At 56.4% G+C, this 57,671-nt stretch carries 39 protein-coding genes and 1 tRNA gene (1 of these 40 running past the window's edge); 20 read left to right on the plus strand and 20 right to left on the minus strand.

Annotated elements, in window-relative coordinates; genetic code table 11:
• Positions 1-94 precede the first annotated feature (94 nt).
• Positions 95-4,729, minus strand: a complete 4,635-nt coding sequence (locus FHS27_RS00745; RefSeq protein WP_184300392.1) for an Ig-like domain-containing protein — start codon at positions 4,727-4,729, stop codon at positions 95-97.
• On the opposite strand from FHS27_RS00745, the gene FHS27_RS00750 reads away from it, so the two are divergent.
• Positions 4,712-4,921: a hypothetical protein gene (locus FHS27_RS00750; RefSeq protein WP_184300396.1), complete on the plus strand. Its 210-nt coding sequence runs from the start codon at positions 4,712-4,714 to the stop codon at positions 4,919-4,921. The two genes, FHS27_RS00745 and FHS27_RS00750, sit on opposite strands and share 18 nt — an antisense overlap.
• 270 nt (positions 4,922-5,191) lie before the next feature.
• Here the strand turns inward: FHS27_RS00750 and FHS27_RS00755 are convergent, their stop codons facing one another.
• From FHS27_RS00755 to ilvB, 3 genes are all read right to left on the minus strand, one after another.
• Positions 5,192-6,106 carry a serine/threonine protein kinase gene (locus FHS27_RS00755; protein ID WP_184300399.1) on the minus strand — a complete coding sequence of 305 codons (915 nt, stop codon included), beginning with the start codon at positions 6,104-6,106 and terminating at the stop codon, positions 5,192-5,194.
• A gap of 6 nt (positions 6,107-6,112) precedes the next feature.
• Positions 6,113-7,054 (minus strand): acetyl-CoA carboxylase, carboxyltransferase subunit beta, encoded by a 942-nt coding sequence (gene accD / locus FHS27_RS00760; RefSeq protein WP_184300402.1) that lies wholly within the window; start codon positions 7,052-7,054, stop codon positions 6,113-6,115.
• Between the two features lie 84 nt (positions 7,055-7,138).
• Positions 7,139-8,920 carry a biosynthetic-type acetolactate synthase large subunit gene (ilvB, locus tag FHS27_RS00765; RefSeq protein ID WP_184300406.1) on the minus strand — a complete coding sequence of 594 codons (1,782 nt, stop codon included), beginning with the start codon at positions 8,918-8,920 and terminating at the stop codon, positions 7,139-7,141.
• Positions 8,921-9,115: 195 nt separating this feature from the next.
• On the opposite strand from ilvB, the gene FHS27_RS00770 reads away from it, so the two are divergent.
• The 4 genes from FHS27_RS00770 to FHS27_RS00785 all read left to right on the plus strand — a co-directional run bounded on the left by FHS27_RS00770 (position 9,116) and on the right by FHS27_RS00785 (position 14,930).
• Positions 9,116-9,544 (plus strand): fluoride efflux transporter FluC, encoded by a 429-nt coding sequence (locus FHS27_RS00770; protein WP_246419004.1) that lies wholly within the window; start codon positions 9,116-9,118, stop codon positions 9,542-9,544.
• Positions 9,541-12,717 (plus strand): hypothetical protein, encoded by a 3,177-nt coding sequence (locus FHS27_RS00775; protein WP_246418957.1) that lies wholly within the window; start codon positions 9,541-9,543, stop codon positions 12,715-12,717. Before FHS27_RS00770 ends, FHS27_RS00775 begins: the two co-directional genes overlap by 4 nt.
• A gap of 4 nt (positions 12,718-12,721) precedes the next feature.
• Positions 12,722-13,849, plus strand: coding sequence for a hypothetical protein (locus FHS27_RS00780; protein WP_246418958.1), 1,128 nt, complete (start codon positions 12,722-12,724; stop codon positions 13,847-13,849).
• A gap of 178 nt (positions 13,850-14,027) precedes the next feature.
• A complete protein-coding gene (locus tag FHS27_RS00785; protein WP_184300415.1) occupies positions 14,028-14,930 on the plus strand; it encodes a hypothetical protein in 903 nt (300 codons plus the stop codon).
• Between the two features lie 112 nt (positions 14,931-15,042).
• On the opposite strand, the gene FHS27_RS00790 is transcribed toward FHS27_RS00785, so the two are convergent.
• Positions 15,043-16,518 carry a S1C family serine protease gene (locus FHS27_RS00790; RefSeq protein ID WP_184300418.1) on the minus strand — a complete coding sequence of 492 codons (1,476 nt, stop codon included), beginning with the start codon at positions 16,516-16,518 and terminating at the stop codon, positions 15,043-15,045.
• A 346-nt stretch (positions 16,519-16,864) separates the two neighbouring features.
• On the opposite strand from FHS27_RS00790, the gene FHS27_RS00795 reads away from it, so the two are divergent.
• From FHS27_RS00795 to FHS27_RS00805, 3 genes are all read left to right on the plus strand, one after another.
• Positions 16,865-16,947 (plus strand) — tRNA-Ser (locus FHS27_RS00795).
• A 659-nt stretch (positions 16,948-17,606) separates the two neighbouring features.
• Positions 17,607-17,810 carry a hypothetical protein gene (locus tag FHS27_RS00800; RefSeq protein WP_184300421.1) on the plus strand — a complete coding sequence of 68 codons (204 nt, stop codon included), beginning with the start codon at positions 17,607-17,609 and terminating at the stop codon, positions 17,808-17,810.
• A 136-nt stretch (positions 17,811-17,946) separates the two neighbouring features.
• Positions 17,947-19,206, plus strand: coding sequence for a DUF1559 domain-containing protein (locus tag FHS27_RS00805; RefSeq protein WP_184300424.1), 1,260 nt, complete (start codon positions 17,947-17,949; stop codon positions 19,204-19,206).
• A gap of 205 nt (positions 19,207-19,411) precedes the next feature.
• On the opposite strand, the gene FHS27_RS00810 is transcribed toward FHS27_RS00805, so the two are convergent.
• From FHS27_RS00810 to FHS27_RS00825, 4 genes are all read right to left on the minus strand, one after another.
• Positions 19,412-23,071: a DUF1553 domain-containing protein gene (locus tag FHS27_RS00810; protein ID WP_246418959.1), complete on the minus strand. Its 3,660-nt coding sequence runs from the start codon at positions 23,069-23,071 to the stop codon at positions 19,412-19,414.
• Between the two features lie 73 nt (positions 23,072-23,144).
• Positions 23,145-24,599, minus strand: a complete 1,455-nt coding sequence (locus FHS27_RS00815; protein ID WP_184300430.1) for a DUF1501 domain-containing protein — start codon at positions 24,597-24,599, stop codon at positions 23,145-23,147.
• A gap of 168 nt (positions 24,600-24,767) precedes the next feature.
• A complete protein-coding gene (locus FHS27_RS00820) occupies positions 24,768-26,156 on the minus strand; it encodes a Gfo/Idh/MocA family protein (RefSeq protein ID WP_184300433.1) in 1,389 nt (462 codons plus the stop codon).
• A 64-nt stretch (positions 26,157-26,220) separates the two neighbouring features.
• Positions 26,221-27,306: a ThuA domain-containing protein gene (locus FHS27_RS00825; RefSeq protein WP_246418960.1), complete on the minus strand. Its 1,086-nt coding sequence runs from the start codon at positions 27,304-27,306 to the stop codon at positions 26,221-26,223.
• A gap of 517 nt (positions 27,307-27,823) precedes the next feature.
• Here FHS27_RS00825 and FHS27_RS00830 point away from each other — a divergent pair.
• The 4 genes from FHS27_RS00830 (at position 27,824) to FHS27_RS00845 (ending at position 36,090) form a co-directional block, all read left to right on the plus strand.
• Positions 27,824-31,003, plus strand: coding sequence for a PSD1 and planctomycete cytochrome C domain-containing protein (locus FHS27_RS00830; protein WP_221224787.1), 3,180 nt, complete (start codon positions 27,824-27,826; stop codon positions 31,001-31,003).
• 18 nt (positions 31,004-31,021) lie between these two features.
• Entirely contained in the window at positions 31,022-32,515 is a 1,494-nt protein-coding gene (locus FHS27_RS00835; protein WP_184300439.1) for a DUF1501 domain-containing protein, read from the plus strand.
• Positions 32,516-32,575: 60 nt separating this feature from the next.
• Positions 32,576-34,618, plus strand: a complete 2,043-nt coding sequence (locus FHS27_RS00840; protein ID WP_184300442.1) for a glycoside hydrolase family 32 protein — start codon at positions 32,576-32,578, stop codon at positions 34,616-34,618.
• Between the two features lie 224 nt (positions 34,619-34,842).
• On the plus strand, positions 34,843-36,090 hold the full coding sequence (locus FHS27_RS00845) for an endonuclease/exonuclease/phosphatase family protein (protein WP_184300444.1): 1,248 nt from the start codon (positions 34,843-34,845) through the stop codon (positions 36,088-36,090).
• A 22-nt stretch (positions 36,091-36,112) separates the two neighbouring features.
• On the opposite strand, the gene FHS27_RS00850 is transcribed toward FHS27_RS00845, so the two are convergent.
• Positions 36,113-36,946, minus strand: coding sequence for an MBL fold metallo-hydrolase (locus tag FHS27_RS00850; protein ID WP_184300446.1), 834 nt, complete (start codon positions 36,944-36,946; stop codon positions 36,113-36,115).
• A gap of 57 nt (positions 36,947-37,003) precedes the next feature.
• Positions 37,004-38,278 (minus strand): glycosyltransferase family 4 protein, encoded by a 1,275-nt coding sequence (locus FHS27_RS00855; protein ID WP_184300448.1) that lies wholly within the window; start codon positions 38,276-38,278, stop codon positions 37,004-37,006.
• Positions 38,279-38,588: 310 nt separating this feature from the next.
• On the opposite strand from FHS27_RS00855, the gene FHS27_RS00860 reads away from it, so the two are divergent.
• Positions 38,589-40,244, plus strand: a complete 1,656-nt coding sequence (locus FHS27_RS00860; RefSeq protein WP_246418961.1) for a hypothetical protein — start codon at positions 38,589-38,591, stop codon at positions 40,242-40,244.
• Positions 40,245-40,304: 60 nt separating this feature from the next.
• On the opposite strand, the gene FHS27_RS00865 is transcribed toward FHS27_RS00860, so the two are convergent.
• The 6 genes from FHS27_RS00865 to FHS27_RS00890 all read right to left on the minus strand — a co-directional run bounded on the left by FHS27_RS00865 (position 40,305) and on the right by FHS27_RS00890 (position 45,740).
• A complete protein-coding gene (locus tag FHS27_RS00865) occupies positions 40,305-41,024 on the minus strand; it encodes a 3-keto-disaccharide hydrolase (protein ID WP_246418962.1) in 720 nt (239 codons plus the stop codon).
• A gap of 227 nt (positions 41,025-41,251) precedes the next feature.
• Positions 41,252-41,704, minus strand: coding sequence for a DUF420 domain-containing protein (locus FHS27_RS00870; RefSeq protein WP_184300452.1), 453 nt, complete (start codon positions 41,702-41,704; stop codon positions 41,252-41,254).
• A 169-nt stretch (positions 41,705-41,873) separates the two neighbouring features.
• Complete coding sequence (locus FHS27_RS00875; protein WP_184300454.1) at positions 41,874-42,542, minus strand: SCO family protein; 669 nt, start codon at positions 42,540-42,542, stop codon at positions 41,874-41,876.
• Between the two features lie 54 nt (positions 42,543-42,596).
• Positions 42,597-43,460, minus strand: a complete 864-nt coding sequence (locus tag FHS27_RS00880; protein WP_009101468.1) for an ABC transporter permease — start codon at positions 43,458-43,460, stop codon at positions 42,597-42,599.
• A 284-nt stretch (positions 43,461-43,744) separates the two neighbouring features.
• A complete protein-coding gene (gene groL / locus FHS27_RS00885; RefSeq protein ID WP_184300456.1) occupies positions 43,745-45,364 on the minus strand; it encodes a chaperonin GroEL in 1,620 nt (539 codons plus the stop codon).
• A gap of 58 nt (positions 45,365-45,422) precedes the next feature.
• On the minus strand, positions 45,423-45,740 hold the full coding sequence (locus FHS27_RS00890) for a co-chaperone GroES (RefSeq protein WP_009101465.1): 318 nt from the start codon (positions 45,738-45,740) through the stop codon (positions 45,423-45,425).
• A gap of 558 nt (positions 45,741-46,298) precedes the next feature.
• Between FHS27_RS00890 and FHS27_RS00895 the strand changes: the two genes are divergently transcribed.
• Positions 46,299-47,183 (plus strand): phosphatase PAP2 family protein, encoded by an 885-nt coding sequence (locus FHS27_RS00895; RefSeq protein ID WP_315854458.1) that lies wholly within the window; start codon positions 46,299-46,301, stop codon positions 47,181-47,183.
• Positions 47,184-47,227: 44 nt separating this feature from the next.
• Here FHS27_RS00895 and FHS27_RS00900 read toward each other — a convergent pair whose 3' ends face one another.
• Positions 47,228-48,013: a hypothetical protein gene (locus FHS27_RS00900; RefSeq protein ID WP_246418964.1), complete on the minus strand. Its 786-nt coding sequence runs from the start codon at positions 48,011-48,013 to the stop codon at positions 47,228-47,230.
• Positions 48,014-48,221: 208 nt separating this feature from the next.
• Between FHS27_RS00900 and FHS27_RS00905 the strand changes: the two genes are divergently transcribed.
• The 6 genes from FHS27_RS00905 (at position 48,222) to FHS27_RS00930 (ending at position 54,179) form a co-directional block, all read left to right on the plus strand.
• The gene (locus tag FHS27_RS00905) at positions 48,222-49,343 is read left to right on the plus strand and encodes a hypothetical protein (RefSeq protein ID WP_246418965.1); all 1,122 of its coding nucleotides are present in this window, start codon (positions 48,222-48,224) and stop codon (positions 49,341-49,343) included.
• Between the two features lie 178 nt (positions 49,344-49,521).
• Positions 49,522-50,307 carry an arginyltransferase gene (locus tag FHS27_RS00910; protein WP_184300460.1) on the plus strand — a complete coding sequence of 262 codons (786 nt, stop codon included), beginning with the start codon at positions 49,522-49,524 and terminating at the stop codon, positions 50,305-50,307.
• 117 nt (positions 50,308-50,424) lie between these two features.
• Positions 50,425-50,706, plus strand: a complete 282-nt coding sequence (locus FHS27_RS00915; protein WP_009101457.1) for a CPXCG motif-containing cysteine-rich protein — start codon at positions 50,425-50,427, stop codon at positions 50,704-50,706.
• Positions 50,678-51,565, plus strand: a complete 888-nt coding sequence (locus FHS27_RS00920) for a 2-phosphosulfolactate phosphatase (protein WP_246418966.1) — start codon at positions 50,678-50,680, stop codon at positions 51,563-51,565. Before FHS27_RS00915 ends, FHS27_RS00920 begins: the two co-directional genes overlap by 29 nt.
• The gene (locus FHS27_RS00925) at positions 51,562-52,980 is read left to right on the plus strand and encodes a hypothetical protein (RefSeq protein WP_184300463.1); all 1,419 of its coding nucleotides are present in this window, start codon (positions 51,562-51,564) and stop codon (positions 52,978-52,980) included. The genes FHS27_RS00920 and FHS27_RS00925 overlap by 4 nt, the downstream gene beginning before the upstream one ends.
• 56 nt (positions 52,981-53,036) lie before the next feature.
• The gene (locus FHS27_RS00930) at positions 53,037-54,179 is read left to right on the plus strand and encodes a M20 family metallopeptidase (protein WP_246418967.1); all 1,143 of its coding nucleotides are present in this window, start codon (positions 53,037-53,039) and stop codon (positions 54,177-54,179) included.
• A 34-nt stretch (positions 54,180-54,213) separates the two neighbouring features.
• On the opposite strand, the gene FHS27_RS00935 is transcribed toward FHS27_RS00930, so the two are convergent.
• Positions 54,214-55,500 (minus strand): M14 family metallopeptidase, encoded by a 1,287-nt coding sequence (locus FHS27_RS00935; RefSeq protein ID WP_184300469.1) that lies wholly within the window; start codon positions 55,498-55,500, stop codon positions 54,214-54,216.
• A 497-nt stretch (positions 55,501-55,997) separates the two neighbouring features.
• A protein-coding gene (locus FHS27_RS00940) for an ABC-F family ATP-binding cassette domain-containing protein (protein WP_184300472.1) crosses the window boundary here: on the minus strand, positions 55,998-57,671 show its 3' portion. The gene runs 108 nt beyond the window's last position; the window shows 1,674 of its 1,782 coding nt (coding positions 109-1,782); its start codon lies beyond the right edge, outside the window; the stop codon is at positions 55,998-56,000.

Genomic DNA, 57,671 nt, shown 5'->3' on the forward strand with positions numbered 1-57,671 from the left:
GATGCCAAACGAAAATCGCCGTCTGAGACGAATCTCAAACGGCGATTTTGCGAGTGATTGCGAACAATCGAGAGAGTCAGGTTAGCGGTCGCGATTACAGGTTGCTGAGCAATTCGTCGATCGCGGCTTGATAGGCAGGGTAGTCCGTGGTGATGTCCGTGATGTCATCAACATCTTCGAAGACAAAATCGTTCAAACCACCGAAGACCTCAACCGTCACGTCCGATCCGTTGTCGGCGAGGGCGAAACGTTCTTTGCGAACGACGGCGGATTCGACGTTCAGGTCTTCGTCCACGACGACCAACAATGCTTCGTCACGGCCTTCATTGACCAGCAATTCGACGTACTTGGCGTCACCGAAGTCACGTCCCACCAGAACGGTGTTTTGGATGAGAACGTTTTCGGATGTCTCGGTGAAGAAGAACGTGGACATTTCACCTGGGGTGATCGAGTCCGGCAGGTTCTCGGTGCCCGGTCGTGTGGAAACGACGTTGCGTCCGGTGTTGATGTACGTTCCCAAGCTTTCGATGGTGAAGTCACCTTGGACAGCCGTATCGCCAACGAGTCCACCGCTCTCAGGCACGAACACTGGGATAACGCCATTGGCTCCTGGGCCGCTCACTTGCATGCCTGGTGGCAGAGTGTAGACGATTTCGTAGTTGCCTGGAGCGACGTTGTCGAACATGTATCGACCGCTGGTGTCAGTCACCGCGGTGAATCCGGACCCACCGGCACCGCCGACTGGATTCAATCGGACACGTACGCCCGCGAGTGTTGTCTCACCGGCTTCGTAGGCTCCACTGCGTTGCGGAGCTGCACCCGTTGAGATCACATCGCCAATGTTTGTGATCGAATCCAGGTACAACTGACCCGTGATTTCCGATGGAATGAAATTCTTGACCGTGATCGAAACCGTCGCGGTGTCGGTTCCCCCGTTGCCGTCATCGACGGTGTAGGTGAACGAATCCGGGCCGGAGTAGTCGGTGTTCGGCGTGTAGGTGATGACGTTGTTGCTGATCGTCACGGAACCATTGGATGGGCCGTCACCTGATTCAACTGTCACGGTGATCGTGTCACTTTCGCCGCCTGGATTAGGCGTGTCATTGCTGAGAACTGCGATTTCTTTCGCGATGTTCTTGATCACGTCAACGGAATCATTCACTGCGATCGGTGCGTCATTGGTTGCACTGACGTTGATGGTGATCGTTGCCGTATCGCTGCCCAAGGCGTTCGTCGCGGTGTAGGTCAGCGACGTTTGTCCGAAGAAATCAGCGTTCGGGTCGTAGGTCAAGATTCCGTTAGCAAGCGATGCTGAACCCTCGGCAGGCTGCGTGATCGTGAACGTCACATTGCCTGCTTGTGCGTTGACCAGTGGAGCCAAATCCAGCGTGACATTGTCGCCGTCTTCAATGGCGTTGAGTGTGTCACCACTCGCCACGGGAGCGAGGACCACATCGTTGACGCTGATATTGATTGTTCGTGTGGTCGATGTTGCTGAACTCGGGTCACTTACACGGACTTGGATCGAGTCGGTTGCGAGTTGATCCACGTTCGGTGTGTAGCGAACTACTCCGCCATTGACCGTGGCGGTGCCGGTGGAGCCGTTGGTCACGATTTCAACCGTCAGTGTGTCGCCGTCGACGTCGTTGGCTGCCGCGAGGACATTGATATCCACGAACGAGTTTTCTTGAACGGTTTGATCAGCGATCGCATTCAAGGTTGGAGCGTCGTTGACCGGGGTGACGCGAACGTTGATCGTGCCGGTATCGAATCCACTGCCACCGGTGACACGGTAGACGATCGTTCCGTCGCCGTTTGCGTTGAGAACTGGATCGAGGGTCAACACGCCGGCCGCCGAAATCGTGGCGGTGCCGAGGTTGCTGGCTTGACTGTCGATGCTGAATGTTGCGTTGGTCTGGTCAACGCCTTCCAAAACGACGAAGTTGCTCTTCAGGTCGATCGTGATGTTCGCCCCGTCTTCATCAACGGTCGTTGCTGCGGAGAGCGGCACGTCGTTGGCGATCGGTGGGCTGAGAACATCGTTGACGTTGATGTTGATGACGCCACTGTTGGAAACGGCCCCATCGGCATCAGTCACGTTGTACGTGAAGCTGAATCCGCCGTCGGCAAACGTTCCCGTTGACTCGACCACAATTTGATTATTGACAACCGAAACGTTGCCCAACGCAATCGTTTGGTTCGGTACGTTAACGATCAGGTTGCCGGTTGCGGTTTCAACATCTGAAGGAGCGGTTTGCGAGCCTGGCGAGAGGACGTTGAACGTCATCGTGGCACCTTCGTTGATGCTGAAATCCAAGTCAGGTGCGACAGGAGCGTCATTAACTGAAGTGATTGTTACGGTGATCACACCGTCATCGCCGCCCTCTGAGTTACTGGCGTTGTAGGTGATCTCAGCTGTACCGAAGAAATTCTGAGCCGGAGTGAAGAGAATTTGATTGCCATCAACGCGGGCAGTTCCTGAACCCGAGGTCACGGTCGCACTATTAAGTGTAAATCCGGTGCCAGTGTTGACGGTGATTAGCCCGGCGTCACCGCCTCCGAGGTCGGCCAGGAGTACCTCGCTGGTCGTCGCTCCCCCGACACTGCTGTTGTCTTCGTTAATCGTTAACGACTTGTCGCCAGCCGATACGCCGACTTGATTGTTAACGACGCTGACGGTGACCGTTGCGGTAGAAGAGAATTCACCGTCACTGATGTTGTAGGTGAAGGTGTCGTTGCCCGAGGTCACGCCGAGAGTTGGTGTGTAGCGAATTTGATCGTTGACAATTTCGATCGATCCCTTCGTCGGCGCGGTGCTGCCCGCAGTGATTGTCAGTTCGCTGAGTGGCTCACTGTTGTTTCCGCCGGCGTCATCATTGGCGAGAACAGAAATCAAGATGTTGCTACCGACGTCTACCGAGAAGCCCGAATCATCATTTGCGATTGGGGCATCATTAACAGGAGCGATGTTAACGGTGACGGTTGCCGTTGCTGTGCCGTCAGTTGTCGTCGTGGCGGTAAAGGTAACGAGGTCTGTACCGAATGCGTTTGCATTGGGCGTGTAGGTGAAGACGCCGGTACTGCTGATGGAGGCAACGCCGAGGTTGGTCGTTGATGCGGTGACGGCGTACGTCGGTGTTTCACCAGACGAGGCATTCACTGTCAATTGAACGGTTTCACCGTCCGCGTCATCTTCTTGAACTGGCAGCGTGGCGTTGGAAGCGGTGATGCCGGTTTGAGCGCCGATGACGTTGAGTTGGAATTCCGATCGTTCGTCCAAGCGAACTCGTTCGGGGGCAACGCCTTCTTTCCCGTTGTCCGTACCGTAGATGAGTACGCCTTCAAATCCTTCACGCGGTTCGACTTGATCGAGTTTGACGCCCACGTCGGTTGCTGCGCTAACAGCCCGGACAGGGATACTGAAGGCATCGTAAGCGATGTCAGACGAGAAACCGTCAATGAGTTGAGTGAGGTTGCCGACGGGGCCGAGTGTTCCCACTTCGTCAAAAATGTCGTTGCCGTTGACGTTCAAGTCGAACGAGCCGATGTTGCGATCTTGACCGTAGATCAGTGGGCCAAGGCCATCGTTATTGCTGGTGTCAACAGGCACGTTTTGGCCAGCGTTCCGCATGAAGGTTTCGTAGCGGGAGACCAGCGTGTTGGGGTTGAAGACGCCGTTGACCATCACGTTTTCTTCGATCGTGGTGACGGTTTGTTCGACACCGTTGATGATCAAGCGTGTTTCGAGTCGCGGGACGTCGACGTTGGCAAGTTCGAGTCCGCTGTAGTCGATTCGTGCGAAGTAAGGACTGGTGGTCGACGTTGTGCTGAACGTGACGTCCATTTGATCGGCGGTGATGTTCAGTTCGCCGGGATCGTTGCTCAGTTCGATGATCGCATCGCGAATGTAATCGGCGGTGTCGTCGTCGCTTGCACCCAAGAACTCACTGAGCGTACCCGATACGACTTCAGATGGGTTGTCCGCAAAGTAGAACTCGATCGTGCTGTTGGGAGTTGAGCCCTGCGAGACAATCGAACGATCGAAATTGAATCCTTGGATTTCACCGACCGCTGGTACGAGCACGTTGGACTGGTCGATGATGATGTCCGTCACCGCTTGGAAGACACCAAAGGCGGCACCACGACCGCGAGCGTCTTGGACGGCAACTTCCAATTTGAAGATATCACCGACATCGACGGTGTACTCGTTACCCGTCGCACCGTTGTCGGTGGTGTAGGTGTCGGTTTGAGTGATCAGGCTGTCATCGAGATTTCGTGGGGTCAGTTCAAACCGGACATCGAAATCTTCTGCACCCTCACCACCGTTGAGTTGGTTGATCACTTGCAGTGCGTCGAGCGCCGACACCAAGTGGTCAGCGTTGACGTCAACGAAACCGGCGTACTCCACGCCTGCACCGGTGGGTTCGCCTTCAGGCGATTCGTTCATGTAGTTGATGACGCGGAGGGCATCGAGTGCCGTCACAAAACCGTCATTGTTAACGTCGAACTTATTCCAGTAGTTGTGGGCGATGGAATAGTCGTCAACGTCCGTGTAGCTCGGTGTCTCTGCCGTTTCGATACCGAGATCAGCCGCGAGAAGCTGCCGCTGTTCGAGTGTTTCGCTGAGCAATCGACGCTTCTTAGAAAGCGGGCCACGCGACCGGACTTCGCTGGTTTGGCGTGACTTCGTCGGATTCACGCGGCGAAGGAGGTGACGCAGATTCTTCATCTGTTTTCTCGGCAATTCGGTGTGATGGGCTTGGTCGATGAGGGGATTTTCGGAGACTCGTACCAGGGTGGCAGCGTGTTCGTCGCCGACGAAGCGTTCTGTCAGGGGTGGGGAAAAGACGCTCCGCTCGCCGTGCCTACGGTTGGTGCGGATAGCGTAATCCAAAATCTTATCGCTGGTGCGAAAATCTGAATAGCACCGCTATCTTACCTAGAGCCCCAGCGTTATCAACGTTTCACGGGAGGCTACGACCAGAAAGATGGCAGCAGTGCCGGTTAGACGGAATATTCCGCCGCAAAGTTCCAGAAAAGCTCAAGGAATCTATTCGAATAACCGAAGAAATCGCGGCTTATCACCGGCCATGCGCTGCCCGATATGGGGGCATTCCTGCAGGTTCGGGCGTCCGAATGGACGTGGTGAGCACGGTGGCCTCGTGAGGCAGCACCCGTTGAGATGATCGCGTTACGAAACGAAGGCGTTTTCGACTTTTCGCGTTAGATTAAGAAATTCCTCGATCGATTTCAGTCGATTGTCGACGCTCGGTTCGATCATCTTCATGATCACCCGCGCCAAACGAGGGTCAACTCGATCGCATCGTTCCAGCAAATCGGTCGGTTTTGAGGTGTCGTGCTGCAGCGCGGCCCGTCCGGTGACGACTTCACCCTGCCAGGGATGGCTGAACGTTAACAAACAGTAAAACGTGATGCCCAATGAAAACACATCGACGCGGCTGTCGGTGTTGCGCCGGCGGACGATCTCAGGGGACATGTACAAAGGAGTACCGGTGCGGTTGCCCGGTGCCATGAACGGCGGTGTTGCGGGAACCGTCAATCCAAAGTCGATCAGTTTGACCCCAGAGACAACCTTCTGGTTTTCCGTTGGTAGGGTGCAGATGAAGTTGCGCGGGCATACGTCACGGTGGATGAATCCGGAGCGGTGAACATACGCGAGAGCTTCGGCCATTTCTCGCATCAGCACTAATTGCATGCCGTCGATGAGTTCGAGGCGTTTGCGGACGATGATGTCCTGCATGCTGGGGCCGCGGATGTATTCCATCACAATGATCCGCTCGCCCTTGCTCGTCACACCGTGTTCGTAGGTTTTGACGATCAGGTCATGCTGCATTTGGAGGGCGATTTCACCTTCCATCGGCTTATTGAGCCCTTTGAACCGGGCTTCGAAGAGCTCGAACTTTTCGGGGTCAAGGATTTTGACGCCGACATCTTCTTTGCGTTCGAGGTCGTAGGCGACGAAGAAGTTGCTCATCGTTCCCGTTGCCGCGGTACGAGAGCGGGCGAAACGGGCATCGACGTCAATTTTCTTTAACGTCGGGCCGCCCCCGGAGAACATTCCACGAAGAGAATCGAGAAAGCTCACGCTGGTTTATTTCCCGCAATAGTCGATCACGCTGGCGATCTCGGTCTTCAACGACCGGCGATGCACGATGCGATCAATGTATCCATGCTCAAGCAAAAATTCGCTGGTCTGGAAGCCTTCGGGGAGTTCGATTCCGATGGTCGCTTTAATCGTTCGCGGTCCTGCAAAGCCGATCAACGCCTTCGGTTCAGCAAAAACAAGGTCGCCCAGTGACGCAAAACTGGCCGCGACGCCACCCATTGTTGGGTTTGTCAGAACGCTGATGAACAAACCGCCGGCCTCATGATAGCGGGCGAGTGCCGCGGAGACTTTGGCCATCTGCATCAATGACAAAATTCCTTCATGCATCCGGGCTCCACCGCCACTGGCGGAGATGATGATCAAGGCGAGGTTTTGTTCGGTTGCCCGTTCGATCAGACGTGTCAATCGCTCGCCGACGACACTGCCCATGCTGCCCATGATGAAAGCGCTGTCGGTGACGGCGAAGGCGACGCGACGGGCACGGATCATTCCGGTCCCCGTCAGGACGGCGTCGGTGAGACCGGTCCGTTTTTGCTCGCCAATGAGCCGTTCCGCATAGGGCCGGCGGTCTTTGAACTCGAGCGGATCGGTGGGCCGCAACTGCTCGTTCATCGGCTCAAAGGTGCCTTCATCGAGGACCTGAGCGATTCTTTCCCACGCGCCGACGTAGAAGTGGTGGTTGCACTTCGGACAGACGTTGAGCTGTTGCTGGACTTCTTTTCGATACAGCGACGCGCCGCATCCGTCGCATTTCAACCACAAACCTTCAGGAACCCCTTTGCGGCGAGTGTTTTTCGCAGCGGCGGAGGAATCTGTTGATGCAGCCTGGTTGGCCGTACCGTTGCCTTTGCCACCTTCGGTTTCGGGCGAAGGCGATTCTGGGGATGGTGTGGCGCCAGCCGAATCAGCGGGAATCGTTGTGTCCACAGGTTGTCAACTCGAGGTATTCGAAGAGGTCAGCGTTGACCGCGACGGGCGCGGTCGCGAGACAGATTAGTCACAAACTACGTATCAATCCAAAATCATATCGTCGACGGTAGCACCGCCGGGGATCATTGGTAATACGTGTTCTTGATATGGAACTTCCACGTCGAGCAGGAACGGTCCCTTGGAATCGATCATCTCTTTAAGGGCACCTTCCAGGTCCGCTTTCCGTTTGACGGTCGCGGCGCCACAGCCATAGCCCTTGGCGATTGCGACGAAGTTCGGGTAGCGATCGGTCGCGTATTCGAATCGATCTGCCGAGCTCTTGCCCTTGGCTTCGTCGTGATGAATCGGTCCGAGATAGGTGTGGGCTCGGTTTCGTTCCATGAACCGATCTTCCCATTGGACCACCATGCCGAGGTGTTGGTTATTGAGCAACAGGACCTTCACGGGTAATTCTTCGCAGAAGCACGTCGCGAGTTCCTGGATGTTCATTTGGAAGCTGCCGTCGCCGTCGATATCGACCACGAGAGCACCCGGATGGGCCGCTTGGACGCCCATTGCAGCCGGCAGGCCAAATCCCATCGTGCCCAGACCGCTGCTGCTCATCCAAGTCCTTGGTTGACGGAATTTGTAGAACTGAGCCGCCCACATTTGGTGCTGGCCCACGCCCACGGTGATGTAGGTTTCTCGGTCGGCGGTCAGGTCGCTCAGGGTGCTGATCGCGTGCTGCTGCAGAATACCGTCGAATTCGGTGTCGTATTTCAGGGGATATTTCGCTTTCAGCTCGGTGCAGTGTTTTTGCCAGTCGCTGATGTCTGGTTTTTGCACGATCCGGTTCAGTTCGGTCAAAACCTGTTTGACGTCGCCGCGAACAGGGATGTGAGCCTGTTTGTTCTTGTTGAGTTCCGACGCGTCGATATCGACATGGATAATCTTGGCGTCTTTGGCGAACGCCTCCACCTTGCCGGTGACGCGATCATCGAAACGAACGCCCAGCGAAATCAGCAAATCGCAGTCGCGAACGGCGTAGTTGGCGTACGCGGCACCGTGCATGCCCAACCAATCGAGCGAATGTGGGTTCTCGGGTTCGACCGAACCGAGGCCCATGATCGTGGTAACCGTTGGGATGCCGGTTTTGGCGATCAGGGTTCGCAGTTCTTCGCTGGCCTCGCCCAGAACGATACCGCCACCGGAGTAGATCACCGGTCGACGGGCCATCCGGATCGCGGCGGCAATTTGACGAATGGTTTCGGGAGGAACCGAGGGAGTCGACGCGTCGTAACCGGGCAATTCCATTGGCGGATCCATGTCGATCGCCAAATCGCTCAACTGCACGTCTTTGGGCATGTCGACGAGAACGGGCCCCGGGCGACCGCTCATGGCAACGTGGAACGCCTCTTTCATGATCCGCGGCAGATCCGCGATATCGGTGACGAGATAGTGGTGTTTGGTGATGCCGCGACAGATTTCGACCATCGGCGTTTCTTGAAACGCATCGCTGCCGATTGCTCCGGTGGGAACTTGGCCGGTGATGCAGAGCATTGGAATGCTGTCGAGTTTCGCGTCCGCAATCGCGGTCACGAGGTTCGTCGCCCCGGGGCCACTGGTAGCCATCACGACACCGATTTTGCCCGTGCTGCGTGCGTAGCCTTGAGCCGCGAACGCACCGCCCTGCTCATGGCGAGGCAGAATTGTGCGGATGGAATCGCCGTATCGCGTCAACGCCTGGTGCATTGGCATGCTGCACCCGCCGGGGTAAGCAAAAAGTACTTCGACACCATGGTCGACGAGAGATTTGACCAGGACATCGGCTCCGTTCATCACGTGCTGCTCGGCGGCGGTAGACGTGCTCGAAGCGGTACTCATCAGCGGGTTCTTTCGGTTCAAAAGTAGAGGGTCTGTGGGGAGCGTGGCGAGAATTCTAGCCAGTTTGACAAGGATGGGGCCGGATGGACCTTGCCCCGAGGCGAGAAAACTTCCGATTCTTGACCCCTCAAAGTAAATTCCACGCAGCAAACTGACAATGGTGAAAACAGGGAAGTGTCCATGATCGGTTGGTCGATGAACCTATTTGCGGTCGCAATTGGTGGAGGTTTGGGCGCTTTGTGCCGATACGGCCTCACCTTGTTGTGCACGCAGACCCCGCTATCGAAGTTTATCGCAGGCGTAAGTCACCTAGTGGGCGGTGGTGCGAGCTTTGCAACCACTATTGCGAATTTGTGCGGCTGTTTACTCCTGGGCATGCTCTATCAATGGGGCGAAACTCTCGCGTCGGTGGGGGATTCGCCCTTGAGTCCTCGCATGATGCTAGCCATTCGGGTCGGCGTTTTAGGCAGTTTGACGACGTTTAGCACCTTGGTCGGTGACGCGGCGGTACTCGGTTCGGAAGGCCGGACGACGATGAGCCTGACATTAATGAGCGTCAATTTGATCGGCGGTTGGGCCCTGTTCCTGATCGCGGCGGCGTCCGTACGAGGAGTACTCTCATGAGGATGGACAAATTGGGTTGCCTCCTCTCTCGATTTTGTGCCGCTTTGCAGAACCGTTTATTCAAAAAAGCCTGCCAGCGGGTCGTTGCGATCGTCTGTGTTTTCGGCGTTTTCGCGGCAGTGGGAGGGCGGTCGGTTGCCGGTGAAGTTGAACAACTCGATTTGGCGAGTCTCTCCCTACAGCCCGCCTACGTGTCACCGGCCCAAATTCGAGTAAGTAGTTGTCTGCGAGCGGTCGCGTTTTCTCCTTTGGATTCAAACGCCCCTCCGCCCGTTCAGTCCGTTTCGTATCTCCAGCCACAGGCTGCCCCCACAACGATTGGGGTCGCGGTTGGCGACGCCGGAACGATTCTTCGCAGCGAAGACGAAGGAAAATCGTGGTGGCCGGTCAACAACGTCTCGATCGCAACCTCTCAGGAACTAGACCCGAACGACGGATCGAACGGTCGGTTGGGCAATCTCTTCGGCGGTGGTGCGTCGCGGGGCGGCACGCTCGGTGGTCGCCGCAGTCGTCAGGAACTGCTGCCGATCCCGTTTTGTGAATTCTCAGATGTGCTGTGGCTTTCACCACGTGACGTGATTGTGGTCGGCGGCGGTTACGAACCGGTAACCGGTGTCAGTCGCGGCGTGTGCTTGATCAGCCATGACGCGGGTGAAAACTGGCATTTGGCCGATGCCCATGAATTGCCTCGGTTGAGGCAGGTTCGCATCGGTCGTCGTGGTGCGTGCGAGGCCATCGGCGATCCTTCCGAAGCCAGCGGTGTGAATCGGTTTGGAAGTTACGACGGAGGCGAAAGTTGGGTCGAAGACATGCTGCCAACGTCTGCCGACTCCTATTCCTCTCGTGGAAACGAAGACGCCCTGACGATCGAAACGGCCTCGGGGAAGGTCTCGGTTGAAGACATTTGCGAGACACCCACAGGATTTCAAATCGCGGTTACCTCGCACGGGCGAATCTTTCGCGGTTCGCCCGGCGGAGGGCACTGGCAGGCGGTACGTGGTGAAGATCGCCGGACGGCCATTCTGTTTATTGCGTCATCGTCATCGACGGTGCCTTGGGCGTTGGTGGGGCGAGAAACGTTGCAAGAGAATCGACGAACCACAATATTTCTAGACGATGAATCCTTGCAGCATGCGGACGCTCCAAGTTCGAAAGCGGCTTTGCGTAAGAAACTCGATCGATGTCGTGCCGCCGCCGCGATGTTGGGAATCTCCAATGTCCACTCGTGCAATCAATGGCACCCATCGGGCAAGATAGCGTCGACAGTGGAGCCGGCATCGGCTGACCAAGATGTTGGATTGCGGAGTCAATGGTTGCGAGAGCATCAGCCTTCGGTTGTCGTGCTTGATGAAAGCTTGGCACCGTCGGCTCGTCGGGCATGGCAGGCGGCGATCGAGCAAATTCAAACGCGTGCGTTCAGCATTGATACGAGTGAAACGCAAGAATGGTCGGGACCGCGAAGAATCGTGCTGACTCGGCCGGTCGGATCGGCAAAGCCGGTCGTCGATGCGGATCCGCGATGGCAAAGAGCCTGGAATCACGCATCCGTTCTCCAGGGCAACGCGTTGTTAACAGGAGCGGGCGTGCTCGCAAATGACCTCGCCGTTGACGCACTCATGCTCGCCGCACCGGGACATAGGTCGCCAACGGGAATTGAAGTGGCGACCTTGGCGGACTCGTCCGGGAGCGTTCGCAGGGATGTTTCTTTGGCGGCCGGTATCGAACTATCGCACGGCCAAAATCGTGACGAAGGTGAAACGCAAACAGCGTCACACCGTCGGTTGCAAATCACGACCGCTCGAATGAACCAGACCTCTCGTTTGCGGGAAGAGCTCCGCGGTGTTGGTGGTGGACGTCATTCGCACGCTGAGTCGCTTCGTTTGAAGCATCAACTGGAACAATTGCTCGCCGTCACGGCGCCCGACGATCGCACGCGTTTGCTTTGGGAAGGTCTTTCCGAATCCGCCAGAAGAAGTGGCGACGTCACTTCGGCGAATGAAATTTTGCTGGGGCTATTGGCTCAACATGGCCAGCCCGCGTCCGTGCGGCGGTGGGCCGATGTCATGCAAGCGGCACTGTCGTCGAGCATCGAAATGAAGGCAAGTAATCCAATGGGACGTATCCAGAGTGCGTTGCGAAGGGAATTTTCCGATGGAGCCAACGCGTTGACGCAGGAGGTGCCACGCAATGCGCCGGAGAACCACGAGGCTGGCACAAAATCAGCCCAGCCTTTGTCGCCGTTTCAGGTCGCGCCGGCATCGTTTTTATCTGGAGTGGAGGTCGCGAACGCACCCGCACCGCGGATTCTTGTGCCTGAAACCAAGCGGACCGTTTGGCAGTCCACTCGTGGTGCTCATGCGTTTGCGACACCGATTTCGTCCTTCGTCGGCACGGGAGATTCATCGGCTCAGGTTGACGCGTCTGAGCCCGTCATGGCGAGAATCAACTGGGATTACCACCCGATCGTGATGGGAGCACGGGGGATCACCCCAACGGTCGCAAAGCGAACGGGTTCCAAGCTCCGTCCGGTGTTGAATCCATCGCTAAGTCCACTGGCGGCGACTGCGTCCGGCCCGTCGAAGGCGTCCGCTCCGCTTGCCTCTTTGCCTGACGATGATTCGTTTACGGCGTCCGCGAAAGACACGTCTCGCCGTGTGCCCCGTTATCTCCCGCCGAAAACTCGAGATCGTCCGCTGCTCGACGCGTTTGATGACGATTCCTGCTGGATCGACGCTGACGTGTGGCACGACGAGCGGATCACCGCGAAATGTTCCGCGGATGATGACTATCTTTATTTTGCGATCTATTCGACCGAACCGGGCCATGTGCGTCTCTCGCTTGATTGCGACGGTGACTATTTGACGTCGCTGCAGTTCGATTTGTTGCCTGACGGGTCGCGTCGAGCCAGCGTGAACGGCGTTCGAGCGATCGCACCGGTTTGGTATGCCGCGGTTCAGCCTCACGTTACGGAGGACGGTCGGGCGACGGCAGGATCGGATTCATCACGTCGGATGGTGGCGGAAGTCGCTATCGCCCGTTCGAGCCTGCCTGCCCCGGTTTGCCGGGTTCGGGCCAGTCGAGTCGGCCGTGGCGCCGATCCGGAATGGGACGTGATGCCTGACTCGCGTGATTGGCATCCCTCTCGGCAATCGACGCCGAGTCGCCAATACTAGAATGATGAATAGCGAAGCCGAAACCACCGACGATCGATCTGAAATGCATCCCGAGTCCCCCAAACTCTCGTTGCGCCCCGACGATGACGTCATGCAGGGGCCGGAGAAACGCCTGTTCGACCACATCCGAAATTGGGTGGATGTATTCCCATGGCTTCGATTGGTTCGCGTTTGCCGGGTGGCGGGTGGTCCGGTCTGGATCACTCACGCATTTCTTGTTTTTGCGGTTTGGGCGTTCGGGCTGAATTGGCTCGTCTCGGATCGAGGGATCTTTTCGGAACCGATCCCCGTGCGATCGATCATTGCGATCCCCGTGTGGACGTCCGCGTCGCCGAGTGATGCCATCGTCCCGTTGGTGGAGTCGGTGATCAATATCGGTGCGGATCGCGAATCGCAATGGTTTGATTGGAAGGTCGTCCTTTGGACAATCGTCGTGTGGTTACCGACCTCGATGGCGTTCCTGCGAGTCGGGGCGATGTTAACGGCCGGACGCGACATGCCTTCTTACGTGGTGACGTTTCGTGACGTTTTTGGCCGGATTGGCGGTGGTGCGTTGATCGTGATCCTGCCGTCGCTGGTCGCCTCACTTTTTTGGCTCGTTTCGTTTGGACTGACTTGGTTGGCAGATTGGGTTGCCGGCCCGCAAGCTGAGGTGAATTGGGCGGCCTGGGTGACACTCCCGATCGTATTGCCGTCGACGTTGATCGCGGCTGTCTTGGTGCTCGGCGGGAAATTTGCGACACCTCTCGGACTGGCGGCGTTGATGATCGAGTCGGATCCGGACCCTCTCGATTCGCTCAGTCGAGGCTATGAGTACACGCTCCGCCGACTGCCGCAGTTAGTGTTGCTGATCGTGGTTGCCGTCGCGATTGCCTCGGTCGTGATTGCCGGTTGGGTTGGGATTTGCCTGGTCGGCGGAAGTCTGGCGAGCACGTTTGGCCCGCCGAACCGACCGCTGTTGCAGTGTCTGGCGTGTCTGCCGTCGGTCGTGGCGGTGATGTTTGGATGGTCGATGGCCGGAGGCATTTATCTTCTGTTGCGGCAATCCGCCGGCGGCCAGGAGGTCGAGGACATCGCGGTGAAATCAGATCATTGGAAATCGCCCAAATTGCCGTCCGTTCAATCTCAGTAAGCGTGTGGCGTGTCCGAGGCGATGCATCGAGCGATCTCGCCCTCTGTTAAGCCATTATGTTGCGTGAAACGGTCTTTCAACAAAATGGCGAGATTTGTTAAAGCCGATGTTTCCATGCGAATGCGAAGAAGTTTCGTGCCGCTCGAGCCCACTCGACTGAACGATCGGAAGCATCCCGATGAAGTTAAAAACAACCACTCACTCCGACGCGTCCCTCAAAACACGCCGATCGATCGACTCGCTCTTGCGTGTTGATGCGGCGCGATTGTTGAGGATTCGGATGGTCGCCGCTTGCCGTGGTGTTGCCGTCGTGGGCGCTGCGTCGGTACTCGTTTCGACGGGGTGCCAGCAAGCGGGCGGTACCGGCGGATCCGCCGTCGCTCCGATCACTCAATTGCCGGGCCAAGCCCCCATCGCGGGACCAACGATGCCAGCACTCGGCCCGTTTGGTGCTTCGGCACGCGTCCCACCCCCTGCCACCGGTTCCTATGGAAATCCGAACGCGGTGGCTGGATCGTCTTTCAACACCACCCCGGCCAGCTATGCACCATCGACTTTGCAGCCGATGAGCTACAACGACCAGGGCGGAAACCAAATCGCGTTGGCTGGTGGTGCGGCAACTCAATCCGCTGGCCCAGTCGGTTCGGGATGGATGGAAACCAGTTCCAACCAAAACATCCCAATCAACCCGCTGATGGATCTTTCCGGTTCCAACAATGGTTTGCGTAGTGGTGGGATGCCGGTAAACGATTTGACCAATGCACCGCCACCACCGGGATACACCGGAGGCATTGGGTACAACAATCAACCCGGGCAATTCACCAACCAACCGAGCACGCAGGGATATCAACCGCCCTCGAATTTACCCGGCCAATATCCGGCGACGCAGTTGAACCCGAACGCGAACTATGGCGGCGGTTTTGTTCCGCAGCCGACTAGTCCACCGGTGCAGCAGTACAACATGCAGAGCACGTCGCAGCCGATGTCAGGTGGCGGGATTGCTGAATCCGCCCCCGCCGCAAATCAACCCGCGTTCTCATCGGCAGATCGTCCGGTTCAGTGGCAAGCCCCGCGTCGATAACGCGGCACCGGCTATTCGCCAAGCGTCGAGAGATCTCGCGACAAGCAGTCGTGATGGATTCGAACTGAATACAGGTTCCGGACTGACGATCCGGCCTACTCGCGTTCGTTGACTAGCGATCGAGTTCGAAGGGGCGACTGCCTAAGACGACGGTGACCTGCAAATCTTCCTCGTCGCGGCGGACGTCCAAAACAATCGATGCCCCGGCACCCGCTTTGCCGACGATCCGCATCAAGTGACCGACGTCGAGAATGTCGACCCCGTCGGCTCGCCGCACAACATCTCCTGCGACAACCCCTGCGACTCCCGCAGGTGATGCATCGCCTGCAATGCCGGTCACCAATGCGCCGCGAACGCGAGTGTTCTCGCTCGCCAACAAGTCATCGGGAACTTCCTGCAAGCTCACGCCGAGATAACCGCGTTGCACTCGTCCGGTCGTTCGAATCGACTCGTAAACTTGACGCGACAGGTTGCTCGGGATGGAAAAGCTGACGCCTTGATAGGTGTCGCCAACGATTGCTGTGTTGATTCCCACCAGCGAGCCTTTGGCGTCAACCAATGGGCCGCCGCTGTTGCCGGGATTAACTGCGACGTCGCTCTGCATGAAATCCTGATAACGACCACTGGCCCCGTGTTGTTCCCCGGCGCGGACCCAGCGGTGTTTGCCGCTGAGGATACCGAACGTGACCGTGCGATCGAGTCCGAACGGGCTGCCGACTGCCCATACGGGCGATCCGACTCGGAGCGAGTCGCTGTCGCCCCATTTAATCGGCATGAGACGATCCGCTTCGATCTTAAGAACGGCGAGGTCAGTCAGCGAATCGGTGCCGACAACTTCTGCGGGCAGTCGCCGACCATCACCGAGTGTGATCGAAATCGATTCACCGTCAGCAATGACGTGCCGGTTGGTCAGGATGTATCCGTCTGCGTCGACGACCACACCACTGCCTTGATCGGACATCCCGAACATTTCACCGCCTAGAAGACGATGCATTTGTTCTTCATTGGGAGCCGGTTTGCGTTGCACTTCGATGTGAACGACGGAGGGGCCGATCCGCGATGTCACCATCTCGTACGCGCGGCTGAGTGAATCGAGTGATACGTTCTTCAGGCCTTCGCCGCCGGTTTCGTATTCGGCACGGAGTTCACCTCGGTGCCACGAATAACGAATCTCTTCGACGATACGTGGGACGCTGAAACGTGCGATTAGCAGCATGACGATCATCGACGCGATCAACGTCATGCTCTGGATGATCGGGTTGGGACTGACTTTGGCCGCTACGGGTGTCCCCTTCTCTTCTTCCTGCACGTTTGGCGAGTCGGCAGGGGACGCATCGATTTCGACTTCTAGCGATTCGGTCGAGGCGTCCAAGTTGGGTTGCGAATCAGGCTCAGAAGCCGCTGGGGGCGACGAAGCCGCGATAGGGGGAGGCGTAACCTGGTCCAAAATCCCCTCGCACGAGATCAACGGCCCGGTCTCGGGGACCGGTACTTTCAGGCGAAAGGAGACCAACTCACGCGGCTCGATAGCCGTGTCGAGCGTGAGATCGCGAGGATTTGGCGGAGTGTCATCCCGCATGGGTGCCATCCTAAATGATTGAGTTTCGAGCCCATCACACCAGTGCGATTTATTGTCGCGGTATGAAATCGGACCTCCCCGGTCCGGCCACCCGATTGTAGCGAAACGCAAACGCAGCGCAACGAAAAAGTTGTTTTTTAGGGGGGCTAGATTTGATTTATTGACGGTTAAAGCGGTTTTCATGCGTCTTGCTCTGCCGGTAATGGCGGATGTCGTCTCAGATCGCTCGCGTTCTGAGTCCGCGGGCGGTTGCCAAAAACGGCGAGGTAGAGCAAAATAGTTCGTGTTCGCTGGGAACTTCACCGTTCCAGCGGACCAGATCAGGTGAGGTTTCTGTGCCTACCAGGTCGAACCGGGAGGATAAGCGAATTGGTGAGCGGCCTCACTGGAACTGAGGTACCCCGTAAGGGGCTGCGAGTTCGAGTCTCGTGTCCTCCGCTCTGAACGAAAAAAAGCCCCGTCGAACAAATTCCGACGGGGCTTTTTTCATGGAATCGCTGAAGCGGGACACTAAGCCTCCGATGCGCTCGCTAAAACGTCTCGGTTTCCGCGGGCAGTCAGGCTGTCTGACAGGCAGGATTCTCTCGAACCCCAAAAGGAAGACTGGTGGGACCGAGGCGGGAACCAAGGCTACCGCTTCAAGTGTGTTTTAGATCAATTCAGGAACTCTCCCAACTGTCCGACTTGTATTCGTTTAGTAGTCTCAGAACGAATCTTAATCTTCTAAAGCTCGGTGGCGAAACGCTTTTGAAGATGCGTTCGAGTTTGTAGGGCAAAGCAAGTTCGATATTGAATGGAATTGAGGCGATTGGTTTGCCTCAGGGGATGTTCGTGGTGGGCTCGGGGCGGTGGGCGGTTCGGAGGGAGGGGGCTCGTCGCCGAAGGCAGTCGTCAGTTTTTTGTGAAAAACGATCCGAAAAGAGGTTTTGTCTATTGTAATACAATAGCAATGTTGGTGATAATGCAATTGTAGGGACGCAATTGGCTGATTTCGACCATTACGCGAGCCTCTCAAAATTCTCGTGGGAATGCGTTTGCAATTGATTCGGTATTCAGCCCTGCGTTTTGATCCTTCATTTCTTTAAAAGGGAACCCCCATGCTAGCTACCCGATGGTTGGTGATTGCTCTGATGCTGACGCCTGTTTTTTTGGGCTGTGAAAGCTCAACCGAGCCCACTATTTCCACGACGACTGACGAGTTGACGCAGTTCATCGCGGATAACCCTGAACTGAACGTGACAGAAGAAGACTCTGCCGGGTTGGGGACGGGGCCAGCGAAGGGTGAAGTAGAAGGGAAATAGTTCTTGCCGCCAGCGATCACTTTTTCACGTGTCTCGGCTTGGCAAGGTTTGTTTGCAGCGATGGCGACGGATTACATCGTGGTAACCGTTGCATTTGATTATTCGTTTTTTGTTGTTTGTATTTTCGGAGATTGAGATGTTATCGATTCAACGCAGGCGTGCGTTTACGCTGGTGGAGTTGTTGGTGGTGATTGCCATCATTGGTGTGTTGGTGGGGCTGCTTTTGCCTGCTGTTCAAGCCGCACGTGAAGCCGCGCGGCGGATGAGTTGCAGCAATAATTTCAAGCAGATCGGCTTGGCCGTTCACAACTACCACAGTGCTTACAGCCAGATGCCCAAACAGGGTACCGGGACGACTGGCACGACCCTGAACGAAGGCCAGAGCACAACTTGGGCTGGTGCATCTTGGGGACCTCCCGGACACAACCGGATGGAACTGAGTGCCTTGGTTGGGATGACTCCATTTATCGAACAGCAGGCGTTGTGGGAACAGATTTCGAATCCACTGGCATCGCCGCAAAACCCAGGCTCATTGTTTTCACCAATGGGACCTAACCCTGGCCGAAACCTTGCGAGTCACTCGAACGATCGTTACGACCCATGGTTGGCAAACATCCCTTCGTTCCGTTGCCCCAGCGATCCTGGTGTTGGGCTGCCTGCACAAGGGCGTACCAATTACGCCGTCTGTCTTGGAGACTCGACGACACGCAGTAACATGGGAGTCTATTGGCACAACGGAGCTACCGATTCCCAAATGTATGAAATGGCACGCGAGTCCAACCGAGGCGCGTTTCAGCCACGTCGTGAATCACGTTTCCGTGACATCCTCGATGGTCTCTCGAACACGATCTGCATGGGCGAAATCGCGACTGATCTCGGCGACAAAGATGCTCGTACGGAAGCTGCTAAAAATCCGAACGTGTCGGATTCATGGAGCCATTCAAAGGCTAACAATCTTGCCGCCTGTCAAACGGTTAAGGACCCAGAACGCCCGCAATTCTGGGCCACGACGGGTTCGAATGTTGCCAGTTTGACGTCAACGGTTGAAGAGCGACGTGGATACCGTTGGGCTCACTTCACGCCTATTTTTACGGGCATGCTTACGATCCTTCCACCAAATCGCGAAGTTTGCAATTCGCAACCATCCCAGCCTCAATGGCTCGCCACGGGAGAATCCACCGCACCACCGAGCAGTCGTCACCAAGGTGGTGTGCATGTCTTGATGTGCGACGGTGCTGTGAAGTTCATCACCGATTCGATTGAAGCGGGCAATCAAAACAGTGCCGAAGTACGTCGGGGTGGTCCCTACGTCGCACCGGGATCGGCTAGCCCATTCGGGCTCTGGGGAGCACTCGGAACTCGTGCTTCTAAGGAAACGATCGAAGCAGAACTGTAAGCCGCTGAGGTTTCACCAAACATCGTTTGGGATAGTGCTGAAAACGCCAACTCGGGCTCCTCATGGGAGTCCGAGTTTTTTTATTGACTAAAATACCGCATTCATCTTGCAGGCTCAGTTTAAACCTGTGGTTGAGATGAGACCGAATGCACGCCGTATCGGATCCGACGTTCCATCCCGATTGCAAGAACTAATGTTACTCGAATCAATAGCGAGTGATGGTCTCATGCAAGTTGAGGATGACTCGGCAAACCTGTGACCATGCGGCTATACGCGGCAGGTCAGATGAGTTGCTAGTCGGGTTTCCGATCCGAAGGAACTTCGCGGCATCGCCAGGGTGTTCGCTGAAATAGGTCGACTGACGATCGAGAAGGTCTCGTAATGAATCGGCTTCCTCGGGAGTGGCGTTTCTCGCGATCGCTCTTACGAACGCGGCATCCAAAAGGTCTTCAAAGGAGGCGTCCGGGTTCTCATCGAGCAGTTTCTCTGCCATGGCATGAGAGGCTTCCACAAATGTCGGGTCGTTGAGCAGCGTCAACGCTTGTTGAGGGCTATTCGATGGCGAACGATCGGCAGTGCATTCATCACGAGAAGGGGCATCAAAATTGACCAGCATCGGATGTAAGAACGTTCGTTGCCAATGCATGTAAACGCCGCGCCGATATTGGCGTGTGTCATTGGATGCGGTGTAGCCGCGATTTGGGAATTGCAGGTTGGAGTAATGTCCGCCCGGTTGATACGGGTATACGCTGGGGCCACCGATGTAGTTTTGGTTGAGAATCCCAGCGATCGCAAGCGCGTTGTCGCGAATCGCTTCGGCTTCGAGACGCCGCGGTGACGCTTGGGCGAGCAAGCGGTTGTAGGGATCCAGTTCAACCAGTTCGGTCCGCCGCGTGACGGCTTGGCGGTACGTGCGGCTGGTGACCATCATCCGCACCATGTGTTTGACATCCCAACCGCTGATCACGAATTCACTCGCCAATCGATCGAGCAACAATGGATGGCTCGGCCATTCGCCTTGACTGCCGAGGTCATCGAGTTTGCTCGACAAGCCGGTGCCAAAGAATTGTTTCCAAGTTCGATTGACGAAGTGGCGAGGGACCAGCGGGTTGGTCGGTGAATTCAGCCATTTCGCGAGATCGGTTCGGTTCAGACGCCGGCCACTCGACCCTTCTCCGGCGGGCAAGAAATGCGGGAACGCGGGTGGAGCGAGTTCACCGGTTTCGTCTTGCCAGTTCCCGCGCGGCAGCACACGGCTGACGGGGATTTTGTCGTCTGGAATGGTTTGGGTCACCAAGGTCATCGCCATTGCGGAGTGGCGATCCAGAATCTCGTTTCGAAAACGTTGAACTTCGCTGCGTTGTCGTTTGAGTGGTTCGGTGGAGCGGTGGAAGGCACTCGCGAGGGTCGCGCGGTCACGTTCATTGCGGTGTTCCGGGCTCTTCGCCAACGATTCGATTAGGTCCGCGGAGGCAGCGTTCCAGCCGGCAATCGCATCGCCAATTGGTGTCACCGAGAGCCGTACGCGTCCAACGTCGGTGCTTTTGAGTCGGATGACGAGTTGTTGGTCGTCGGACAATTCGAGCGGTTGATCGAAGTGATAGACCGCGGTGTGGGGCAGTTGGTTTTCCGTCGTCAGTAGTTGCCAACGCGATGGGCCGCTGCGCCAAAGGTCTCCGAGCGTGCGAGGCGGATGACCGTTGCGGAATCGTAATGGATCTTCACGATCGGCTTCTCCCCATGCGACCTTGAGGTTGTATTCAGGGTGAACCATCACCTCGGCTGGAATTTCGATCCGTGTCGACGGCTTCGGCGTGGTCGGTGTTTCTTGTTGAAGCGTGTTTCGGTCTTTGTCGAGCAACGTCAAACGAAAACCGTCGAGGCGATTTTGAAGGCCGTTGTCGGTGCGGTTCCAGACGACGACGGATTCAACGGAGTGTTCGCTGCCGAGATCGACCTCCCACCACGGATCGTGACCGTTGAGACTGGTGTGCGTCACCGAGTTGGCTTTGTGATAGTCACCTTCGGTGTTTCCATCAATGGCCAGCGACGCTGCGCCCGATGTGTAGTTTGATGACTGTGAGGCCGTTCCTTGCAGGGCAACATTGATTGGTTGTCCCTCTTCGTTTTTCTCAGACGAAAAAATCTGTACTTCGGCCAGCGAAAGGATTTTTTTGTCGCTCAATTCGATGCGAACGTAGCGGGGCCGATTCGGACGCATCGTTGGCCCGTCATCGCTGCTAATTACGTGGGCGGAAAAACCGAGAGAAAATCTCCCGTCTTCTCCTCGTCCCACATAGTGATCGTTTCTCTCATCGGGCAGAACTTCGACTCTCACCGAATTGATCTTGGTCGGAGTGACCGGCCGCGTTGTGATTGAAATCGTTTCGGTTTTAGCAGGTTTCCCCGTCAGCAGCAGGCTGCCGTCGTCGAGCACTTCGTGTGCAGTTCCCACAGAGGTGTCGCTGGCGATGATCGTTGTCGGGATCCATCCGTCCGGATGCATCGCGAGCGTGTTGTTAAGCGAGCGTTCCCAGTGCTGATAGGTTTCTGAACGAAGCGTTTTTTGGCCCAGGCCGGCCATGAGAATGTCGTCGCGTTGATGGATCAGGGATTCAATTTCTCGCTTGAGCGAAGGCGAGGCGACTCGTATTTCCGGAGGGAATGGATAGTCGTTGTTGAACCCTCTGAGATCCTTGTTGGGCGAATAACCGTAGTCAGAATAGACGCCCCACTGTTGAATGTCGTCAAAGAACGCACCGAGCGAATAGAAGTCTTTCGCCGAGAAAGGATCGTACTTGTGGTTATGGCATTCGCAGCATGCGAGGGTCGATCCGAGCCACGCGGTGCCGATCATACGGACGCGGTCGGCTTTGTACTTGGCCAGGTATTCCCCCGGTTGAGCACCACCCTCACGCGTGATCATGTTTAGACGCAGCAGTCCCGTCGCGACTAAATCCTCGGTCGTTGGGTTTGGTTTGAGGTCACCGGCTAACTGCTGCATCGTGAATTCGTCGAACGGTTTGTTCTCGTTGAATGCGTTGATGACGTAGTCGCGGTATGGGAAGATTCGCATGTTCTGGTCACCGTGAAAGCCAACGGTGTCGGCGAACCGTACAATGTCGAGCCATGAACTGGCCATGCGTTCGCCGAAATGGGGCGACGCGAGCAGTCGATCGACTTGGCGTTCGTATGCGTCGGCGGACGAATCGGCGAGAAACGCGGCGAGTTCTTCCGGCGTTGGCGGAATACCGATCAGATCGAGACTGACTCTGCGAAGCAGGGTGGCTTTGTCGGCGAGTGGCGAAGGTGCGATTGAATCCTTTTCCAGCCGCGAAAGAATGAACGCATCAATGGCATTTTCGATCGCGTCGGTGTGGGCTTGGACGTCGGGAAGTGCCGGATGCGTCAGCGGGGCATACGCCCAATGTTGTTCGTATTCCGCACCCTGTTCGATCCACTTTGCGAAGAGTGCTTTCTCGTAACTGGTGAGGTGATGTCGGAATTCTTCCGGTGGCATCTGTTCGCCATCACCAATGCCCATGATGCGTTTATAGACCTCCGAGGACTCCAAATCGCCTGGCACGATTCCTCTTGCTTCGTCGTCAGAATCCAGCGGGCCGGTTGCCGATTCAAAAGAGTCTAGGCGAAATGCACTTTCGTTCTCGTCTTCGTCGGGGCCGTGACAGGTGAAGCACGTGTTCGACATGATCGGACGAATGTGCGCGTTGAACATCACACGTTCGGGCAACCTTTCAGGTACCGATGTTGCGACGAGTTGCTCTGAGTTGGATTCGTCGGCGTTGATTGAAACAACGCCAAACGCCAAGGAAGTAGCAAGAGCGATGAAAGAGATGCGGCGCATGGAACGTTCGGGAATGAATGCGGTAGCGGCAGGATTGGAAAGCGGACGCCGTTCGGATGGTTTCAGAGACGTCTTAGGAAATGATGTCATGTAGCACGTGGGCCGGTTCGACACCGGTTAATTTCAGGTCGAGTCCTTGAAACCGTGCGGTCAGTTTTTCGTGATCGACGCCGAAAAGATGCAACAGCGTGGCATGGAGCGAACGGACAGGGACTTCATTTTCGACCGCCGCGTAACCGAGTTCGTCTGAACTGCCGTATGTCATCCCGCCTTTCACACCACCTCCGGCCATCCAAACGCTAAACGCGTTGATGTGGTGGTCTCGACCCGTGCCCTGTGCCATCGGTGTGCGTCCAAATTCACCACCCCAGAGTACCAAGGTGTCTTCGAGGAGTCCGCGATCTTTGAGGTCCTTCAGCAAGGCCGCCGTGGGGCGGTCGGTGTCCATTGCCGATTGAGTAAATCCGCTTTCCAAATTGCTGTGGTGATCCCAGCCCCGATGGTACAACTGGACGAAACGCACACCCCGTTCGAGCAGTCGTCGGGCGAGCAAACAGTTAGACGCGTACGATCCATCACCAGGGCGTTTGACGCCGTAATTCGCGAGCGTTTCTTTACTCTCGGTGCTCATGTCGGCGAGTTCGGGAACCGCCGATTGCATCTTGAACGCCATCTCATACTGGGCGATTCGTGTTTCGATTTCGGGGTCAATGACCTCTCTGGCTAACATGCCGTTGAGCCGCTGGACCTCGTCGATGACTTGTCGTTGGGTGGATTGGCAAACACCATCGGGGTTGCCAATGTAATGCACTGGAGCGCCGGATGATTGGAATGCAACGCCTTGGAATTTGCTCGGCAAGATTCCCGCACTCCACTGCCTTGCCGAAACAGGTTGTGCGCCGGGACCCGATGAAGTCATGACGACGTAGCCGGGCAAGTTTTCCGTTTCGGCGCCGAGTCCGTAGAGCATCCATGAGCCCATGCAGGGTCGACCCTTAATAATCGATCCGGTGTTCATGAACGCGTGAGCGGTGTCGTGATTGATTTGTTCGGTCGTCATGCTGCGGATCACGCAAAGATCATCCGCGTGTGCTCCCGTCAACGGAAACAAATCCGACATCTCAATGCCCGACTCACCCCACTTTCTGAACTTGGTGAACGATTTGCGGGCGATCAGCTTTGCGCCCTGCAACTGCGCGAGCTGTTGGCCGGCGGTGAAGGACTCGGGAAAAGGCTTTCCATCGAGCCGATCGAGTTCCGGTTTCGGGTCGAGTGATTCGACATGGGAGGGGCCTCCCGCCATGCATAAGTGGACAATGCGTTTTGCCTTCGGCGCAAAATGGGGAATCCCAGGAAGAGGCGGCCACGGGTGATCACTCGGGGGAGTTTCACGCGCGGAGAGCGATGTTTTTCCTCCGAGCAGCGACGCCAACGCGAAAGTGCCGATGCCTGCGAATGACTTTGATAGGAACGTGCGACGTGCCCAATCCGTGCGAAGACGATCCAGCTCGTGAGGTGCCTGATTCATGATGGGAACTTTGCGAAGGTGGGATTTAGAAGGTGGGGTGATGAGTGAGGCCGGTTTGATTCGTTCGCCGATGTTGCCGGATTTCGGGGCCTGAATTGTCGCGAACTCAGCTTCTGTGAAAGAACACGTCATCATTTGATGATGCGTTCGCGAACTGGTTGTTTCGGTTCAGCCTTGGATCTCGAAGCCTTTTCGGTATTCACGTGATAGTAACGCGTTGGCTTGGTCGTCACCGATGATTTCTTCCTTGTTTGCGTCCCACTTCATGGGCCGGTCAAAACGGGCGGAGATGTTGGCGAGGTGACAAAGGTCGATGGCACGGAGGTGGCTGGTGACGTCGGAGATCGGTTCGATTCGTTCGCGGGTGCAGTGAAAGAAATTTGCCCAGTGGTTTTTGTGCTGGTTGAACGGCGTCGGCAGTCCTTTGTAGGTTTTCGCGATTGCATCGGCGGGCAGCGGGGTGTCGGCCAGGTCTTCGACCGGTTTTCCGGTCAGGTCGCCTCGGCTGACGAAGATTCGCCCTTTGGTGCCTTCTAGCAATACGCCGTTGCGTCCGCCACTGTTGATGACTAATTCGGCGCCGTCACTCATCGTCGCGGTCATCGAAAAGGACGTTGCTGTGTGGTATTGGTCGGTTCGTGTTGGGAACCCGTTTTCGAAAGGCACGGGGAATTTTGCTTCGCCGCCTACGGATACGACGGTGTCTGATTGTCCGGCCTGTCGCAGCGACCACATTGCGATGTCGACGTGGTGGGCGCCCCAATCGGTCATGCTGCCGCCGGAATAATCCAGCCATGATCGGAATGTTTGGTGGCAATTCGTCTTTCCGATGACCCAGTCGTTTGGATCGAGTGACGAGTCAGGGATCCAGCGAAACGGCGACTCGGGGGCTGGGCCGAGCCACTGATTCCAATCCAACCATTCGGGAATTGCGTGTACGGGAATTGGGCCTGAACCGCCACCACCGCCAATCGCAACGGTTGCTCGCGTGATTTGCCCCAACCGACCGTCGCCCGCCATCGCGACCGCTTTGACAAACAGGTCGAGGAAGCTCCGCTGCATCGTGCCCACTTGAACAATCCGGCCGGTCTCTTTCTGGACCTTTCGAATCTGCTTGCCCTCGTCGATGGTGAGCGTGAGCGGTTTTTCGCAGTACACATCTTTTCCCGCACGCATTGCTTCGATCAGGATCTTTGCGTGCCAGTGATCAGGCGTGGCAATGTAGACCACGTCGATTTCATCCATGTCGAGGATGTTGCGATAGTCAACGAATCCTTTTGCGTTCTTGGCATCGCCGTCAAAGATCTTGTTGATCGCCTTCTCGCGGTGATTCGTGTCGACATCGCATACGGCGACCAAGTCACACATGCCCTTGGCGAATCGCATGTGGTTGTGTCCCATCCGCCCTGCGCCGACCAGGCCGAGCGCCGGACGGTCGTTGGCCGAAGCCGTTGCGGCTATCGATGTTGACGTTGCCGATGTGAGTGCAGTTGCCGAGGCGAGCGCAGCCGTTTGACCGAGGAAACGACGACGCGATGGGGTGAAGTTCAGTGCCATAGTGAGCTTGTAAAATCAAAGTGAATGGAAGGTTGTTCGATGGACGAGGAAGGTGGCAGGCCGGTCAGCGCCGCGACCGTTCGGGGGCCGGGGCGGTGTTGACGATTTCGAGTTCGCTGGTCGCGGTGTCGTCTGCATTGAGGTCACCAACTGCGTACTGGATACCGGCTAGGTAGTGCCGGAGCACCAACGGCGACCAATAGGTTGTGTTGTTGTGACCGAAGTTGGAGTAGAAAACGCGACCGTCTCCGAAGCGATGTATCCAGGCGACCGGGCGGAGCGGGATCGCGTTGGTCATGTGAAGTTGTTCCGGGTGCAGTTCGGGAGCATCATGGTTTTCCGGCCGATCAAGGTCCAGCGAGATCAGTTCACGCGATTGGGTTTTGTCATGAGTGCCTTCGCGGTATGCATAGATTTCGTCTCGTAACCAGAATCCCGTTCCGCCGATCGCTTGGTTGATCGGGTGCTCCGGTGAAGTGAGCTTGAACGCCCAGGTTCCTTGCGGTTTCCAAGGATGGCATTGGAAGACCCCGTTGATCATTCGTGCTCCATCGATCCAACCCTTGCAACTGTCGGCGGCCGCATGGACTCCGATGAGCCCTTTGCCTCCTCGGACGAATTCTAAGATCGCCTCTTGTCCGGATTCGCCAATGGTTTTGTCAAAGTCCGTGGTGTTGTTGAGCAGCAATGCATCGAACTGCGCCAAGTTCGCCGGAGAGATATCCGCGGGATCGTCACTGAAGGTGACCTCGAACGCGCCGCTGGATTTGGCAATCTGTTCGTAGGCAAAATTGGCTGTTGCGATTGAAGCGTGGGGGTACTGGCAGCGGTAAAATACAAGTACTTTCCGAACACCTTGAGGAGTCGTGATGCTCGACTTCGGTGCCGCTTCAATGATGAACTGCTTTTCGGTCTCGCTTGGTCCGTAGTGATCAAACAACACGTTTCGTTTCTTTGGCCAATCGAATTTGACCCAACCGTCAGGTGCGCGTCCTCGGTGTTCACCGTATAGACGTATCGAATTTTCATTGGGGGAATCGGCCCGGGCAGGAGGCAATGTGCCGAACGCATATGTGAGACTAAGCGTGAGACCTAAGACGCGTTCGAAGCGAAAGAAGGAACCACGTTGGAACGAAAACAGATGCATCATTGCTCAATGATCTGAGGTGGGATGTTGGCGCGAAGCCGGGCGGGCAATTCAAGGTGACTTGAATCGTGATGATGTTGATCAGGCACGACGAACAACGAGTGGAATGGTCGTTCGATTGACATTCAATAGTTCGTAACGCGTGGGACGCAGTGTCGAGATGAAGGGGGTGTTATGGCCCCTGGCGTACTCGACCGAACATGCCATGTGTTTTGATTTAACTCGTCCAATCGTAGTTGATAAACTATGGACGTGTGTTGATGAATTCAAGTCGACATGTGCAGTGTTGAACGCTTTCGTTTCTTCACAGCATCGAGTGATCGAGTACACTGCAAGACCGGCATATCGGATTGCAAGTTGAGATCACCCACACGACGTGGTGCGTAAGGATCTTAGTCTTGGAAGTCCATCGACTTTGTCGGCCCCGCAACGTCCCACCTCTGCTTCCTCGTTCAAGGAAATTTCTGTGATTGATCGAGCCTCTCGGTTCCGCAGATCGCATTCGCAACCTCTCTTTGCGATGCTATTGCTGCTTGTTTCGTCGGATCTCGCGTGGTGTGAAACGACCCCTGACAAACAAACTCAATCTATCGACTTTAGTGAGCAGGTCAGTCCGATCCTTTCGGACAAATGCTTTCACTGCCACGGTCCCGATGCCCAGAACCAAGAGTCCGAATTTCGCGCCGATACAAAAGAAAATTTGTTTGCGGATTTAGGTGGATATTTTGCGGTCGTCCCCGGGGATCTCGATTCGAGCGAGTTGCACACGCGGATACACAGTGATGATCCGATCGATCAAATGCCACCGCCGGATAGCAATCGGTCGCTAACCGAAGCAGAGAAAAAAGTCCTCGACGCTTGGATTGAACAAGGTGCACCGTACGAAGGTCACTGGGCGTTCGAACCGCCTCAACGACCTCAAGTGCCTGTCGAATCGCTGAGCGAAATGCGAGGCAAGGACGGATGGAGCGATGAGACGGTAGATCGATGGCTCGACAATCCGATAGATGGATTCATTGCCGAACGACTCATCGACGAAGGACTCGCCCCCTCGCCTCCGGCAGCTTATCGCACTCTGTTGCGACGAGCCTCATTAACATTGACCGGTTTGCTGCCTCCGAAAGAACTCATTGAAAAGGTCACCGCCGATCCGAGCGAGGAGTCCTATCTCACCGCGGTGGATTCGTTGCTCGATTCGATGGCGTATGCAGAACGACAGTCGCTGCGTTGGCTTGATGCGGGCCGGTACGCCGACACCGATGGGTATCAAAACGACAGTGAACGTACGAACTGGCCATGGCGAGACTGGGTCACCCGTGCCTTTCACGAAAACATGCCATTTGATCAGTTCACCATCGAACAGATCGCAGGAGACATGTTGCCCGATGCGACCGATTCGCAGCGTTTGGCAACGACGTTCAGTCGGAACCACCGACAAAACAACGAAGGTGGTGCTTTGGCGGCGGAGTTTCTCGTCGAGAATGTGATCGATCGTGTGGAAACCACGTCCACGGTTTTTTTAGGTCTGACGTTTGGATGTGCCCGTTGTCACGACCACAAGTACGATCCGCTGAGTCAGAAAGAGTTCTTTCAGCTCTACGGCTATTTCAATAATATCGGCGAACGTGGGATTGGACGCGGCATTGATGCGATGCCAACTCTCACTGTCGTTTCCCCGTTAACGCCGGTTTCGCAGGAAGACATTGATCGCTACCGGGAGGCTGAAGCGAAACTCGCGTCGGCAAAATCGGGGATGAAGCAACGGATGAAGAAGTGGATCGCCGCGATCAATGAAGATACGTCGAGCAGCCAATCACGGACTTGGAACAACGTCACGCTGGACAAGGTGACGTTGCGTGGTGACGGCGAACTGATTGCCGATGAAAATATCGTTCGATACGTCGGTGCCGACGCCCATAGCGTTGCTTATGAGATTGTGTTTCACCCGACCGTTAGTGACGACAGTGGTGATTCGAATGCGACGGAGAACACGAGCGATACGGTGGATGCGATCCGTATCCAAGCGTTTGTCGATTCAACGTTCACGAAACCGAACCGGTTTTCGAACAGCGTGAATGGTAACTTTGTGCTGACGGGGATTCAGTGCTTTTGTGGTGAAGATGAGATTAAGTTCAAAAACGCGATTGCGAGTTACGAACAAAATCGTTTTCCCGCCTCTCATGTCATCGACGGCGACCCGGCAACGGGTTGGGCGGTGCATGGCATTCATTCAGACACCGTTGAGTTGACACTCAATCTCGAAACTCCGGTGAGGAAGGTCGTCGACCAGCCACTCCGAATGGTGATGAATTTTGACAGTAGTTATGCGGATCATTCGATCGGCAAATTTGTCGTGCAGACAAATGCCGGACAGGAGCCGAACGACGATGTGCCCGCCAGCGACGGTGTCCCTACGATCGACGACGTCCCCGCAATCGATGATGCCGCGGTCCTAGCACTATTGAACAAACCTGAGAAAGATTGGTCGGCAAAAGAACGCAAAAAAGTCGAGGCGTACTACGCCAAAATCGATGAGCCGATTGTGGAGGCGGAAAAGAACCTAGCCGACGCGAGACAGCCGATCCGCGATGCCGACGCTCGGCCCACGCGAGTGATGGTGATGAAGGAACGCGACGGTGAACCCGCGGAAACCTATCTTTTGATGAGGGGACAGTACGATGCTCCTGATAAGTCGGAATCGTTAACACGCGGCGTGCCTACCGAGTTGTTGTCACAGGATGCGTCCCAACCCGCGGATCGTTTGGGATTTGCCCAGTGGCTCGTGTCGGCTGAAAACCCGCTGACTGCACGGGTGACGGTGAACCGATTTTGGCAAGATCATTTCGGTGTCGGGCTCGTCAAAACGGTTGATGATTTTGGACTGCAAGGTGAGATTCCATCACATCCCCAACTGCTTGATTGGTTGGCGGTTGAGTTCATCGAGTCGGGGTGGGATGTCAAGGCCTTGCATCGTTTGATCGTGACCAGTGCCGCGTATCGGCAATCTTCACGTACCACTCGTGAGTTGACCGAGATGGATCCCGACAACCGCTTGCTTGCCCGTGGTCCGCGTTATCGCGTCGATGGGTTCGCGATTCGTGACGTGGCTTTGCAATCGAGCGGTTTGCTCGTTGATAAGCCGGGTGGACCGAGCGTGAAACCGTATCAACCGGCAGGTTTGTGGGAATCACTTGCAGCGAATTCAGGGCAGAAATATACGATCGGCAAAGGCGATGAGTTGTATCGCAAGAGCATGTATTCATATTGGAAACGGGCGGTTAATCCTCCACGTCAAACGATCTTTGACGCGGGAGGGCGTGAGGTTTGCAACGTGCGTGTGCGACGAACCAATACGCCGCTGCAGGCACTCGCGATGATGAATGATCCCACGTTTGTCGAGGCGGCCCGCTCATTGGCTCAATCAGTTCTCGAATCTTCCGAGCAAAGCGACGAGCAACATGTGGTGGCGATCTATGAAGAGGCGGTTGCATTGCCCGCAGATGAAGAGGCGATTGCGGTTTTGTTGGAGAACCTTGCTTTCTTCCGGACGCATTATGAGCAGCAGCCTGAGGCTGCAACAAAATTGCTGGCTGTTGGTCAGTCACGGAGAAACGAAAACCTTTCGGCGACCGAGCATGCGGCGTTCACTGCGGTCGCTCACTTGGTCTTGAATCTCGACGAATTCATCACGGTACAGTAGTTTGTAAAAGGTGATCAAATGAGTTATCGCAATCTGCCGTCAGAGAGCCGTTTGTTGCAGACACGTCGTCACTTTTTCGGCCGCTCGGCGACCGGCGTTGGGATGGCCGCATTGGCGTCGATGCTCGGTAAGGAATCGATGGCGGCGCCGTCGTCGGCACCTGAGGATGTGAGCACGATCCCTGCGCCCAATGGTTTGTTGCAGGAATACCATCATCCGCCGAAGGCGAAGCGGGTGATCTATCTGTTTCAAAGTGGAGCGCCATCGCAGCAAGAATTGTTTGACCACAAACCTGCATTGGCTGCCAACGAGGGCAAAGAGCTTCGTGACTTCGTTGACATGAACCAACGTGTCACGGGGATGACGGCTGGGCAAAGCAAATTTCCGTTGGCGGGATCGCGATGGAAGTTCGATCGTTTCGGTGAAGCCGGAATTGAGATGTGTGGAGAGTTGATTCCGAATATGGCGTCGCTGGCCGATGACATGTGTCTGATTCGTTCGATGCACACTGAGGCGATCAACCATGACCCCGCAATCACGTTCTTTCAAACCGGACACCAGCTCGCGGGGCGACCGAGCATCGGATCTTGGACGCACTATGGTCTCGGTTCGATGAACGAAAATCTGCCTTGTTTCATCTCGATGGTCTCGCGAGGCACAGGGCGACCAAATTGCCAACCGCTCTATGACCGATTGTGGGGTAGCGGTTTTCTGCCGTCGACGTATTCGGGCGTCAAGTTGATGAGTGTTGGGGACCCGGTGTTGTATCTCAGCAACCCTGACGGGTTTGACGCGACCGCTCGCCGTCGGATGCTCGATGATCTTGCGAGAATGAACGAGGACAAGCTCGATGAATTCGGTGATCCTGAAATCCACACCCGGATCCAGCAATACGAACTCGCGTATCGGATGCAGACGTCGGTTCCGGAATTGACCGATTTCTCCGATGAGCCTCAGCACGTTCTCGATAGCTATGGCCCGGATGTGCTCAAACGGGGCACGTATGCGTACAACTGTCTGCTCGCCCGCCGGCTCGCAGAACGCGACGTGCGATTCATTCAATTGTTCCACATGGGATGGGACCAGCACTTTACGATGCCGCGTCAGTTGCCAGGCCAATGTCGTGATACGGATCAAGCCAGCACGGCATTGGTGAATGACCTCAAACAACGCGGGTTGCTAGATGACACGTTGGTGGTTTGGGGCGGTGAATTTGGGCGTACTTCGTATTGTCAGGGCACGCTCAACGCGGAAACCTACGGCCGCGATCACCATCCACGTTGCTTCTCGCTATGGATGGCGGGTGCCGGTGTGAAGCCCGGCATGACGTATGGGGCCACCGACGAGGTTTGCTACAATATCACCGAAAACCCCGTCCACGTTCACGATCTGCACGCCACGATGATGCACTTGATGGGGATCGATCATGAGCGATTGACGTTCCGATATCAGGGACGTTATTTCCGTCTGACGGATGTTCATGGTCATGTCGTGCATGACATACTGACCTGATTCTCGCACGTATTTCGTGCGGGGATATTTGGCTGCCATCCCTCCCCCTCTCCCCCCCGCATGATTGAAATGTTGAATCCGTTTTTGTGTCGTCCCGTCATTGCGGGGCTGATTTCCGTTGCATTAGTCTCCACGTTTATCAGCGAGAGTACGGCCGAGGAATGGTTGTTCCCGAATTCGGGGTTTGAGGCCGGAACACTCGACGGATGGACCGCAGAAGGAGACGCGTTCACGCTCCAGCCCACTCGAGGAGATAATCCGAACGCACGTGGACGTGAATCGAGTTTTCACGAAGGCGATTTCTGGATCGGTACTTACGAACGGCATGACGGGAAGTCGGGCAAACCTGGTGCCGTTCGCGGCGATGTGGCGGTCGGCACACTCACATCACCAGTCTTCACGATCACGAAGCCTTGGATCAGTTTTAAAGTCGGCGGGGGGTATCATCCCGGGCAATGTGGTGTTGGGTTGCTGGTCGACGGGGAACTGATTGAGTTGTCATCGGGCGTCGATTCGGAGTCCATGGTGAGCGTCAGTTCGGACGTGACAGAGCACGTTGGTAAGCCCGCGAGGATTGTTATCTATGACAACGTAACGGGCGGTTGGGGCCATATCAACGCGGATCATTTCACCGCGACGGATCAAGCGGTCATTGATGAACGAAGTAAGTTTGCGTTTGTAGACGGGATTTCAGCGGAGGCGTATCCCGGTACCGCCTACGATCAACAGCGGCGACCGCAATTTCATTTCACCTCAAAGCAGAACTGGCTTAACGACCCCAATGGAATGATCTTCGACGGCGAGAAGTATCATCTTTTCTTTCAGCACAATCCGAAGGGAACGAATTGGGGAAACATGACTTGGGGACACGCAACGAGTCCAGACATGTTGCGTTGGACGCAAGTGGAGCATGCCCTGTTGCCTTATTCGATCGACGGACGCCCAGGGACGATTTATTCCGGCACCGCAGTCGTCGACCACAACAACAGTCTCGGAAAGCAGGTTGGTGATACCAAAACTCTGGTAGCGTTCTACACGTTTGCAACGAAGCCGAAGTTTTACCAAGCGATGGCGTACAGCAACGATTTGGGTGATACATGGACCTATTGGAATGAGGGTCGTGCTGTCGTTGAGAATCAGGGCTTCGACCATGGTGAACGTGACCCCAAAGTCTTCTGGCATGCACCGAGTAATCAGTGGGTGATGGTGTTGTGGGTGCAGCAGAACCCGGGACGTGTTCGTTTCTTTACGTCGAAGAATTTGACCGATTGGGAGTTCGCCTCGGATCTGCTTCGCGATTGGGCCTTCGAATGCATGGACGTCGTTTTTCTTCCCGTCGATGGTGACAAAGATAACGTTAAGTGTTTGATCTATGACGCGAGTTTTGACTATGAAATCGGCGAATTCGATGGCGAAAAGTTTGTCAGCGAAACCGGCCCACTTGTTACCGGGGGTGGCAATTTCTACGCCGCTCAAACGTTTTACAATCAACCGCAACACCGGGCCATTCAAATGGGGTGGATGCGGGGTGGCCCCAATGCCGCCGATGTCTACGACGTGCCGTTTAATCAGCAGATGTCGTTTCCGAGTGAACTGAAAATCCGGTCCACGCCCGACGGTTTGCGCGTGGCGTGCTCGCCAATTCGTGAGATCGATTCGCTGGTCAAAGACACATACGAAGTCGGCGAAGTCGAATTGGTCGAAGGAGCGAATTTGCTCTCCAATGTCGATCCGCTGGATTTGGTTGACATGACCATTGAGTTCGAACCCGGTACCGCCAAGCAGGTCGTCTTTGATCTGCCATCCGTGCGGGTGACGTACGATAGTGAGACTGCGAGTGCGACGTATGGCGGTCGGGAGAAGGACGGCAATCGTGTCAAGCACGAACTCATGCCGGATCTGAAATCGAGGGACGGAATGGTGCGTTTGCGTTTCCTTGTTGATCGCATGACTTTGGAAGCGTACCGGCTCGACGGTGCTGATTTTCGAGCGGTCTACACGTTGCCTAACCCGGTGAGCGAATCGCAATCGATCCACTCGGTAGGCGGAACCGCCAACATCAAATCGTTGACGATCCGGCGGTTGGGATCGATTTGGGAATAGATTGCGGGCGTCGTTCACCAATCGTGCATAGGGCGAGGGAACGAGATCGGACGTCCGTCGTTTTCGCGTCACTGGAATTCACTTGACTGGAATTCACGTCACCGGAATTCACGTCACTGAATCTGAGAAAGTGATCTTGCGTGGCGTTGTTGGGATTGGCTAGTCGAGTGTGACGCGTGGTTAGCTGATTTTTTGGAATATGTGTTGCGCGATAGCGATCCAGGATGGATCTCACGCTATCGCGAATCGCTTCATCACCGGATGATGAACATCAGCGACCACTCAAAGGCAAGGAAGCCGACGTGGTTAAGTGGTTATGGTCGATCATATGGGGAACGAAACGCACCCGGCGTAGCAGTCGGAAGAGTGCGTCGTGGTCGCTGTTTCGTTGGTTCACTCCTGGACTGACGATTACTGGCGTGCTCGCGGCAATCATGGCTGCGATCACGGGGCAAGTGAATTTGCCGTCGCTTGATTCGATGCGTGGTACCGAGCCTCCTGTATACGATGATCCGATTGCCTCCTCGGTCGCCACTTCTTCGCCGCTGCAACCGACCGGATTTTCGTCGCCTCGCGGAAATCCAGAGAGCGTCGCGTCGAGAAAAATCTCGCCCGTTGGGCTGCGTCCCACATCGTCGGTAAACGCGGCGGGGAAGTCACAAACGGCGATTCGTGTTGCGACGTTTAACATCAAAGTTTTTGGCGAGAAAAAGTCGAGCGACGCGGAAGTCATGCAGCGGTTGGCTGCCGTCTTTATGCAGTTCGATGTTGTCGCGGTTCAGGAAATTCGAGGAGATCCCGACGTTCCGATTAACCGTTTGCTCGCCGAGATCACACGTCAGGGTGGTCGATACCGGGCCGTGCATGGTCCGCCGATTGGACGTACATCGCAGACGGAGTGTTACGGTTTCGTTTGGGATCAAGATCGCATTGATCTCGTTCCTCAGTCAGACTACATGATCGATGACAGCGCCGATCGCATGCACCGTGAACCAATGGTGGCGAGTTTTCAAACACGCGTCGCGCCGGTTGATTCGCGGTCGCCGTTTCGTTTTACGATGATTAACGTCCACACCGATCCCGATTTGGTTCGCGGGGATACGGGCGACAACGAACTCAATGTGCTCGACGACGTCTTTCAGAGTGTTCGCAACTTTGAGTACGAAACCAATGGGGAAGAAGACTTCCTGTTGGTCGGCGATTTGAACGTGGACGTGGGGAAGCTCGCTGAACTGGGCCAAATTCCGGGTGTGGTTTCACTCGTTGGAGACGTGCCCACCAATACTCTGAAATCGAAGACCTACGATCACATCTTGATCGATTCGCGTGTGACGACGGAGTATCTCCGGCGGTCCGGTGTGTTGGATCTCGAGAGTTGGTTTGGGATCGATCAAGCCGGAGCGTTGAAGCTGAGTGATCACTTGCCGGTTTGGGCCGAGTTCAGTGTGTATGAATCGCCTCGGCAATTTTAAGCAGGTTGTCGATCGCGACGGGCTACTGCGGCAACGGCAACCGCAGACCGTCATAGGCAAGGTACACGTTATCGGGCAGTTGCGGTTCGACGATTCCGTGATCCAAGTCATGGCAGATGTGCGTTAGATAGGCTGCCCGTGGTTGGACCTCGTTGATCACCTCGAGGGCTTCCTCGACGTTGAAATGCGTCGGGTGCGATTTGAATCGCAACGCGTCGATTACCAAGGTATCGACGCCTCGCAATCGCTCGATGGAGTCTGCGGGAATGTGGTTGGTGTCGGTACAGTATGCGAATCCGCCGATTCGGAACCCGAGGACGTTAAAGTGTGGCCCGTGTTGCATGGGGATTGGCGTGACTTCAACACCGAGCACCTCGAACGAATCATGTGTGATCTGTTCGAAGCTCAGTTGGGGTGCTGATCCGGGGTGAGTCGGTACGCGGTCACTGAACGCGTAGTCGTAGACCATGCGAATGCGAGCTTCGACGTGATGTTCGCAGTAGAGCGGCACCGCATGCCCCAGCCGAAAAGGGAACAAGCGTAGGTCGTCGAGTCCGTAAAGGTGGTCGACGTGTTCGTGCGTGAACAGCACCGCGTGGACGAGAGGGATCTTTTCGCGGAGCAACTGCGTTCGAAGATCCGGAGGCGTGTCGACTAATAGATTGCCTTCGGGCAACCGGACGACAATCGCGCATCGGGTGCGGTTGTTGCGAGGGTCATCGCTGGTGCAGACGGCGCATTCGCATCCCAAGGAGGGGACGCCGACGCTCGTTCCCGTTCCCAGGAAAATGACCTCGGAGCCGGGCGGCGTGTTGGCGGACGGTGTCGATTCGGTGCGATTGGATGGACGAGTCATAGCGATCAATCGTACCGGGCACTGTCCGATTCGACCACGCCGGGTCTGATAACGCGTTTAGACCAGCAATTTGCGGTAGAGCTGGGCGGTGGATCGTGCCATTGCTACATCGCTAAAGCACTCGGTGTGGCGCGTGGCGGCGGCTTCCGCCATCGTTTCCCAGTCGTACCGACCGGTCACGAGGGCTTCGATTTGGTCAGCGAGCGATTTGGGATCACGGGGCTCGGCCAATAGCCCTTCGACTCCGTGACGTACCGCTTCGGGGGTGCCTTCCACGCTCGTCGCGATTACGGGGACCGCAGCCGCCATGGCTTCAAGGACGACCATCGGCAAGCCTTCACCGAAGAGACTCGGCAAGACCATCGCGTCGAGTCGAGAGAGTTCCTCAGGGACGTTGTTGGTGAAGCCGAGCCATTCGATGTGAGGGCCGAGTTGTAGTTCGCTGATTTGGCGATCGATCTTGTTCCGGTACGCTTCGGTCTCAAACGGACCGATGCAACGAAGCTTGACTTTATTGCCGCGGTGGAGCAGGAGCGAGAGTGCTTCGAGAACGACTTCCAGGCCTTTTCGATTGCGCATCAATGCGATCATGCCGATTACCCATGTCTCACCGATCACGGGCCGGTCGGTTCGATCGGGGCGGATCGCGGGCACGCCGTTATGGACGACGGTGACGCGGTTGGGTGAGTGGCCGGTACGAATCAGCTCCTCACGCAGGCTGTTGGAGACACAAGCAACGTGTGAGCAGTTGGCGAGTGAACGTTGTTCGATCCACGAATTGATGCGGTTGCTGATCATCCGTTCGCAGTCTCGCGAAGCGGGGCTGTGGACGTGGTAAACCCACGGCACGCCCGTAAGGCGAGACGCCGCTGAGGCCAGCATCGCGGTGCGTGGTGTGTGTGCGTGCAGCAATTGGTAATTTTCGCTGCGGACGATTTCGGCGAGACGTTTGGATTGGAACAGGTCCCATCGGCCACGCATTTTGACCCGGTATCCCCTGCCCCAATTTTCCCCAACGGGGAGATCGCATCGCTCGTCGAGCATGTCGGCAAAGCGACCGGGTTTGACGCATGCGAAATCGGCTTTCACACCTTCAAAAGGCAGGCAGCGACCGAGATGCGACTGCACGCGTTCGGCACCTGAAAAATGTTCGCCATTGACGACATGCAAAACCCGTACTGTTTGACGAGGTTGTTCGTTTGCGGCGCTGAGTGCGTTGGCGTCGTCGACGGTCGGACGGACCAGCATCCGGACGGTTGTTGGGCAGGACTCATCGACCGGCGAAAGGGGAGTCGGTGCGGACGTAAAATCGCTCGGAAGGATCGGATTCATTTTTCGGTATCCAACTTGGGACGCGACCACATTGATGGTCCCGTACGCTGAAACGGGCTGCAGGGCTTCTGCTGGAAGCGTTGGTCATCCTGGATTGCCGAGTGCGGAAACTCACCTCTGCTCAAAGCGAAGATGGGAATCGATATCCGATCGTGGCGGTTGTAACGACGACACCGGGAGAGATGCTGTTAAGATACGCTCGCTTTCAATAAATCGGTCCCACGGATGGTGAATCGCGGTCGAGCCCGTCCGATCGATGTTCTGTCGTTTGTTACTGCTTTCACATCCTGTTGCACCAATCTTTTTCCACATGAATCCTCGTTCGGAAACATTCGCTGCGTCCTCGAACCGCCCTCGGTGGACGTGGGCAGTGATTGTTTTCTTGGTCGCGTTTACGTTGCGGTGGCCGTCGTGCGGCGAGAGTTTTTGGGTGGACGAGTTGCACACGGCATGGTGCGCGTTTGCGGATCTTTCCGGTGTGGGGCGACGCGCGGTCATCGGCAATCAACAGGGTGGGTATTTTTATGCCATGTACGCCTGGCGTCACCTGATGTCGGTCGGCGTGACGGAGGTTTATGGGGTGGAAGCCGCGATGCGTTCGACGAGTGTTTTGTTGACTGCGTTCTCGGCGGCAGGGTTGGTCTGGGGCGTGTCGCGTGTCAGCGGTAGCTTGATCGGTGGCGTGGCTGCGGGGCTCGCTCTGGCTCTCGAAAGCAACGCGATTTTCTTTGGTACCGAATTGCGTCCGTACGCCGCGGTTGTGTTTTTGTCCACGATTGTTCTCGGCCTTATGGCGAGCGTCATGGAAGAGAATCGAGAGCGAGTGGCTGATTGTGACGATGCATCTCGTTCAAGAATCGGTTGGTTGGGTGCGTTGAAGCGAATCATGGTGCATGGGTTGGTGATGGTCGCCGCGGCGGTTCATGTAACGTCGTTGACGGTTCTCGCGGTGCTGCTTTTGATTTTCGCGGTGATCGATTGGTGGAAGAATCGAGAGGATTCGAGTGCCAAATGGTCCGTGCTCATGATCAATGGAGCGGCGGGTGCGCTGTGGGTGTTGGTCGCAGTGGGATGGCTGCGCGAGCACGAGTCGCTCTGGCAAACGCGAAATGCGTGGACGTCGTTTGCGAATGCTCAGTCTTGGGGGCAACTTTGGCGAATGTGGCCGTGGGCTTCCTTGGTGATTTTGCCGCTCGTGGCAACGGGGCTTCAGCGACTGCGTGGTCGAGCGGTCGCGAGTTTGCGTTGCGATACCGTGGCCTCAAGGTTGATCGTGATTGCCGTATTAAGCGTGTTGATCGCGACGATCGCGTGTTTCGTATTGTCGTTGTGGGGAAGCATCGCGTTGTGGCATCGTCGCTATTTGGTTGCTTCGCTGCCGTTGCTGTGCGCGGCAATGGGGCTCGCGATCGGTTCCATGACGCGGTGGCAAAGGAAGACCACTGCGTTAGGCGTGAACGCGAACGCAGGTTTTGCGAGCATTGTCGCTGCGGGGTGTTTGCTGTTGATGGTCTATCAGCAGGGCACACTTGCGAGGTTGAGTCGCGGAGAGGTGCGATTGGCGCAGCGTGGCGAAGATTGGAAGTCCGCGGTCGAGTTCGCTGGGCGATCAGTATTGCCAGGCGATTCGGTATGGGTCGACGCGGGGTTGATCGAGCAGAACAGCCAGCCCACGATTGTCGATAATCCCGAGTTGGAAGAGTACCTGCGATATGTGACCGGGGGCCCTTACGCGCTCGGTGACCAAGTGCAGGCGATTGGTGTCGGGGATGGCGCGATCGAGGCATGGTTGATGCCGAGTGCCGAGAGGCCGAATGTCGATCCGGAGTCTGATATCGATGCAGGATCGAATCGACAGCCAGCCGCGTTGATTACCCGGCAAAGCTCAGCTCGGAGAGAGTCCCTGCCTCTCGGTGTTGAGAGGCATCGGTTTGGACGAGTGACGGTATTAGTCCGTACGCGGTGAGTTGCGAAACGCCTTCGATTAGTGAGAGAGGAAGGCGGCGTTCGCTGGCGTGACGTTGCCTTAGAGGCGACGTACTCGGATGTTTCGGTAGGAAACTTCGTCGCTATGATCTTGCAAACAGATGTGGCCGTTGGTTGCTTTGCCGAAGCCTTCCCATGAGCCGAACTTACTCTTCGCGACTCGAGCGTTCCAGTCATCGCTGCCTTTCACGAATTCGCTGTAAAGCACTCCGTTGAGTTCGATCTGGCACTTTTCGGGAGTGATCATGACACGGAGGTGGTTCCATTGGCCAGCCGGTTTCGCGGCATCGGTTTCAGCAGGGTAAAGCTGATAGAGCCAACCGCATTTTTGAGGGTCGTGACCGCCGACGTGATCCTGAATCTGAATCTCAGGGCCGGTAAAGTACGGCGGTTGGTCGGTTTCCAGGACATGGAACATGACGCCGCTGTTGGCAGCGGGGGTGACTTTGAAATCGAGTTCGAGTTCGAAGGCGTCAAACTTCTCACGAGTGATCAGGTTTTCGTTGCGTGCTTTGTCGCCCTGCTCTTTGCTCGAGATGCATGTCAACGCTCCATCTGCAACACGCCATCCCGTGGTCACGTCGTCGTGTTTGTATTCTCTCCAGGCGTCGAGGGAATTACCGTCAAAGAGTGTGATCCACGATGGTGAATCGGTAGCGGTTTCTTGAGCCTGTGAAGGCGAGCACAGTTGGGTCGAGCCAACGAGTGCGAAGGCGTACAGCAAATGCAGCAAAGATGATGGGCGTGGAGGGAACAGCATCGCGGATTCTCGTGAGGTAGGAAATGGGGCGGGAAATCTATTTAGCATTGGTCAGTGTAGTGACCCGCTCGTGTAAAGCAAATGCGATTGCCAATCGGTTGCGGTCGACACGCACGCTGTCGCTAAGTGCAGGTATTGTGGCTCTGTGTAGATGTCGCTAAACCCGCAAAGGTTACGCGTTCGGTCGGGCATTTCCTGAAAAACATGCGAGCTAGGGACGTGTTGGATTATGCGTAGAGCTGATACAGCATCAGGTAAACGAGCACGCCTGTTACCGAAACGTACATCCAAACCGGGAAGGCGAACCGAACCCATTTTTTGTGCGCGACGATGCGACCGTTCTTGGCGAGAAAGATGGCTCGCATGGCGAGAAACGGGACCGCAATCGCCAGCAAAATGTGCGGGATCAGGATTGAGAAATAGGTGATCCGTGCCGCTTGCGGGGCATCGCTGGGGAACGACCGGTTCCACTGGCCCGTTGATTGAAACAACGCCAATTTATGAAACAGATAGAATCCCAAGAACACGATGCTGAACAGGAAGGCGTTGAGCATCAACTTCTTGTGTTTCTTTGCTCGTCCGTTCTTGATGTTCCAGAGCCCCATCGCCAGTAAAACGGTAGCGGTGACGTTCAGTGCCGCGTTGAGGTGTGGTAGGTAGTTGGCGAGCGCGTCCCACATGGCTGATTTCCGCTGGGGTTTGAGAAAACGCCAATCGTAGCGGAATCTGGTAGAGGTTTCGATCCGGCACCTAGCCGCGAGATGTCGCTCCAACGGAGTGTTTTTCGCGATGTGGTGGGGTCGCGAGGGCGCGCTGCGGCTACTCGCGGGCGATGGTGCTCAGGCGTCGCTAGCCTTCGAGCATTTCGGCGATGCGTTCTTGCAGTTTCGCGAACTGTTTCTTCTCCGGCCAGTTGTAGAAGCCTTCCACTTTGCCCTCGGAGTCGACCAGGACGAAGCGTTCGGTGTGAAATTGTTTGCTGACGGGTTGGCGGAAAATTTCAGCACCGATCCGTCTGATGTAGGTCAGGTCGCCGGTAAGGAACAGCCATTGGTTTTCATCGGCGCCGAATCTTGTCGAGTATTCTTGCAGTACTTCGGGTGTGTCGGTTTCGGGGTCGACTGAGATCGCGACGAACTTCACGCCCTGGTCTTTGAATTGTTCTTGGAGTTCTTGGATTTTCTGATTTTGCTGCACACAGATGCTGGGGCACGTGCTGAAGAAAAAGCTGACGACGTAGGGAGCGCCCTTGAGATCTTCGCTGCTGACTTTCTCGCCACTGCGTTCGATGAGCTCGAAGCGGCTGAGCCACTCTTCGTCTTCGGGCGGCTTGGTGGGAGAATCGTTTTCGATGTCTTCGGGTTTAAGCGACGCGTTGTCCGCGATCGCGTTGTCGTTGGTGTAGACGGTTTCGCCGGGGGCCGGACCTGCGGTCGATTTGGCTCGGAACTGGCGGACGGTCAATCCCGCGACAAATCCGGCCGCGAGGATAAGGATGACGTTGAGTGTGGTTTTCATGATTGGTTTGTTTTCGTTGCGCGGGTTTGTGCGCCCGCAGGGAATGGCAACTTTCTATACCATCGTATCCGCGCGTCGACTGCCTCGCATCAAATACCAGGCGACCGCGACAGTGAGTCCCGTCGCGATGAGTGTGACGTTCCAGCACAACAGAGGGCTCGGTGCGAAACCGCCCGCGGACAGGTCCAGGTTTGGGTTGATCAAGCGTCGTAGTTCCACCATGGAATAGCTGAGCGGATTCGCTTGCATGACGCCCGCGAGTGCCCAGTTTGCCCAGTTGCCGTCGGGGCCGGGGCCGCTCAGGCTCCATGCGGGGATCGGGAAGAAAGTTCCGGCGAGTAGCCACATCGGCATCAGGCCTAGCATCATGATCGCGTGGAAGCCCTGGGTGCTCTCCATGGGCCAGGCGACGATCATTCCGAGTGCACACATTGCGATGGCGATCACGGCGAGCAGGAGCACCAGCATGGGAAACGTTGTCGATAGCGTGGGTAGCGTTGCCGATCCGGTGATGGCGCCGACGATGTACACTAGCCCAAGAAACAGTAACGCCTGCACCCATGCGATCGCGCCGCCTCCGAGGACCTTGCCCAGCAGGACCGGGAATCGTCCGACCGGAGAGACCAGTACGGATTGCATGAAGCCTTCTCGTCGATCTTCGATGACGGAAATCGTGGCGAAAATTGCCGTGAACAGCACGATCAAGGCGACCGTGCCGGGCAGGAAGAACTGCATGAAGTTCTCGCCGCCCGAGGACGCGAACGAGCCGCTCAGTCCGGTCCCGAAAAGCAGCCAGAAGAGCAGCGGCTGAAGCACGGCGGCGGTGACGCGATTTCGTTGTCGGAAAAAGCGTGTCCATTCACGCCGGGCCAGCATCCATGCGGCGTTGAGTCGGGATGAAAGAGGCAGTTCGTTCATGATGAAAGGTCGGCGGAGTCGCTCGGTTTTGGTGTTCGCGATGATAGCGGCGTCGTTATTGAAAACATTATGTCGACCGCGCGGAAGTGTAAATGGACTTGGCCGGGATCCGTCGATGGTTCACTAACGCGAGGTGAGGTTGAGCGTTGATGGTGGTTGGAGGCTTGGCGGGGGGGGCGCGGTGATTTCGCCAACAAAAAACCCCCTCGAAGATTTCGAGAGGGTTTTTCGTTTGGATGTTATTGGGTCAAGTTCACGGCTGAGGTTTAGCCGCGAGACTTTGCTCAATACATGTCGTGGTCGCCACCGTGTCCGGCTTTACCGGCGGGCTTTGGCTTCTCGGCGATCAACGCGTCGCTGGTCAGCAACAGGGTTGCGACGCTGGCTGCGTTTCCGAGTGCGGTGCGGGTCACCTTGGTCGGGTCGATGACGCCAGCCTTGACGAGGTCTTCGTAGACGTCGGTGAGGGCGTTGTAGCCTTCGTTGCCCTTCATGGCGAGAACTTTCTCGCACACGATGCCGCCGTCTTGGCCAGCGTTTTCGCTGATCATGTGCAACGGTGCACGGCATGAACGCAGGACGATGTTGTAACCAATCAGTTGGTCGTGGGTCAGCGTGTCGGCAGGTTTTACCTTGCCCGAAGCACGCAACAGAGCGACGCCACCACCAGGAAGGATGCCTTCTTCGACGGCTGCGCGGGTTGCGTGCAGTGCGTCTTCGACACGAGCCTTCTTCTCTTTCATTTCGCTCTCGGTCGCCGCACCAACGTTCACCTTAGCGACACCGCCGGCGAGTTTCGCCAGACGCTCTTCGAGTTTCTCGCGATCGTAATCGCTGCTGCAGTTCTCGATTTCGCGGCGGATTTGGGCGATCCGAGCTTGGATGTCGGCGGTCTTGCCGGCACCTTCGATGATCGTGGTGTTGTCCTTGTCGATGATGACCTTCTTGGCACGACCGAGTTGTGGCAGGTCGACGCTGTCGAGCTTGACACCGAGAGCTTCGAAGATGGCTTGGCCACCGGTGAGGATTGCGATGTCTTCCATCATGGCCTTGCGGCGATCGCCGTAGCCAGGAGCCTTCACCGCGGCAACGGTGAACGTGCCACGGAGGCGGTTGATGACGAGGGTCGCGAGTGCTTCGCCGTCGACGTCTTCGGCGATGATCAACAATGGCTTGCCTTGTTGCACGACTTTCTCGAGCATCGGCACCATGTCTTTGATGTTGCTGATCTTCTTCTCGTAGACGAGCACGTAAGCGTCTTCGAGGACGACTTCCATGCTGGTCGGGTCGGTGACGAAGTAAGGCGACAGGTAGCCGCGATCGAACTGCATCCCTTCAACCCATTCTTGTTCGGTTTGAAGACTCTTGCCTTCGTCGACGGTGATCACGCCGTCTTTGCCGACTTTGCTCATCGCGTCGGCGAGCAGGTTGCCGATTTCGCGGTCGTTGTTGCTGGCGATGGTGGCAACGTTTGCCATTGCTTCTTGGTCTTTCACCTTGACTGCCATCGAGTGCAGTTGGGTGGTGATGTCGGCAACAGCGGTTTCGATTCCGGACTTCATTTGGATCGGGTTGACGCCGGCGACAACCGCCTTGAGGCCTTCGTTGAAGATCGCTTCGGCCATCACGGTTGCGGTGGTCGTTCCGTCACCGGCAACGTCGCTGGTTTTCGAGGCGACTTCGCGGACCATTCGAGCGCCCATGTTCTCATAGACGTCTTCCAGGTCGATTTCCTTCGCAACGGTCACGCCGTCTTTGGTGACGGTCGGGCTACCGAAGCTCTTTTGCAAAATGACGTTGCGGCCCTTCGGGCCGAGCGTGACTTTGACGGCACGAGCGAGTTTGCCAACACCGCGGCGGATCGCTTCGCGGGCTTCTTGATCGAATGCAATGATTTTAGGCATGGTGAACTAAAAGTGTGGAAAGGTTGAGAGTTTGTAAATTGAATGGCGTGACGGGTTTCTAGCCGAGGACGGCAAGAACGTCGTCTTCACGCATGAGCAGGTATTCGACGTCGTCGATTTCGACGGTCTCGCCGGCGTAGCTGCTGAACAGGACGCGGTCGCCTGCGGTCAATTGGCTCGGGGCACGGGTGCCGTCATCGAGTTGTTTGCCGGTTCCGATCGCGATCACGGTGCCGCGAGCGGGCTTTTCTTTGGCCGAGTCGGGGAGCACGATTCCGCCAGCGGTGGTGCTTTCGCTTTCTTCACGCTGAACGACGATTCGTTCGCCAAGGGGTTGCAAACGAATTTTCGAAGCCTTCTTCGTGGCAGTTGCCATGTCCGTGAGACCTTTCTTAAGAGGGGCAGATTGAGGGGATTATGTACGTTTAGTCGGCGGACCCGATCGGCGATGCGATTGAGTTGCCCGGGAGGATGATTGCCGCTCAGTGGCAGGTGTTGGCCGTCAATTCATCAGCGCGAACGCCTATCCGAGTCATTGTGGCAGCAACCATCGTTTGGACGCCGCTAATGAGCAATCGGCGTGCCACGGGCTGGTTGGGTTTCGTAAGTCTATTGCCGTAAGTGGTTTAGGTTGCATGGAACGCGGTCCGAGACGATTCGCCAGACCAGATTGGCAGACGGGGGCAAGAACGGGCTCGCTCGTGCCTCCGTTTGGCTCGGTTTCGACTCGAAAGGGGCGGTTTGTGGCAACTGATCTTTCGCCGTGGGGGCCAGATTGGGTACGGATCAAGGCGACGTGACACGTCGTGATTGCCAAATAAAGCTCGATCAGAAGGAAGCTCCCTTGGATCGCCCCACATCCGATTCCTCCCGGCTCGATACCACCGTTCCAGCGAGTCCACGGCTCGACGTTCGGCAACCGGAGGCTCCTGCGCTGTCGCGGTCGAAGTTACCACGGCTCGCGACGTCGAATACCGAGGCTGCGTCGCTGTATCGTCCGATCACGCTGGTCTATATGGCCGCGATCATGCTGTTGATGGTGCCCGTGTTGACGTTGGTGGATACCAGCGTGGCTCGGTATTTTGAGACTTCGCCGTTGTCGCGTGACCTCGATTCGGCGCTCGAACTGTCGTTGGTTTTTTCGCACGGAACGGGCGTTTTTTTGGTGCTGATGAGCATCATGTTGCTGGCTCCACGGTTGCGTTGGCAGGTGCCACGATTGGCGACGCTCGCCCTCGGTGGCGGAGCATTGGCAACGATTACGAAAATGTTTGTGCTCCGTCCGCGGCCGAGCAATCTCAATCTCGAATTCGTCGGTAGTGAATCGGCCTGGCTGTGGGCGTTCGACTGGAACCTCAGCGAAATTGCGGCGTTTGATGCTAGCACGCGAGCCTTTCCCAGCGGTAATGTGGTGACGGCCACCGCACTGACGATCGGTCTTTGGATCCTGCTGCCACGCGGCAGGGTGCTCTTTGCGACGATTTGGGTGGGCGTGCTGCTGCAGCGACTCAACACGGGCACGCATTTTTTGAGTGATGCATGTGGTGGCGTCGCGATCGGGTTGTTATGGGCGTACGTTTGCTATCACCCGAAACTGATGGGAACGCTCTTTGACCGAATGGCTCCAGAGCCTCGACGTCGGCGACGTCATGAACCGGTCGCCGCGTCTGCTGAACCCAATGCAGAGATGCCGCCCGCACTTAGTTCTGAGACGTTACCAACCAAGGAGACGTCAACGGACAGTGATCCCGGTGAAGGGCATGTTGTTCCGATGACTTCGGGGCAGGAAGAATCTCATATCAACGAACGGGCGGCCTAAGCCCTCGCTTTCTACTATGTCGGCTGATTCACGGGAGATTGGAATCACGCGTTCGAGTCGGAATTGCCGGTTGCAGTTCGACGTCGAGTGTCGACCCACGCGAGTAGTGAGTGCGTGGGCAGGTAGATCGCCAGCGGTAAACCGGCGAGCATCATGCTCAGCCATGTCCACGACGGCATGATGGTTTGAGGTGCCTCGCTGCTCATTCCGTAGACGTAGTTTACGTTGTGGGGTTGGTTCGCGTACTCCAGTGCATCGCCTGGTACGGGAAGCAGGAAGTAGCTCACCAGCATTGCCACCCATGCGACGATCGTCCATGCCCAGAATGCGCGGCGATCGTACCCGATTTTCACCACGATCCCGATCAACAGAATCGGCAGCCAGAAGTGAAAGAATGAGAGTCCTCGTGCGAAGATCGAAATTTCGGGATCGAACATGTAGTTGGTCATTCCCGTGACCGGTACGTTCATCAGGTTACCGAGGAAATCGACTTGCCAGAGCATTTGAGGGATCGTGATACCAACGGCGGCCATGGAGGCGAGCAACGGGCGTTCGGTCCAAACTGCGGCAAGTGTCAGAAAGAGGGCAATGTCGCAGAAGTAAACGAAGTTGGTCGGGCCGTATTCGATCCAGTAGTAAGGAATCAGGACCGCCATGAACGCGGTGTAGCCAAGTTTGAGAGCCAGCGGCAGTCTTGCGGTGGTGCGCAGTCTTGCGGTGGTGCTCTGCGCGGTGGTGCTCTGTTCTTTGGAGGTCGGGAGATGGGGGCCTGTGTTATTGGAGGATGACTTTGTGGGCGTTGTGCGTTCGGGCGTTACGATGCCGGACATCGTGCTACTGACCGCCGGTTCTCCTGTCAGGGGCGTCTGCCTGTGAGAGGCGGTGTTGGTTTTGGAGGTGGAGGGGTTTGTGGTCGCTGGCATGATCGCTCCCGTGGCTGCGTTGATCGGGGACTTGATTGGGGGAAACTAAAGAGTGCCCACCGGGTCAAATACGCAGCGCAAGAACGCCTCAGTTAGATCAAAAACGCCACTCCTGTTGCAAAAACGCAACACATCAGCGGCCGGGGAAGCGGAGGCTGTTGGTCGGCGTAAGTGTCTGTGCCGCAGTTGTTTATGGTTTGCGGTGGTGGGGATTGGTGAGGTTTCGAACGCTGTGGGCACGGTGGATGCATTAGCGGATCAGTTCGCGTCCGGGGGGAGCTACGCATCGGGGGCGATGCAGACGCACCCGCGTTTCGTGTCGCAGTCCGTTCGATTCCATTGTGCCCCCACGATCCGTATGCACGTTGTCCAACTCGCCGAACTTGCCGCCGTGATTGCCCACCACGGGCCTGCGCTGCTGTATCGGCATTCCACGGTTCCGCCCGAAGCGATCAATAGCTACTGGACGGCGTCTCGAGTCCGGTTGGACTTGTGGCATCAAACGCTCGCTCGTTTCAATCGTGCGAAGAACAGCGGCAACCACTATCGGATGCGGTGCTGGTGGCAGGATCACATGGGGGTACTCGAGGAGATCCTCGCCAGTGAGTTACTCACCCGCGTGATTGCGGCAATCGCCGAGGGGAGCGACCGGGCGGGACATCGTGATGAATTTTCGCCGATCGCACAGGCGATTTATCTCTCGCATCTGGAAGCCCGTAACCGCGTGCAGGCCGCGATTCTCGACCGACGCGGTTGCACCGTCAGTGATGCGGTTCGATTGAATCGTTTGCGTTGTATGATCGAACGATGGATTGATGTGCTCATCGGTCAGCTCGCCGGTCACGATTTGGAGTTGGCTCGCTATGGGATCGATATCGAACGCACGACCGCTCATGCCAAAGATTATGAGTTGTCGGTGGCATCACCGACTCGCGAAACAATCGCGTGGTTAACGCGTGCTTCGATGACGGACGCGATTCGGCAGAAAGTGGCAAAGAATCCTTCGCTTCCGCAGGCCAATCGCGATGTCGCCGACAGTGCGCTGCTGATCCTGCGTCCCGATCTGTTTGATAGCGTTGGAAACTTGAAATCGCTATGGATGCATCGTATCGAGAACGATTCTGATCGAACTGACCATATGATTGGTGAATATTTGCGACCTGATGTGGAAGAGTCGCCAACGGCGTCGGCGTTTGACATGATTCATGCGGCCGCGTTGTCGCAGTGGTTTCGCTAGGTTGTTGAAAATCGACGTCGAGTACCGCTCGACGTGAGTTTGGCGGCGGCTTGTATTGTATGTGCTGAGGCATCCCGCTTTCCGCGACGTGGGCATCGTCAAATCACGGCACAAGGCGTCGCGGCACAGCAAGTGAGTTTATTGCTGGGCAAGTTTGGTAGAATGGGATGTGGTTGGTATGCCTCCCGTTCTCGCTCAGGTGATTGGTTTCGTGACGACGTCTACTCCCGATGGGTTTCCCGCTCACGCGTTGCCGGTGTTGGGCCGTTTGATGCAAGTGCAGGATTCGTTGTCGGAGTGTCCGTATCTCGACTCGACGGTCGCGCGGATGCCGCTGTATTACCCGATCCAAACGCTCGGCGGTGAAGACGTGGATCGGTTGCTCGAGGGAGGGTTCCGTCGCAGCGGCACGTTGTTGTATTACACGCGGTGTGCACCCTGTTACGCGTGTGAGCCGACTCGCGTGGAGGTGTCGAAGTTCCGTCTCGGTGGATCGTTCAAGCGAGTGCTTCGCCGGGCTGAAAAGGAACTCACATTGACGTGGCAGATGCCTGTCGTCGATGAGACACGCGTGGCGCTGTACAACGCGCATCGGGTGGGACGCAGTCTTGGCAACAGTCCCGCGATCGGCGAAACGGAATACCACGCTTTCTTAACGGATTCGTGTTGGCCGACACTCGAACTAGAGATCCGGAAAGGGGATCAGTTGATCGGCATTTCGATCATGGATGTGGGGGACAACAGCGTCAACGCGGTTTACACGCATTTTGATCCTGCGGCGTCGCGTTACAGTCCCGGGACTTTGGCCGTATTGATGCAAATGCAATGGGCCGCCGAGCATCATCGTCAGTGGGCTTATCTCGGGTTGTACGTCAGCAGCAATTCGCATCTGAATTACAAGTCTCGGTTTGTTCCTCAGCAGCGTCTGCGGAACGGAAAGTGGGAAAACATCGATAGCGACTAACCGTCACGTATGGGGCTCGCAGTCTCGCCCGAGCGTTGGCGAACCGGTAGACTCAAGGTGGTCGCTCGACTGATTCCGCGTAAAGTCTGACGGTGTACGTGAAAGGATACCGATACGATGAGCATTGACGATATCGAGTTCGATGACGAATTCAATGAAACCAGTGAGCTGGACGAAACTCTCGACGATGATTCACAGCTCTCGCATGTCGATGACGATGCCACCTATGTCTGTGACAATTGTGGCGAAGAGATCGTGATCCCGGTTGACCTCGGTGGCGGTCAGGATCAAACCTATGTCGAGGATTGCCCTGTCTGTTGCAGTCCCAGTGTGATCCACGTTCACTTCGACGATGACCGTGTCACCGTGCATGCCGAACCCGAACAAGATCGATATTGAACTGATGCAAATCGAAACCTGGTTGTCTCCCTCCGCGGTCGCTCCTCACGAGCGATCTCGTGCGCGTGTTTGTGTCGTCATTGATGTTCTGCGTGCGACCACCGTGATCACCACCGCGATCGCTGCGGGTGCACGATCGGTCACGACGTGTATGGAAATCGAACAAGCGTTTGAAATGAAGAACGCCGCGGCGCCGGATTCCGTGCCTCTGTTGTGCGGCGAGCGTGAGTGTCGGCCGATCGAAGGGTTCGATTACGGGAATTCTCCGAGTGAATATTCGCCCGCGGGAGTCGGCGATCGCGATATCGTGATGACCACGACCAACGGGACGCGCGCGATCGAAGCGGCGTCGGATTGCGATGTGATGCTGTTAGCGTGTTTCGCCAACCTCAGCGCAGTGGCCGATGCGATCATTCGTGAGGTGACGGTTGAGTCAGCCGCCGAAGCGAATGCGGATGAGCAGTTCGCCGGCGGGCAGCCGATTCGCACGTCAGGCCGCGTGCGAATTGTGTGCGCTGGCACGAATGGTGCAGTGACCGGAGAAGATGTTTTGTTGGCGGGAGCATTGATTGCGGTTTGTCATCGCAAGCTCAGCGACACGGCGCGTTTTTACGACGGGCCGATTGATCTGGTGAATGATTCCGGGGCGATCGCGTTGGCCGCCTGGCAGCACTGCATCACCCACGACAAGGTTACCGATTCCGATTCGTTGGCTCAGCGGCTGGCATTGACCGATGGCGGGCGAAACATGGTTGCCGCCGGGTACGGACAGGATCTTGTCGATTGTGGTAGCATCGATGTCTTCGACAACGTCCCCCAACGTGATCGCCTTTCCCCGGCAAGGTTCATTGGCAAATGAATTCATCGGCTCATGTCGACGGTCCGCTCTTCGTTGATACTCACGGTCAAATGCCACCGATGTGGTCCCGTCGAGCGGTCTTTTTTGCCAACCTGTTATCGCTCTTTTTTGGCAACGAAGAACAGACTCGCGTTTTGAGCGAAGAGGTCGGTGAGCTGGATTCGTATAGTGCGAGGCTGATCCCGATCTTAGATATTCTGTTTGAGGGGCCAGACAACGTTTTGGTGGTCGAGAGAAAGCCGGATCCTGCGTTGTGCCGCTATCTTTCGGAGGACCTAGGGCTGACGTTGCCGCGAATCAGCGTTTTGCCGCATGGCGACTACGTGAGATTGGGGCGTCTGCTGACGGAAGATCCGCAAGCGTCTTTGAGCGAAGTGTTGAAGCCGCATGATCCGCTCAGTTCAGTTGGTTCGTCGTCCGTCGAGACATGGGCGGATGGGTACGTGACCGATGCGGTTTTGCCTCAACTGGCGGAACGTTTGGGCTGCCGTACGATCTCAACAACGTGTGCCAGTCAGGCGGGAAACAACAAAGGGTTGTTGCAGCGGTTTTTGGTCGAGCAAGGTTTACCAACCGTCCCGACCGAGTTTGCCAGCGGGCCGAAGGAAATCGCGAGCTGCGCCGAAAGGTTGCATGCACAAGGTTTTGACAGTGCCGTGGTCCGGTCGCAGATCGGCGCGTCCGGCGTGGGGATGATGAAGTTGACGAACCTTGGGAACGCCGAAACGCTCGCAGACGTGCCCTCGTACTTTTTCCACGAAGGGCCTTGTTTGGTTCAGGGTTGGCTCGCGCCGGGCATACTCGGGGTGGAGCAGATTCGCAGTCCGAGCACTCAGTTGTTCTTAGATGAAACGCACGTTTATGCGTTTGACATGACGGAGCAAATTCTGAGCGAGCACAACATACATGAGGGCAATGAATCGCCACCGCCCTACATCGAGACCATGCCTGGACTGCGCGACGAAACGATTCGGCAGGCCACCCAAGTCGGTCGATGGCTCCACGAGACAGGGTACCGCGGAACGGCGAGTATTGATTGGTTGGTGGTGGAGCGTGTGGGGCAGGCGGAACCGGACGTTTACGTTTGCGAGATCAACGCCAGGGTGACGGGCGCGACGTATCCATCGTTGTTGGCCAAGCATTTTCATCCTTCGGGAGCGTGGCTGCTGCGCAATTTGCGGTTAACGCATCCGGTCACATCGTCGGTTCTATTGAAGACACTCGAGGAAAAGGGGCACCTATTTCATTTAGGGCGCCGTTCCGGAGTGTTGCCTTTGAATTTCAACTTTGGTCGCGACGGATTGGTTCACAAGGGACAGTTCATCTGTATTGGCGAAGATTCGCAGGAGTGTCGTCGCTACCTCAGTTTGGCCGAAGAAGACTTGCCGGGTGGATGGACGGCGGATCGCGATTAGACGTCTGGACCGCTGCGTCATGCATTTTTTTCAAACCCTCGAACGACGGAAACCTATTGTCTTCTACGAACGATCATGAAAGCCTGAAGTCGCGTTTGACCTCGTTGACCCGCGATATGATTTTGATCGCGAGTACCGAAAGCCGTCCGGAGGAACGCACGCGATGCTTTGAATTCCTTCGTCATCATCTCGATGCGACCGAGGGATTGCGTTTGGACAGTTATGAACGCAATGGGCATCAGTCATTGGTGGTTCGACCGCATGGTTGCGATTCACCGGACGTTTTGTTGTGTGGGCATCTCGATGTGATCGAGCATTCCGAGCCCGATGGCTACCACTCTCATGTCGAAGACGGCCGCATCTATGGTCCCGGTAGTGGGGACATGAAAGGGCAAATTGCGATCATGGTCGAGTTGATGCGGGCTCTGCATCGACATCATCCCGGGGCGAGTGTGGGACTCGCCGTCACGTCGGACGAAGAACGTGGCGGTGCCGACGGCGTTCGGTTTTTGGTCGACGATGTTGGGCTTCGTTGCGGAGTCGCGATCATTCCCGATGGCGGTTCGTTGTGCGATATCACAGTCGAAGAAAAAGGGGTGATTCACGCCCGGATCACGCAGGCCGGTCGTGAAGCTCACGGGGCGAGGCCTTGGTTGGGCGAGAATGCAATCGAACGTTTGATGTTAAGGCTCACGCGGCTGGGGAATCACTTCGCAACCTACTGGCCATCCGAACCGATCGACGAACAGGTTAATCACTGGTTTCCCACGTGCAGTATCACGTTGTGTGAAACGGAGAACACCACTGTGAACCGAATTCCCTCGCGAGCGTCCGCGGTAGTGGATATCCGATTTCCGCCGCCGCACGACGTCGCGTCGATGTTGGAGGAGGTGACCGAGATTCTAGGGCCTGGCTGTACGTTGGAGACGTTGATGACAGCCGAACCGACTCATTTGGCGCCCGACCCGTTGTTTAGCGAAGCGACGAAAGAGATCACGGGCAAGGATGTTGCCATGGTGCGAGCATCCGGTGGCAGTGACGGACGTTTCTTTCGCGACCACGGCATCCCCGTGAATTTGTCTCGTCCGTTGGTTGGTAATTTGCACTCGATTGACGAATGGATCGATATCGAGTCGATGGTGACGTATTACCGCATTTGCAAACGGTACATCACGAACCGTTTGTCTTTAGACCGCTGATTCGCGGGATTGCCGAAGCGACTGCGATGGTGGGTTAGGGCGTCGGGTCGTTGCGGACGCTGACCAAGCGTTGCTGTTGTTGGAGATGGGATTGGCGTCGCTGAGTTAGCAAACGCATCATTTCCTCGGCACTTCCCTGAGCGAGTTCCGCGATCTGGCGAGGTTGGGTGGCGTCGCCAAATTCATACGTGACGGCGGCAACGTCGAGTGTGTCGCGGACCCAGGCTTTGGACGTGCATCGATTCGAGTTGTGGTTGGAGTCATGGTTGACGTCGTACCATGCGAAGCGTTGCTGCAAGGCTTCGAGCCACGTTGAGGTGAAGTTCGGCGGGAAAGCTTGGTCAACGTCTTCGGCGGTGTAGAACACGTCTTCGTACGTCGAGTGGAAATCCAGGAACAGGTAGAGCGAGCGTCGACCGGCGGTTCGATGGCTGAGGAGTTCGCGCCGCAACGCTTGAGTTTCGGGTTGCGTGAAGTGTTTCCAGTCGCGGTTCAGGTCGACGCCGGCGGCGTTGCACCGCCAATGTCCTCTGGCAACTCCGTCGGGGTTCGCTGTGGGCACCACGACGGTGTTGAACTGTTGTCGGAACTGCGAGGCACGCGTCGTTTTCTCCGAGATCGCTTCGACGAAACGCATCAGCCCGATCATTCCTGAGATTTCAGTCGGGTGTTGCCGAGCCATCAAGAAGATTGTCGCCGTTGACGATGACTCGGTGATCTTTAGTCGGCGAATCGGTCGATTTTCAACCGAGTATCCGATCACGTCCTGTTCCACGTAGTCTCGTTTGGCGATCTCGTTGATCCAAGAATCGACGGCGTCGTTTGTCATGAGTTGTCGAGCGGACACCCACAGCGGTTTCGTATCGACACGTATTTTGAGGATCGCCTGTTTGCCGAACGGATGAACGGCGGTGACGAGTCGTTCGGCGGGGAACCATGATTCGCCGTCGTGGCTGATCAAAGGTGAATAGCGATGAGAGCCGCCGTCGTAGCGAAGCCGGATTGTTAATTCGCACGGCCGCGTTGCTCTGACCTGAAACGCGTACCACGCGCTGTCGTTGATCGGTTGGTGTTCGGGGCGGATGACGAGGTCAAATTGTTGTGGCCCGATTTGCACACATTCATTGACGCGTCCGCCGGGAAAGTCGCTGCGGATACAAACGCTTTGGTCTTCCGAAACGAATCGGATCGCGGATTGGTCGCGGTTGCTGTCGTAGTTCGGGTCAAACGCATGCGAATGGCTCGGCGCGATGGCTGTCAACAACGTCAACATCGATGCGATGGCCAACGAACCGGATCGGGAGAGTTTGCAAGTGCGCATCGGACATCCAATCGACGGGGCAGAGTTGTTTCTCAACCGTACCCGCGCCTTTGTGTCATGGCGTCGTCCATGGTGAACGTGGGTGCGTCCTTTTGACACCGGTCACCGGGTGGGAGCGGCTAGGACGGGTGTCCGCGGAGAGCCAGAAAAGCTCAAGCCTGCATTGGTGCACCGGAGCCGCAGGGGTGAGTCGTCGCTCGAAACGTCAAGACGACGTCACACCCTGCGGATTATTCATTTTATGACGCCGCCGAACGGGAGTCTAATTCCTCGCCGTGGTCATCCCGGCCGATCCGCAAAAGTTGCGGGTGTTCAGCCTTTTGGCGGCGAGGTTGTCGTCGATCGTTTGCTGTGCGGTGGCAACTCGTTGTTTACCGAACCCCAACGTTTACCGAACCCCAACGTTTACCGAAGACCGAACGTTTGTCCGCGTTGGCGTTCGGTATCGTCGGCACTTCTTATCGAAGCCGACGTGGGCTTTCAGCCGTGATGAACCGTTAGAAGTCGCTCAGTTCCATCCATTTTTCTTCCGCTTCGCTCAGTTCGACTTCGATCGCTTTGATCTGGTCGTGCAGACGCACCGCGTCGGTGGGATTGGTTTCGGTCAGCAGTTTCTCGTTGAGTTCGCGTTTTTCGTCATCGAGTTTCGCGATCTTGCGTTCGAGGTTCTTCAGTTCCTTGCCTGTCTTGCGTTGGTCCTTTTGATTCTTGCGATCGTTTTTAGACGCGTTCTTCGAGGAGTTGTCTGAAGTGGTTGTTTTGCCCGCGGCGGCGTTGCGTTGGCGTTCGCCTTCGGAGACTTCTTTCTCGACCGCTTCGCAGTAGGTGTCGTAGCTACCGAAGTAGTTTCGCACTCGTCCATCGCGGACTTCGATGACGTTGGTTGCGACGCGAGCCATGAAGTGTCGATCGTGGCTCGTGAAGATCACGGTTCCTTTGTAGAGACGCAATGCTTCGGCGAGTGCTTCGACGGTTTCGACGTCGAGGTGGTTACCGGGTTCGTCGAGCACGAGGACGTTGGCGGTGCCTAGCAACAGGCTGGCCATGCAGACGCGTGCTCGCTCGCCACCGCTGAGGACTTTGATCTTTTTCTGAATCGCTTCATCCCGAAACAGCAGTGCTCCGGCCATCGCCAAGACGTCTTGCCTTGTGGTGTCAGGGTCAGACGCGTACTCGAGGTGTTCGAGGATGGTTTGCCGTTCGTCGAGGCTGCTGTAGACGTGTTGGGCGTAGGTGCCGATTTCGATTCCGTGTCCCCATTTGAGAGTCCCTTCGAGCGGTTCGAGCGAGTGGACGAGGGTTCGCAGCATCGTCGTTTTGCCTTGGCCGTTGTCACCGACGATCGCGGCGCGTTGTCCGTGTTCGATTTCGAGCGAGATGTCTTCGGCGACACGGTGGTCGGGATAACCGATCGCGAGTTGGTCGCAGCGGACGGCGGTTCCCTGTCGGGGTTGGACGCGGGGAGCCCGGATGTTGACCGTTGGTTCGTCGACGTGCAGTTCGACGGTTTGTAGTTTTTCGAGTTGTTTGGCTTTGCTGCGTGCTTGGCTGGCCGTGGACGCGTTCGCGCGGTTCTTTTCGATGAACTGTTTGAGTTGTTTTTGTTTGGCGATGACGGTGGCGTTGACGCGTCGGTCGTGTTCACGGCGTTCTTCGCGGAATTCCAGGAAGTCATGGATTTTGCCCGGGAACATGGTCAGTTGACCTTTGCCGAGTTCGAGCGTTTGGCTGCAGGTGGCCCGGAGGAACGCGCGGTCGTGGCTGACGATAAGGGCGGCCTTGTTGAAATCCTTCAGGAAGTGTTCGAGCAGGATTTGGGTTCTCAGGTCGAGGAAGTTCGTCGGCTCGTCGAGCATGAGCAGGTTGGGGTCGTGCAGCAGAAGTGCGGCCAATTTGACACGCGTCTGCCACCCGCCGGAGAGTGCCTTGACGGGGCCTTCGAGATATTCGCCCTTGAGTTCAAATTGACCGGCGACCTGACCGCACTGCCAATCGGGCGCGCCGCTGTCTCGCATCAGGAAATCGAGAGCGGATTCGCCTTCCTGGAACGGGTCGTGTTGTCGGAGATAGCCGATTCTCAGGCTGGGATGGTGAATCACCTCGCCTTTTTCGACTTCTTCCTCGCCCAGGAGGATGCGCAGGAGGGTGGATTTCCCGGCGCCGTTGCGTCC

Source organism: Aporhodopirellula rubra (assembly GCF_014192335.1).
GTDB classification, from domain to species: domain Bacteria; phylum Planctomycetota; class Planctomycetia; order Pirellulales; family Pirellulaceae; genus Rhodopirellula; species Rhodopirellula rubra.

What these genes read in the sequence shown, in the direction of transcription:
- FHS27_RS00745 (WP_184300392.1), bottom strand. Translation starts at nt 4,729, where the DNA reads ATGAAGAATCTGCGTCACCTCCTTCGCCGCGTGAATCCGACGAAGTCA.
- ilvB (WP_184300406.1), bottom strand. Translation starts at nt 8,920, where the DNA reads ATGAGTACCGCTTCGAGCACGTCTACCGCCGCCGAGCAGCACGTGATG.
- FHS27_RS00770 (WP_246419004.1), top strand. Translation starts at nt 9,116, where the DNA reads ATGAACCTATTTGCGGTCGCAATTGGTGGAGGTTTGGGCGCTTTGTGC.
- FHS27_RS00775 (WP_246418957.1), top strand. Translation starts at nt 9,541, where the DNA reads ATGAGGATGGACAAATTGGGTTGCCTCCTCTCTCGATTTTGTGCCGCT.
- FHS27_RS00780 (WP_246418958.1), top strand. Translation starts at nt 12,722, where the DNA reads ATGAATAGCGAAGCCGAAACCACCGACGATCGATCTGAAATGCATCCC.
- FHS27_RS00785 (WP_184300415.1), top strand. Translation starts at nt 14,028, where the DNA reads ATGAAGTTAAAAACAACCACTCACTCCGACGCGTCCCTCAAAACACGC.
- FHS27_RS00790 (WP_184300418.1), bottom strand. Translation starts at nt 16,518, where the DNA reads ATGGCACCCATGCGGGATGACACTCCGCCAAATCCTCGCGATCTCACG.
- FHS27_RS00800 (WP_184300421.1), top strand. Translation starts at nt 17,607, where the DNA reads ATGCTAGCTACCCGATGGTTGGTGATTGCTCTGATGCTGACGCCTGTT.
- FHS27_RS00805 (WP_184300424.1), top strand. Translation starts at nt 17,947, where the DNA reads ATGTTATCGATTCAACGCAGGCGTGCGTTTACGCTGGTGGAGTTGTTG.
- FHS27_RS00810 (WP_246418959.1), bottom strand. Translation starts at nt 23,071, where the DNA reads ATGCGCCGCATCTCTTTCATCGCTCTTGCTACTTCCTTGGCGTTTGGC.
- FHS27_RS00815 (WP_184300430.1), bottom strand. Translation starts at nt 24,599, where the DNA reads ATGAATCAGGCACCTCACGAGCTGGATCGTCTTCGCACGGATTGGGCA.
- FHS27_RS00820 (WP_184300433.1), bottom strand. Translation starts at nt 26,156, where the DNA reads ATGGCACTGAACTTCACCCCATCGCGTCGTCGTTTCCTCGGTCAAACG.
- FHS27_RS00825 (WP_246418960.1), bottom strand. Translation starts at nt 27,306, where the DNA reads ATGATGCATCTGTTTTCGTTCCAACGTGGTTCCTTCTTTCGCTTCGAA.
- FHS27_RS00830 (WP_221224787.1), top strand. Translation starts at nt 27,824, where the DNA reads ATGCTATTGCTGCTTGTTTCGTCGGATCTCGCGTGGTGTGAAACGACC.
- FHS27_RS00835 (WP_184300439.1), top strand. Translation starts at nt 31,022, where the DNA reads ATGAGTTATCGCAATCTGCCGTCAGAGAGCCGTTTGTTGCAGACACGT.
- FHS27_RS00840 (WP_184300442.1), top strand. Translation starts at nt 32,576, where the DNA reads ATGATTGAAATGTTGAATCCGTTTTTGTGTCGTCCCGTCATTGCGGGG.
- FHS27_RS00845 (WP_184300444.1), top strand. Translation starts at nt 34,843, where the DNA reads ATGGATCTCACGCTATCGCGAATCGCTTCATCACCGGATGATGAACAT.
- FHS27_RS00850 (WP_184300446.1), bottom strand. Translation starts at nt 36,946, where the DNA reads ATGACTCGTCCATCCAATCGCACCGAATCGACACCGTCCGCCAACACG.
- FHS27_RS00855 (WP_184300448.1), bottom strand. Translation starts at nt 38,278, where the DNA reads ATGAATCCGATCCTTCCGAGCGATTTTACGTCCGCACCGACTCCCCTT.
- FHS27_RS00860 (WP_246418961.1), top strand. Translation starts at nt 38,589, where the DNA reads ATGAATCCTCGTTCGGAAACATTCGCTGCGTCCTCGAACCGCCCTCGG.
- FHS27_RS00865 (WP_246418962.1), bottom strand. Translation starts at nt 41,024, where the DNA reads ATGCTGTTCCCTCCACGCCCATCATCTTTGCTGCATTTGCTGTACGCC.
- FHS27_RS00870 (WP_184300452.1), bottom strand. Translation starts at nt 41,704, where the DNA reads ATGTGGGACGCGCTCGCCAACTACCTACCACACCTCAACGCGGCACTG.
- FHS27_RS00875 (WP_184300454.1), bottom strand. Translation starts at nt 42,542, where the DNA reads ATGAAAACCACACTCAACGTCATCCTTATCCTCGCGGCCGGATTTGTC.
- FHS27_RS00880 (WP_009101468.1), bottom strand. Translation starts at nt 43,460, where the DNA reads ATGAACGAACTGCCTCTTTCATCCCGACTCAACGCCGCATGGATGCTG.
- groL (WP_184300456.1), bottom strand. Translation starts at nt 45,364, where the DNA reads ATGCCTAAAATCATTGCATTCGATCAAGAAGCCCGCGAAGCGATCCGC.
- FHS27_RS00890 (WP_009101465.1), bottom strand. Translation starts at nt 45,740, where the DNA reads ATGGCAACTGCCACGAAGAAGGCTTCGAAAATTCGTTTGCAACCCCTT.
- FHS27_RS00900 (WP_246418964.1), bottom strand. Translation starts at nt 48,013, where the DNA reads ATGTCCGGCATCGTAACGCCCGAACGCACAACGCCCACAAAGTCATCC.
- FHS27_RS00910 (WP_184300460.1), top strand. Translation starts at nt 49,522, where the DNA reads ATGCCTCCCGTTCTCGCTCAGGTGATTGGTTTCGTGACGACGTCTACT.
- FHS27_RS00915 (WP_009101457.1), top strand. Translation starts at nt 50,425, where the DNA reads ATGAGCATTGACGATATCGAGTTCGATGACGAATTCAATGAAACCAGT.
- FHS27_RS00920 (WP_246418966.1), top strand. Translation starts at nt 50,678, where the DNA reads ATGCCGAACCCGAACAAGATCGATATTGAACTGATGCAAATCGAAACC.
- FHS27_RS00925 (WP_184300463.1), top strand. Translation starts at nt 51,562, where the DNA reads ATGAATTCATCGGCTCATGTCGACGGTCCGCTCTTCGTTGATACTCAC.
- FHS27_RS00935 (WP_184300469.1), bottom strand. Translation starts at nt 55,500, where the DNA reads ATGCGCACTTGCAAACTCTCCCGATCCGGTTCGTTGGCCATCGCATCG.